The sequence below is a fragment of the Acidobacteriota bacterium genome (assembly GCA_038040445.1).
In the GTDB taxonomy this organism is placed as follows: domain Bacteria; phylum Acidobacteriota; class Blastocatellia; order UBA7656; family UBA7656; genus Onstottus_A; species Onstottus_A frigus.
Map to the genome: position 1 here is coordinate 57,150 of JBBPIG010000021.1, position 54,040 is coordinate 111,189.

The 54,040-nt window shown below is 56.2% G+C and carries 47 protein-coding genes, 1 tRNA gene and 1 pseudogene; 20 read left to right on the forward strand and 29 right to left on the reverse strand.

What is annotated here, in order from left to right:
• Positions 1-22 precede the first annotated feature (22 nt).
• The 5 genes from AABO57_20770 to ispH all read right to left on the reverse strand — a co-directional run bounded on the left by AABO57_20770 (position 23) and on the right by ispH (position 4,827).
• Positions 23-304, reverse strand: coding sequence for a hypothetical protein (locus AABO57_20770; protein MEK6288160.1), 282 nt, complete (start codon positions 302-304; stop codon positions 23-25).
• Complete coding sequence (locus AABO57_20775) at positions 301-600, reverse strand: type II toxin-antitoxin system RelE/ParE family toxin (protein ID MEK6288161.1); 300 nt, start codon at positions 598-600, stop codon at positions 301-303. The genes AABO57_20770 and AABO57_20775 overlap by 4 nt, the downstream gene beginning before the upstream one ends.
• A gap of 22 nt (positions 601-622) precedes the next feature.
• Entirely contained in the window at positions 623-1,624 is a 1,002-nt protein-coding gene (gene hpnH / locus AABO57_20780) for an adenosyl-hopene transferase HpnH (GenBank protein ID MEK6288162.1), read from the reverse strand.
• Positions 1,625-1,720: 96 nt separating this feature from the next.
• Positions 1,721-3,646: a squalene--hopene cyclase gene (gene shc / locus AABO57_20785; protein MEK6288163.1), complete on the reverse strand. Its 1,926-nt coding sequence runs from the start codon at positions 3,644-3,646 to the stop codon at positions 1,721-1,723.
• 236 nt (positions 3,647-3,882) lie between these two features.
• A complete protein-coding gene (gene ispH, locus AABO57_20790; protein MEK6288164.1) occupies positions 3,883-4,827 on the reverse strand; it encodes a 4-hydroxy-3-methylbut-2-enyl diphosphate reductase in 945 nt (314 codons plus the stop codon).
• Positions 4,828-5,097: 270 nt separating this feature from the next.
• Between ispH and AABO57_20795 the strand changes: the two genes are divergently transcribed.
• From AABO57_20795 to AABO57_20805, 3 genes are all read left to right on the forward strand, one after another.
• Positions 5,098-7,182, forward strand: a complete 2,085-nt coding sequence (locus AABO57_20795) for a S9 family peptidase (GenBank protein MEK6288165.1) — start codon at positions 5,098-5,100, stop codon at positions 7,180-7,182.
• Between the two features lie 96 nt (positions 7,183-7,278).
• Positions 7,279-7,566 carry a zinc ribbon domain-containing protein gene (locus tag AABO57_20800; GenBank protein ID MEK6288166.1) on the forward strand — a complete coding sequence of 96 codons (288 nt, stop codon included), beginning with the start codon at positions 7,279-7,281 and terminating at the stop codon, positions 7,564-7,566.
• Entirely contained in the window at positions 7,563-7,886 is a 324-nt protein-coding gene (locus AABO57_20805; protein ID MEK6288167.1) for a hypothetical protein, read from the forward strand. Before AABO57_20800 ends, AABO57_20805 begins: the two co-directional genes overlap by 4 nt.
• 116 nt (positions 7,887-8,002) lie before the next feature.
• Here AABO57_20805 and AABO57_20810 read toward each other — a convergent pair whose 3' ends face one another.
• Positions 8,003-8,572: a hypothetical protein gene (locus tag AABO57_20810; protein ID MEK6288168.1), complete on the reverse strand. Its 570-nt coding sequence runs from the start codon at positions 8,570-8,572 to the stop codon at positions 8,003-8,005.
• Positions 8,573-8,706: 134 nt separating this feature from the next.
• Here AABO57_20810 and AABO57_20815 point away from each other — a divergent pair, with 134 nt between their 5' ends.
• Both AABO57_20815 and AABO57_20820 read left to right on the forward strand, forming a co-directional pair.
• A complete protein-coding gene (locus AABO57_20815; protein ID MEK6288169.1) occupies positions 8,707-8,973 on the forward strand; it encodes a UPF0175 family protein in 267 nt (88 codons plus the stop codon).
• A 72-nt stretch (positions 8,974-9,045) separates the two neighbouring features.
• Positions 9,046-9,318 carry a type II toxin-antitoxin system HicB family antitoxin gene (locus AABO57_20820; GenBank protein MEK6288170.1) on the forward strand — a complete coding sequence of 91 codons (273 nt, stop codon included), beginning with the start codon at positions 9,046-9,048 and terminating at the stop codon, positions 9,316-9,318.
• 51 nt (positions 9,319-9,369) lie between these two features.
• On the opposite strand, the gene AABO57_20825 is transcribed toward AABO57_20820, so the two are convergent.
• Positions 9,370-9,855, reverse strand: a complete 486-nt coding sequence (locus AABO57_20825; GenBank protein MEK6288171.1) for a hypothetical protein — start codon at positions 9,853-9,855, stop codon at positions 9,370-9,372.
• 334 nt (positions 9,856-10,189) lie between these two features.
• Between AABO57_20825 and AABO57_20830 the strand changes: the two genes are divergently transcribed.
• Positions 10,190-10,471, forward strand: coding sequence for a hypothetical protein (locus tag AABO57_20830; protein ID MEK6288172.1), 282 nt, complete (start codon positions 10,190-10,192; stop codon positions 10,469-10,471).
• On the forward strand, positions 10,468-10,962 hold the full coding sequence (locus AABO57_20835; GenBank protein ID MEK6288173.1) for a putative toxin-antitoxin system toxin component, PIN family: 495 nt from the start codon (positions 10,468-10,470) through the stop codon (positions 10,960-10,962). The genes AABO57_20830 and AABO57_20835 overlap by 4 nt, the downstream gene beginning before the upstream one ends.
• A gap of 5 nt (positions 10,963-10,967) precedes the next feature.
• On the opposite strand, the gene AABO57_20840 is transcribed toward AABO57_20835, so the two are convergent.
• The 3 genes from AABO57_20840 to AABO57_20850 form a co-directional block, all read right to left on the reverse strand.
• A complete protein-coding gene (locus tag AABO57_20840) occupies positions 10,968-11,207 on the reverse strand; it encodes a type II toxin-antitoxin system prevent-host-death family antitoxin (GenBank protein ID MEK6288174.1) in 240 nt (79 codons plus the stop codon).
• A 79-nt stretch (positions 11,208-11,286) separates the two neighbouring features.
• Positions 11,287-12,378 (reverse strand): hypothetical protein, encoded by a 1,092-nt coding sequence (locus tag AABO57_20845; GenBank protein MEK6288175.1) that lies wholly within the window; start codon positions 12,376-12,378, stop codon positions 11,287-11,289.
• A gap of 149 nt (positions 12,379-12,527) precedes the next feature.
• Positions 12,528-15,725 (reverse strand): TonB-dependent receptor, encoded by a 3,198-nt coding sequence (locus AABO57_20850; GenBank protein ID MEK6288176.1) that lies wholly within the window; start codon positions 15,723-15,725, stop codon positions 12,528-12,530.
• A gap of 447 nt (positions 15,726-16,172) precedes the next feature.
• On the opposite strand from AABO57_20850, the gene AABO57_20855 reads away from it, so the two are divergent.
• The 4 genes from AABO57_20855 to AABO57_20870 all read left to right on the forward strand — a co-directional run bounded on the left by AABO57_20855 (position 16,173) and on the right by AABO57_20870 (position 19,772).
• Positions 16,173-17,918 carry a PHP domain-containing protein gene (locus AABO57_20855; GenBank protein ID MEK6288177.1) on the forward strand — a complete coding sequence of 582 codons (1,746 nt, stop codon included), beginning with the start codon at positions 16,173-16,175 and terminating at the stop codon, positions 17,916-17,918.
• Positions 17,919-18,042: 124 nt separating this feature from the next.
• Positions 18,043-19,056 (forward strand): DNA topoisomerase IB, encoded by a 1,014-nt coding sequence (locus AABO57_20860; GenBank protein MEK6288178.1) that lies wholly within the window; start codon positions 18,043-18,045, stop codon positions 19,054-19,056.
• A gap of 142 nt (positions 19,057-19,198) precedes the next feature.
• On the forward strand, positions 19,199-19,399 hold the full coding sequence (locus AABO57_20865; protein ID MEK6288179.1) for a hypothetical protein: 201 nt from the start codon (positions 19,199-19,201) through the stop codon (positions 19,397-19,399).
• A gap of 58 nt (positions 19,400-19,457) precedes the next feature.
• Positions 19,458-19,772 (forward strand): hypothetical protein, encoded by a 315-nt coding sequence (locus AABO57_20870; protein ID MEK6288180.1) that lies wholly within the window; start codon positions 19,458-19,460, stop codon positions 19,770-19,772.
• Between the two features lie 433 nt (positions 19,773-20,205).
• On the opposite strand, the gene AABO57_20875 is transcribed toward AABO57_20870, so the two are convergent.
• Entirely contained in the window at positions 20,206-23,679 is a 3,474-nt protein-coding gene (locus tag AABO57_20875; protein MEK6288181.1) for a protein kinase, read from the reverse strand.
• A 96-nt stretch (positions 23,680-23,775) separates the two neighbouring features.
• On the opposite strand from AABO57_20875, the gene AABO57_20880 reads away from it, so the two are divergent.
• The 3 genes from AABO57_20880 (at position 23,776) to AABO57_20890 (ending at position 25,179) form a co-directional block, all read left to right on the forward strand.
• A complete protein-coding gene (locus tag AABO57_20880; GenBank protein MEK6288182.1) occupies positions 23,776-24,084 on the forward strand; it encodes a hypothetical protein in 309 nt (102 codons plus the stop codon).
• Positions 24,059-24,499: a cysteine peptidase family C39 domain-containing protein gene (locus tag AABO57_20885; protein ID MEK6288183.1), complete on the forward strand. Its 441-nt coding sequence runs from the start codon at positions 24,059-24,061 to the stop codon at positions 24,497-24,499. The genes AABO57_20880 and AABO57_20885 overlap by 26 nt, the downstream gene beginning before the upstream one ends.
• A gap of 242 nt (positions 24,500-24,741) precedes the next feature.
• Positions 24,742-25,179 carry a hypothetical protein gene (locus tag AABO57_20890; GenBank protein ID MEK6288184.1) on the forward strand — a complete coding sequence of 146 codons (438 nt, stop codon included), beginning with the start codon at positions 24,742-24,744 and terminating at the stop codon, positions 25,177-25,179.
• A gap of 527 nt (positions 25,180-25,706) precedes the next feature.
• On the opposite strand, the gene AABO57_20895 is transcribed toward AABO57_20890, so the two are convergent.
• The 3 genes from AABO57_20895 to AABO57_20905 all read right to left on the reverse strand — a co-directional run bounded on the left by AABO57_20895 (position 25,707) and on the right by AABO57_20905 (position 29,831).
• Positions 25,707-26,870, reverse strand: a complete 1,164-nt coding sequence (locus tag AABO57_20895) for a 2Fe-2S iron-sulfur cluster-binding protein (protein ID MEK6288185.1) — start codon at positions 26,868-26,870, stop codon at positions 25,707-25,709.
• Between the two features lie 512 nt (positions 26,871-27,382).
• The gene (locus AABO57_20900) at positions 27,383-28,924 is read right to left on the reverse strand and encodes an alkaline phosphatase family protein (protein ID MEK6288186.1); all 1,542 of its coding nucleotides are present in this window, start codon (positions 28,922-28,924) and stop codon (positions 27,383-27,385) included.
• 436 nt (positions 28,925-29,360) lie between these two features.
• Positions 29,361-29,831: a hypothetical protein gene (locus AABO57_20905; GenBank protein MEK6288187.1), complete on the reverse strand. Its 471-nt coding sequence runs from the start codon at positions 29,829-29,831 to the stop codon at positions 29,361-29,363.
• A 492-nt stretch (positions 29,832-30,323) separates the two neighbouring features.
• Here AABO57_20905 and AABO57_20910 point away from each other — a divergent pair, with 492 nt between their 5' ends.
• The 4 genes from AABO57_20910 (at position 30,324) to AABO57_20925 (ending at position 32,343) form a co-directional block, all read left to right on the forward strand.
• Positions 30,324-30,776 (forward strand): hypothetical protein, encoded by a 453-nt coding sequence (locus AABO57_20910; GenBank protein ID MEK6288188.1) that lies wholly within the window; start codon positions 30,324-30,326, stop codon positions 30,774-30,776.
• A 175-nt stretch (positions 30,777-30,951) separates the two neighbouring features.
• Positions 30,952-31,290 (forward strand): hypothetical protein, encoded by a 339-nt coding sequence (locus AABO57_20915; protein MEK6288189.1) that lies wholly within the window; start codon positions 30,952-30,954, stop codon positions 31,288-31,290.
• Between the two features lie 25 nt (positions 31,291-31,315).
• Positions 31,316-31,645 carry a hypothetical protein gene (locus AABO57_20920; GenBank protein ID MEK6288190.1) on the forward strand — a complete coding sequence of 110 codons (330 nt, stop codon included), beginning with the start codon at positions 31,316-31,318 and terminating at the stop codon, positions 31,643-31,645.
• Positions 31,646-31,953: 308 nt separating this feature from the next.
• On the forward strand, positions 31,954-32,343 hold the full coding sequence (locus AABO57_20925; GenBank protein ID MEK6288191.1) for a hypothetical protein: 390 nt from the start codon (positions 31,954-31,956) through the stop codon (positions 32,341-32,343).
• A gap of 54 nt (positions 32,344-32,397) precedes the next feature.
• Here AABO57_20925 and AABO57_20930 read toward each other — a convergent pair whose 3' ends face one another.
• From AABO57_20930 to selD, 15 genes and pseudogenes are all read right to left on the reverse strand, one after another.
• On the reverse strand, positions 32,398-33,528 hold the full coding sequence (locus AABO57_20930; GenBank protein ID MEK6288192.1) for a nucleoside triphosphate pyrophosphohydrolase: 1,131 nt from the start codon (positions 33,526-33,528) through the stop codon (positions 32,398-32,400).
• A 439-nt stretch (positions 33,529-33,967) separates the two neighbouring features.
• Positions 33,968-34,201, reverse strand: a complete 234-nt coding sequence (locus tag AABO57_20935; GenBank protein MEK6288193.1) for a DUF433 domain-containing protein — start codon at positions 34,199-34,201, stop codon at positions 33,968-33,970.
• A 265-nt stretch (positions 34,202-34,466) separates the two neighbouring features.
• Positions 34,467-37,403 carry a protein kinase gene (locus tag AABO57_20940; GenBank protein MEK6288194.1) on the reverse strand — a complete coding sequence of 979 codons (2,937 nt, stop codon included), beginning with the start codon at positions 37,401-37,403 and terminating at the stop codon, positions 34,467-34,469.
• A 265-nt stretch (positions 37,404-37,668) separates the two neighbouring features.
• Positions 37,669-39,186 (reverse strand): carotenoid oxygenase family protein, encoded by a 1,518-nt coding sequence (locus tag AABO57_20945; GenBank protein ID MEK6288195.1) that lies wholly within the window; start codon positions 39,184-39,186, stop codon positions 37,669-37,671.
• 110 nt (positions 39,187-39,296) lie between these two features.
• Entirely contained in the window at positions 39,297-41,795 is a 2,499-nt protein-coding gene (locus AABO57_20950) for a protein kinase (protein ID MEK6288196.1), read from the reverse strand.
• A gap of 19 nt (positions 41,796-41,814) precedes the next feature.
• The gene (locus AABO57_20955; protein ID MEK6288197.1) at positions 41,815-42,009 is read right to left on the reverse strand and encodes a hypothetical protein; all 195 of its coding nucleotides are present in this window, start codon (positions 42,007-42,009) and stop codon (positions 41,815-41,817) included.
• A gap of 545 nt (positions 42,010-42,554) precedes the next feature.
• Positions 42,555-42,926 (reverse strand): hypothetical protein, encoded by a 372-nt coding sequence (locus tag AABO57_20960; GenBank protein MEK6288198.1) that lies wholly within the window; start codon positions 42,924-42,926, stop codon positions 42,555-42,557.
• Complete coding sequence (locus AABO57_20965; GenBank protein ID MEK6288199.1) at positions 42,923-43,147, reverse strand: DUF2281 domain-containing protein; 225 nt, start codon at positions 43,145-43,147, stop codon at positions 42,923-42,925. The genes AABO57_20960 and AABO57_20965 overlap by 4 nt, the downstream gene beginning before the upstream one ends.
• A 213-nt stretch (positions 43,148-43,360) precedes the next feature.
• A complete protein-coding gene (locus AABO57_20970) occupies positions 43,361-43,840 on the reverse strand; it encodes a 2,4'-dihydroxyacetophenone dioxygenase family protein (protein MEK6288200.1) in 480 nt (159 codons plus the stop codon).
• Between the two features lie 245 nt (positions 43,841-44,085).
• Positions 44,086-44,655: a VOC family protein gene (locus AABO57_20975; protein ID MEK6288201.1), complete on the reverse strand. Its 570-nt coding sequence runs from the start codon at positions 44,653-44,655 to the stop codon at positions 44,086-44,088.
• Between the two features lie 76 nt (positions 44,656-44,731).
• The gene (locus AABO57_20980; GenBank protein MEK6288202.1) at positions 44,732-47,407 is read right to left on the reverse strand and encodes a protein kinase; all 2,676 of its coding nucleotides are present in this window, start codon (positions 47,405-47,407) and stop codon (positions 44,732-44,734) included.
• A 665-nt stretch (positions 47,408-48,072) separates the two neighbouring features.
• Positions 48,073-48,145 (reverse strand) — tRNA-Lys (locus tag AABO57_20985).
• 106 nt (positions 48,146-48,251) lie between these two features.
• Complete coding sequence (gene egtB, locus AABO57_20990; GenBank protein MEK6288203.1) at positions 48,252-49,586, reverse strand: ergothioneine biosynthesis protein EgtB; 1,335 nt, start codon at positions 49,584-49,586, stop codon at positions 48,252-48,254.
• Positions 49,587-49,701: 115 nt separating this feature from the next.
• Positions 49,702-51,093: a mercuric reductase gene (locus AABO57_20995; GenBank protein MEK6288204.1), complete on the reverse strand. Its 1,392-nt coding sequence runs from the start codon at positions 51,091-51,093 to the stop codon at positions 49,702-49,704.
• 73 nt (positions 51,094-51,166) lie between these two features.
• A pseudogene (gene selD / locus AABO57_21000) lies at positions 51,167-52,150 on the reverse strand (selenide, water dikinase SelD).
• Between the two features lie 148 nt (positions 52,151-52,298).
• Here selD and AABO57_21005 point away from each other — a divergent pair.
• The gene (locus tag AABO57_21005) at positions 52,299-53,531 is read left to right on the forward strand and encodes an ATP-grasp domain-containing protein (GenBank protein MEK6288205.1); all 1,233 of its coding nucleotides are present in this window, start codon (positions 52,299-52,301) and stop codon (positions 53,529-53,531) included.
• Between the two features lie 83 nt (positions 53,532-53,614).
• Positions 53,615-54,040: hypothetical protein (locus AABO57_21010; GenBank protein MEK6288206.1), on the forward strand; the 426-nt coding region annotated here is incomplete at its 3' end.

The following is a 54,040-nucleotide window of genomic DNA, read 5'->3' on the forward strand; positions in this document are numbered from 1 at the left end:
TCCTTTGGTTTCCAATCGTGGTTCAGGGACGCTTCGTTTTTCTCGCCTGTTGACCATTCGTGGGCTTTCCTTTGTTGACCCTTTGTTCCAACTCGACGCGGCTTAGCGTACCTTGACCACGCCGCTCAGCGATCAGCTTCCAAAACTTGTCGCTTGTTCCGAGTTCTATCTGATCCTTGTCCAAGCCTTCAACTCCAACAATCAACGCCACAGGCTTGCCCTCGCGTGTTATGACCACCCGCTCGCTCTGGGACTCTCTAATACAAGTATCAAGAGTGGCTCGTTCAACATTCATAACTTTCATAATACTTCCTCTGTGGTCTTGTGAGGCGGCTTGTGACGAATAGCTCGTATGACTACTATCGCTTCCGCCTCGTCAACATCATAGAAAACGCGGAACTGACCAACCCTCAACTGCCAAACTGGTTCTTCATGTTCCCACGGCGGAACCAAACCAACAAGGATCTTCCGGTTACGCGTTTGTTCGGTAGGCCGGTAAGTAAGCTGTGCGTCGATGCGATCTAAGATTTCTGTGCGTTGGGCGGCACGCAGCCTTTTCAGATCATTGGCCACGTCTTCAGCGTATCTGATGTCGTACATTCGCAGCTCATTCTGACTTCAATCACCCCGTCAAATTCCAAACCGCCATCCGCGCCATATCCCGAGGGCTCTTCCTCAACTCGAACATCGCTGAAGCTTCAAACCCGCTGTGCATCATGCAGTTCTTGCACAAGCGGTCTTCCCGCGATTCCCAGTACGCCCAATCCACGCCGTTCCAGAACTCTTCCCACGTCTCGTAGTATTTCTGCCCGATCAAGTAACAAGGGCCTTTCCACCCACGCGGCGTGCGAGTCACCGTGCTCCAAGGCGAGCAGTTGTAGTCGCGCATTCCCGCCGTGAACTCCAGATACATCGGCGTAGACATCAGGCGATACTTTTTGGAAAGCTCCAGCACCCGTTTGAACTTGGTTTGAATCTCATTCTGCGAAAGAAAAATGTCGCGATCCACTGACTCGTAGTGATAGCCGGGAGAGATCATCATCCCGTCAACACCAAGCTCGGATACCAATTTGCACACATCTTCGATCTCGCTCATCTCGGTTTCTTTGAAGACGGTTGTGTTGGTCGTGACGTGGTAGCCCAGCCGCTTCGACTCCTTGATCATCTCGATCGCCTTGTCGAAGACGCCGGCGCGATCGCAGACCAAGTCGTGAGTCTTTTGCATGCCGTCGAGGTGAACGTTGATCGTCAAACGCTTGTGTGGCGCGAACTTTCCGAAGAGATTCTTGTCGAGCAACAGCGCGTTCGTGCAAAGATATATGTGGCGCTTCCGCTCGATGATTCCTTCGAGCAGTTCTTTCAGCTCGGGATAGATCGTAGGCTCGCCGCCGCAGATCGACACGATCGGCGCTCGGGTTTCTTCAACCGCTTTCAAGCATTCGTCCAGCAGCATGCGATCTTCGAGCTTGCCGGTATGCCGCTCGAGCGCGCAGCCCAGGCACGCGAGGTTGCATGTGTAAAGCGGTTCGAGCATAAGCACCATCGGAAAGCGCTTATTGCCCTTGAGCCCGTTTCTGACCTGATGCGCGATCGCATCCGTTGTTATGTGCATCGGAAATCGCATTTTTTATCCTGCTAGTAGTACCGCCTTCAGGCGGAAATTTGTATTTGACGAGCAGCTCTCGCTACCAACTTCCGCCTGAAGGCGGTACTACGAACCTTAGTCCTTCTCCACCTGCCGCTCATACATCCCAAGCGCGAGCAACGGGAAGTAAGTCGCGTACAGATGGTAGCGCAAATAAAATACCCCTGGAAAGCCGGTACCCGTCCAGTAGTCGTCTTTCCACGAGCCGTCCTCGCGTTGTGTCTTGATCAGATATTCGACCCCGCGTTTCAATCCATCGCTCGGATCATCGGTGGCCATCAAACCCATCAGCGCCCAGGCCGTCTGCGAAGGAGTACTCGGCCCTTGCCCTTTGCACCCGGGGTCGTCGTAGCTTCCCGGCGATTCGCCCCACCCGCCGTCCGCGTTCTGAATCGCGCGCAGCCAGCAGCCCGCGGCCTGATATGGAGGCTCCATCATGTCCTCGCCGATGCGATTAAGGCCGTTCAGCGACAGCCAGGTGCCGTAGATGTAATTGACGCCCCAGCGCCCAAACCACGACCCGTCGCGTTCCTGCTCTTTGGCCAGAAACGCCAGGGCCTTCTGCACAACCGGATGATCCCGCCTGAAGCCGAGAGCTGAGAACGTCTCGACGCCGCGGCCGGTGATGTCACTGGTCGACGGATCGATCATCGCGTTGTGATCGGCGAACGGGATCTGAGTCAGAAACTGCTCGTCGCAGTCGCGATCAAACGAGGCCCATCCGCCGTCCTTGTTCTGCATCGTCAGGACCCACGCGAGCCCGCGGTCCATCGCAGCTTTCTTGAGGCGCTCCTGCTGCGGGTCGCGAAAGCGAATCTTGCTTAGCGCCGTCAGCACTTGAAACGTGTCGTCGACATCGGGATAAAACTCGTTCGCGTATTCGAAGTACCATCCGCCGGGCCGGCCTTCGGGGTTCTTGACCTTCCAATCCCCGGCCTCTTTGACTTCTTTCTCCAGAATCCACTCGGCTGCTTTTTGAAGCGCGGGATGATCGGCAGCCAAGCCCGACTCGGCGAGCGCGTTCATTGCAAGCGCGGTGTCCCAGACCGGCGAGAAGCACGGCGCGACTCGCAACGAGTCGCCCTCTTCGATTTCCAGCTTCTCGAGCTCGCGAATCTGTGAGGAGGTCAACGCATGATCGTTGTCATAGCCGAGACACCTCAGCGCGATGATCGAGTTTATGATCGGCGGGAAGATCCCGCCGATGCCGTCGCTCTTCTCGAAGTGGTCGATCATCCACTGCTCGCACGCCTTCAATGCTTTCTCGCGCGAAGGCGACCACCGCTTGCGCTCGAGCAGCTTGAGCGTGAAATCCGTTGTGCTGAACACCGTCCGCCAGAAGCCGCGCCGCGCCGACATGTTCACCGACTTGTCCAGCAAGAGCTCGCCGATACTCTGGGGCTCCGGCACCGAACAGTAGGGCTTGCTCGCCCACATAACCGCGAGGGGGACGACTATCCCGCGTGTCCAGGCAGACATCTCGTACAGATTGATCGGCGCCCAGGTCGGCAAGAGAATGATCTCGGGTGGAACCGCGGGGCAACGCTCCCAGGGATATTGCCCGAAGATGGCGAGATAGATTCGCGTGAAGCTGTTCGCCGCATCGAGTCCTCCGAGATCGCAGATCGCCTCGCGAGATTTCCGCATGTGCGGGGCATCCGGTGAATCACCGAGCAGCTTCAGCACGAAATAAGCCTTCGCCGACGCGCTGACCTCCGCCGGGCCGCCTTCGTAAATCGCCCAGCCGCCTTCGGGCAGCATTTTCTGGCGAATGTAGTTTGCGGCTTTGCGGCACCGCTCTTCCTGCGAGCGGCCGATGAAGTGCATCGTCAGAACATATTCGGATTCGAGGATCGTGTCGCCTTCCAGCTCACCGCACCAGTGGCCGTCGGCATGCTGAATCTGAAGCATGTACTCCTGAGCCGATTGAATCGCCCGCAGCACGCCGGTGCGCAACTCTTCGTCCACTCTGGCGAGCGTCGCTTGGTTCTTATTAAACATTGAGCCTGCGCCCTAATCCTTCTCTTCTAGTTTTTGTGAGCCCGAAGGCTCAAAGGAGTCCCAACGGCCAAGATAATACTAAGCTTCAGCGCCGCGTATCAAGCAGTTCGCCGCTGACGATGAGCAGTGAGAGAGGCCTGAGATGCGCCGCAGACTCCAGGAAGTGGCGCAGAACTTTAGTCTGTGGAGACTCAGATAAGGAACGCCACAGACTAAAGTCCGCGCCACATCGCGGTTCACACCATCAGCTTTTCAGGATGCAGCAATTCCTGCGGTAAGGCGAAGTGAACATTCTCATCCTCGCCCGGCTGCTCCTCGAATTCAGTCGCGCCCATCAGCCGCAGATGACCAAGCACTCGGATGACCAGCTCCTCAGGCGCGGATGCGCCGGCTGTCACACCGACTACTGTCGCGCCGTTAAGCCATTCAGGCTTGATCTCGTCTTCATCATTCACCAGATAGGCCGGCGTTCCGCCGACAGCAGATACTTCGCACAAGCGCTGAGAATTCGAGCTGTTCTGCGAACCGACGACAAGCAGCACATCGACTCGCTCGGACATCTGTTTTACGGCGTTCTGGCGATTCTGGGTCGCGTAACAAATGTCGTCCTTCGCGGGAGACTGCACGCTTGGGAACTTACGCTTCAGTGCTTCAATGATTTCAGCCACGTCGTCCAGCGAGAGCGTAGTCTGGGTCAAATACATGACCCGATCCGAGTTTGGAACCACGAGCCGCTCGACGTCTTCAACCGAGCTTACCAACTGCATCGGGGCTTCGCCCATCGTGCCCTCGACCTCTTCGTGTCCGGGGTGGCCGATCAACACCATCGAGTAACCGTCGCGCGAGAAGCGAATCGCTTCGAGGTGTACCTTAGTCACCAGCGGGCAAGTCGCGTCGATAATGCGCAGCGCCTTACTTTCCGCCAGCTCGACCACCTGCGGCGAGACGCCGTGTGCACTGAACACGCACACAGAGCCGTCGGGTATTTCGTCAACGCTATCGACGAAGATCACGCTGCGTTTGCTGAGGTTTTCGACGACGTAGCGATTGTGCACTATCTCGTGGAAGACGTAGATCGGCGGCGGGTAAAAGTCCAGCGCGCGTTCGACAATATCGATGGCTCGCACTACACCGGCGCAGAAGCCGCGCGGCTTGGCCAGCACTACCTTCTTAATTGGCATCAACAGTCCTTCCGGCCCGGTTCATCTCCCTAAGTAACTTAGCGACCGGGCAACAACAGGGGATTATAGCAACCTCGCTTCCCTGCTCAAAATGGCTCAGGTTCTGAAGCTGCTGCTTGAACCCTCAACGCTTCCGCTGTAGTATTGCCACCGCTTCTCGTCCGGTTGAGTTTGAACGTCCGCGACAAACTCGAGTTTGCCGCTGGCTCATTGACGCGGCAATTCGGCACTCACGACAGACTGTCTGACTTTCCACAGGAGGACATCACAATGACACGCAGGAGCAACTCTCTGATACTCGCGATCGCTCTCGTCATTACTATCGGGGCGGATGTGGCTATCGCCCAGCAGCGCGGCAAGCTCATGGTCGAAACGCTGCTTGACTGGCGGTCGGCCTCCGACCCTCAGCTTTCACCTGACGGCTCGCGAATCGTTTACGTCTACGGCTTCGCCGATAAAATGAACGATCGCAACCTCAGCAACCTGTGGATCGCAAGCGTCGACGGCAAAGACATCCGCCCGCTCTCTCAAGGCGAACAGCGCGATACGTCACCGCAGTGGTCGCCCGACGGGAAGCGAATCGCCTACATCTCAACAAAAAGCGGCAAGCCTCAGATCGTCGTTCGCTGGATGGACACCGGGGCCGAAGCTACGATCACCGATCTCCAGGAAGCGCCATCCGGCATCGTCTGGTCACCCGACGGGACTCAGATAGCCTTCAGCAAGCTCGTGCCGGCCGCCGCGCCCAAAGGCGTGAAAATGCCCGAGAAACCGAAGGGCGCGAAGTGGGCCGATCCGCCCATCGTCGTCACTCGGCTTTGGTATAGGCAAGACGCGCAGGGCTATCGGCCGTACGGCTTCCGGCATGCGTTCGTGATTCCTGCGACCGGCGGCGCGCCGCGGCAGATCACTAACGGCGACTACGACTACAGCCCGCCTCAGTGGATGCCGGACGGCAAGACGATCCTGACCAGCGCCGTGCGCAAGCCCGACGCCGAGTGGGATCACGATGGCGCTGACATCTACTCAGTCTCGGTAGCCGATGGTTCGATGAAACAGTTGACCAGTCGCGTCGGGCCGGACGCCGGGGCGATTGCGTCGCCCGACGGTCGTCGCATCGCGTATGCCGGCTTCGACGAGAAGCGCAACAGCTACACGGTGTCGAATCTCTACGTGATGAACGCCGACGGCTCAGAGCCTAAGCTGCTGAGCGGCAGTTTTGATCGGGATGTCCAGAGCCTTCAATGGGCAGCAGACTCATCGGGTGTTTACTTCGCAGCTCAAGATCACGGCGCGAGCAATCTGTACTTTGCCTCTGTGAGCGGCGGGATTCAGAAGCTCACCCAGGGGGCGCACATGATCAACGCCAGCGACATCGGACGCGACGGTCGCACTGCAGCCATCATCAGCGACCCCAAGCAGCCTGGCGACCTCTACACTTTCACATTACAAAAGGGGCAAAAGGGAAAGACGCTTGAGCCGGCGGCGATGCAGAAGCTCACCGGTGTGAACGATAGCTTGCTTGCCTCGATCAAGCTCGGCGATGTCGAAGAGATCAACTACAAATCGTTCGACGGCCGCGAGATTCAAGGCTGGATCATCAAGCCTCCCGACTTCGATGCGTCGAAGAAGTACCCATTCATCCTCTACATACACGGCGGGCCGCACGCGATGTACAACGTCGCCTTCAATCACGAGTTTCAATGCCACGCGGCGAATGGCTACGTGGTGTTGTACACGAATCCGCGAGGCTCAACGGGCTACGGCCAGGATTTCGGGAACATTATCCAGCACAACTATCCTGGCGATGACTACAAGGACCTGATGATCGGCGTGGACGAGATGCTCAAGCGTGGATACGTTGACGACAAGAAGTTGGCGGTTACCGGAGGCTCGGGCGGGGGCCTGCTGACGGCGTGGATTGTCGGACACACGAATCGTTTCGCGGCGGCAGTGTCTCAGTTTCCGGTGATCAACTGGTACAGCTTCTACGGTACGGCTGATGGCGGGCACAACATGGGTTGGCGCTGGTTCCGCAAACATCCGTGGGAAGACCAGGAAGATTTCATGAAGCGCTCGCCAATCTCCTACGCCGACAAAGTCACGACCCCGACGATGATCATCACCGGCGAAGAGGACTTTCGCACGCCGATGGAGCAGAGCGAGCAGTTCTTCCGGGCGCTTCGAGTGCGAAAAGTCGACTCGGTGCTTGTGCGGGTGCCCGACGAGCCTCACGGCGCGGGGTCGAATCATATCTCGCATCGGATGGCGAAGGTGTTGTTCCTGATGCAGTGGTTTGACGACCACATCAAGGGGAAGCCGGCGGCTGCGGTCGAAGCAGCCCGGGGCAATTAGACCGGTTTGGTTTGAGAGCCTCGCCGCGGAAGGTTTCAGAAAAGTCGCCGATGAAGAACAAGTTCAACAGCTCAGTCGTATACGAGGGCAACGCATATGTTTTGCCCTAACTGCGGATCCGAAGAACGCCAGGTCAGCCAGTTCTGTCGCGCTTGCGGCACGGACATGCGTGCAGTGCGCTTGAGTCTTGAAAAACCCGATGCGATTACAGCGTCGGCGGTGTCGGCGCGTGACGAGATCGGGCACGCCATAGCCGACAGAATAAGGGAGCTCAAGAAAGGCAGTGATCTAAGCAAAGTAGCCGAGGAAGTGCTTCCGGAGATCGAGAAGTTTTGGAATCCCCGCAGCAAAGGCGTCTGCGTGGCATTCGCGAAGGCGTCGTGACTAGTGCCATCGGTCTGGGCGCTACTGTGTTCTTTTTCTTGATGGGTCTTTCACAGAAGAACGCGTTGTTTTTGACCGGGCTTGGGGTGACGGCTTTCCTCATCGGTTTGGGTCTTATTGTCAACGCCCTGTTGTTCACCGTTCCGAAGCAGTATGTTCCGCAGCACTCGCCGCACCAGAGAGACTTGCTCGATCAGGGGTCTGATAGCGTCATCACGGTGAAACGTGAGCTATCGACTGCCGATCCTCTAAACCCACCGCAGTCGGTTACTGAACAAACAACGCATCACTTGACGGACTCGCCAGCCGGCGCCTGCTAGCGTTCGAGAGTCTAGCTGAAGCCTGGGAGCGCAGGCATCGCTGCCTGCTCCCAGGTTTTTCTGAGACGCTCGAAGAAAAGAGCAGGCAGGGATGCCTGCGCTCCCAGGTTCTCCGGCTATTCCGACACCTTGCGTTTGAGAATTGCCCGACCTTCCGGCCGCGGCTTGCCGTCGGCGAACGCCACGAAGTTCGATTCCACCGTGTTCTTATCCTTGATGCGGAAGAGACCTTGATGGACATGGGTATCGACCTTGGGATCGAAGTTCGTGCCGCCATGAAACGCGAACTTGATCTCGCCCGCCTTATCGCTCTTGGCGAACTTCATGATCGGGGCGTTCTTGAGCGCGCAATAGTGGGTCAGAAGCAGTTGGTTTCCATCCATATGAAAGATCGAGACCATTTCGGTCGGCTGACCCGCATATAGCGTCTCGACCACCGAACTTCCGGCCGCGGTCACCTTGAAGCTCGCCGAACGCGAGCTGCTGCCGTGTTCGTGATCGCCGCTTCCGCGCTCCCAATCTCCAGCCAGGGTTTTCAGAAACTCGAATGCTGAGGCTGCGTCGTAGACAACCGTCTCGGGCGCGCTAGCCGCCTTGTTGGCATCTTTCGATTGGCCTGCCCAGGACGCCGGAACCAGCGCGAGAACTAAAGCAAGACTCGAAAGCAAAACCATCATTCTCTTCATACTCTTCTCCTTCGCTCTGAATGTTTGTGGATACTAACATGATTCGCCGAGGAACAATAAAGCAAATGGGTCGGGCCGGGTATCCTGTCAGTGATTGGTTGGCCCGTCCAATCCGGATTTGAAGAGGTGCACTGATGGAACTCGTGGTCCACATACCCGACACGGTCGTTGCGACGCTTCCGAGTGAGAATGGCGACCTGGCTAGAGACCTCTTAGAAAGCTACGCGCTAGAGGGCTATAGGTCCGGTAAGCTAACCGCCTACCAGGCGCAAGAGCTTTTAGGTTTTGAGGCCAGAATGGAAGTTGATGCTTTCTTGAAGGCGCACGACGTCCCCCTCGAGATGACGATTGAAGACCTCGAGGAAGGACGGAAGTCGCTCGACGCCCTGCTTGGCAAATGATCGTCATCTCCCCTGCCACGCGCGCTAGAAAGTTTCTGACGTTCTCCTTGTACGTGTTATTCTATCGACTCTATGAACAGCAGCGCCAAAACATATCTTTTCAAGGTTGTCATTGAGGATGATTCGCACGAAGATGGGCGGCAAGCATATCGCGCCTACTGTCCCGCGCTAGAGCAGTACGGCGCCTCCACTTGGGGCAACACCAGGGAGGAGGCCCTGCAGCATATACAGGAAGTCGTGCAGATGATCGTTCAGGAGCTTATCGAAGAAGGCGCACTACTTCCCGAGGGCGCTCTGCAAGATGTGGAAGTATTTTCCGAGCCGCGTGTAGCCGTGACCATCTAGTATGCCCATCGAGCCATGCTTACACTCAGCGCGCTGGTTGCGAGCGCGATGTCATGCCGCTTTGCCTCGCGGAGTGGTCCTTGCTCGGATGACCAGATCGACATCGCAATCGAGCACATGAAGCAGGGACAAGAGCTGATCGACGGATGTCTGATAGTTCTTCTGATCCAGCAGGCGATAGAACTGCGTTGCCGATGTCCCGAGCCTGCGAATTATCTCGCGCTTGGACAGAGCGCTCTTCTCCAACCGCTTCTGCGCCTCGACCGTTAGTTTGTAGAGAATAAGATCGCGTAAGTACCACGGGTCTTGGTTATACTCGAGCACCTGCTCGATGTGAACCGTCCCGCTCTTGCCGGACTTCAGATCGTAAGTGAACGCTTCACTAGCCAATTCCTTGTCAACGTATACCCGGTTAATCGGATCGTCACCGCTCGGTTGAAGCTCCAACTTTGAGTAGGGGAACGGTAGAGTTCGGTTAGAAGTCTTGATCTCGAAGGCCTTCTTGCGATTATTTTGTTTGACCGATCGTATCTTCATAGCAACCCCTCGGACTCAAGTCCCTCGATCAATCTAAGGACCCGCCGCGAAGCTTTCCCCTTCATAGCCCTCCTGTTGTCGAGGTCCCACTTCACGACAGTTCCCCGTCACGGTAGACGTGGACATGCCGAGGCGTATGGTCACTTTTCCAAACGAAGAAGATGTAACCACCTCGCCGAATCTTTGGCACGGAGAGACGCTACCGCAGGTGGTAACGCTTTGTCAATTGTGGCCGGGTTCCCGCGCAACGCTTAGCCGGTCATTGCCCCGTAGGGCCGGGCCGGGTATCCTGTCTATTGCGGGCTGGTCCGTACAATTTTTTCGAGGTGCTACTATGAGCTCACAGGGTGAGACCGAACGCTTAGAGATCACCGGGCTGCCAGTTGGTACGATGCGCGCGCTGGAAGAGCTTGCACGTGAGAATGACCAAACTGCCGAAGATTATGCCCGAATGGTACTTGAGGCAAGGATTTTGGCTCAGAAGCCGTTCAGAGAGATTCTGGCACCGGTGCGCGAAGGTTTTCAGGAAAGCGGGATAACCGATGATGAGCTTGCTGCGCTGGTCGAGAAAGCCCGCGAGGATTTCCATCGAGAAAGGCCAACCGAAGACGAATGAGCCAGCCAGCCTCGCCGCCCGGAGTCGTCGTTGACTGTATGGTCTTTGTGCAGGCAGCAGCGAACGAGAAGGGGCCGGCCGCCCGTATTCTCGACCTGCTCGACGAAGGAAAGATCACACTCTATGTGAGCAAACTGATCTTGGCCGAAGCGCGTTATGTGCTCAGTCGGGCCGACGTGCGCGCTAGTCTGCGCAAACTCACCGACGTTGCCGTAGAAGCTCTCTTTGAGCGATTGACTGAGCGTGCCACGCTCATCCGCCAAGTTCCAAAGCGATTTGTATATCCACGTGATCCGAAAGACGAGCCTTACATCAATCTGGCAGTTGCGATGAAAGCCGACTACCTTGTGAGCCGGGACAACGATCTGCTCGATCTGATGAAGTGGGAGCAGGAAGAGGGGCGCAAGTTTCAAAAGCGATTTCGCTTTCTAAAGATCGTCACCCCGGAAGGTTTCTTGACTGAAATTGAAGCGCACATCGAGCAACCGTGATGGTGTCATTCTTGGCCCAGCCAGAATTCATCCGGTAGAGATTGGTCAAAGTCTTCGCTCGTCCAGATTGTGCCTCGATTGAGACCAGCGACGCGCTTCTTGTTTGCCGCAGCGACTGGAACGGGAACCAGACGGGCAACCGGTTTGCCGTGCTCTGTGATAATTACTTCGTTGCCGGCCAAAGCTTGGGCGAGCAGTTCTTGCAGTTTTTCTTGGGCTTCATCAACGCTGAAGGTTCGAGTCATTACAGCTTCTTCGGGATGCGCAAAAGCATACCCTCGACCAGCGGAACGACGCTGCGGATGGTCCGCGCGCCCGTCGCAGTTAGTTATCTACGTCTTCCTCGTGCACAAATCCGAGCACGAGAACGTCCCCGTCCCCGTCTGTGACGTGCCAGTAGGTACCAGAGTCGTCGAGACCTGAAATGCTATAATCGCAGATCACCTTTCGAAGCCCGGGCGGAGTGGTTTGTTCAACGGCGCTAGTCTTGCTCGCCTTTGAATAGACCGATACGCCGTCACTCCTCAACATTAGGTAATAGCTCCCGTGGTCAGGGCTTCTTGTTTGACCTCGCTTTTGATCACAGGTGAGTAGAATGTCGGTGGTGGTAACAAGAACGTATTCCGCGCGGTCCTTGATTCCCTCGGGTTGGAACTTTCGAAGGTCATGCTTGACGATCCAGCTGTCATCCTGCTTCCCACGGTAGACCTCAGGCGTTAACCTCCAAACATTCCAGTATGCAACGGGATCGACCCCATTCTTCATTAAGTCCATCTCTAAGGCGTTGTGATCATAGATCACAAAGGCCGTGGGCTCCTTGATGTTCTCTTCAAGATACTGACGATCCCTCGCGTAGTGGGGAACCTTAGAGAGGAACATATCCAAATCGAACCGAAATGAACGTCTGGTCTCAAGGAACATCCGGGCGTCGTAATTCGATTCGAAGCTAACGAACAGAGCTTGTCGGCAACATACGAGACAGTTTGCATAGTCCCCGGAGTTGAAAGCCGCCTCGGCACGTTGCAGGAGTTCTTTCGGCTCTCCGGCGCGCAACATATCTAGGAGGCTGATGGTTGCGAACGCCCGACCAAAGGTCGAACTGGTTACCTCATCAAAGAACTCCCAGACGGTGGTTAGCAATGGTTCGAGCTCCGCCTTCGATGGCTCCAATCCAAAGTGCTTCGAGTTGACGCGAAGTTTGTTCAGAGCGATCAGGCGAACCCTAAACGGCAACTCTGCCGGCTTGATCTTCTGGTTAATTAATTCGAAGTATCTGTCAAAGGTAGTTCGTTGATCGACGCCCGCGTTCAAATGTTCAGACAGGGCGAGCAAGAAACACTCAACCGAGTCCTGGAGTAGATTGCATGCAATAGACAGCCGGGCACCGCTTGAGGAGACGCCATTCTCTTTCGCCACATGATAAAGGCTTCGCGAGAGGATGAGCTTATTCAGCGTGCTTTGATTCATTACAATCGGGGTTCCATCCGTCACTTCTCGAACGCAGACCCGCCGATTCGGTCACTTCACTAATGATAAGACTTTCAAATCCCAGATTAGGAGTAAGCTCAAAACAACAGCTTCAACCCGAACTGAATATGCCTCGGGCTTTGAGCCGACAAGATCCTCCCGAAGGTCGGTGAGCCAAGAAAGTTATCCGGCAAGTTGAAGTTCGGATGATTGAATAGATTGAAAGCTTCGGCGCGGAACTGCAGATCGAGTCCTTCCCGCAACTTTGTCGTCTTCATCAACGACGCGTTGAAGTTCGCGAAGCTCGGACCATCGAGTATGTTTCTCCCCGCATTCCCGAAGCTCCCGAAGGGCGGGAACGCAAACGCCGATGTGTTGAACCACCGATCCGGCGTGCGATCCGAAAGCTCGGCCTTGCCAACGACGTTGGGACGATCGTTAGCGCCAAACCCAAGCGTCGACCGCCCAGTGTTGCTGTTATCGATGTCAGAGAGCAGCGCAACTGTGAAAGGACGGCCGCTCTGCAGAGTCACTATCCCAAAGGTCTGCCAGCCAGTGAGAAGCGCGGACAGCAATCCACTATTCTCAAGAAACGTCCGTCCTTTCCCACAAGGAAAGTCGTAGCCGTAACTCAGCGAGAGCCGGTGCCTCACGTCGAAGTTCGAGCGGCCTCGCTCGCCGGCCGTGTTGAAGCTGTCCTGCGGAAAGTTCGGGTCGCCCGCGCTCGAAAAAAAGCTCGATGCGTTGTCGATCGATTTCGACCACGTGTACGAACTCAGCACCGAAAGCCCGAAGTCGAGCCTCTGTTGAAACCTCACCTGCAGGCTGTTGTAGCTCGAGTTCGCGCTCGACTCTTCAAACGTGATGTCGTCGAACTGGGGATTCGGGCGCAGATTGGGTGACACCGGGCTTGGCCGCGGTTGATTTATGTCGCGGGCAGTTATCAGCTTCGTCCCCTTGCTTGCAACATAAGCCACTTCGAGGACGCGACTCTTTCCCAACTCTTGCTGCAAGCTGGCGTTCCAGTGCTGCATGTACGGGGTGCGCAAATCACGTTGAAACCCGAATGCCGAGTGAGGCAACGGAAATGGGAAAAAGCTCGGGAACGGATTGTCGAGCGTCAACGGCAAACCCGGCAGCGAGAAGAAGAGATTGAAATCAAAGAAAGGCGAGTTGAAGTACAGTCCCTCACTGGGCGCAAGCGACGACTGGTCGTAGTACACGCCATAGCCTGCCCGCAATACGGTGGCACCCTTGCTTCCCATTGTCCACGCCAGTCCCACGCGCGGCGCCCAGTTGTTTCTGTCGGCCTCGTAGCCGCTTCGCGGAATACCGTTGGTCCCAACCGGCGTGAGCGTCCGCGTCGCTGGATCGTAAAGATTCGCGCGGTCGAAGGCATCTACCGGCGGCGAGTTGTACTCGTATCGCAAGCCGGCCGAGATGGTAAGTTTTGGTCTCACCCTGAAGCTGTCATTTACATAGAAACCGTAGCTCTCGGTGCGCAGGTGCTGGTGATTGTCCAGCCGGGCTCCTCCGGTGAGCGCAGGCAGACCAAGCAACAAATCGGCGAGCGCATTGCCGGTGATAGGGACCTGACTGGAGAAGGTCAGGAACCCGCGCGATTGAATGTCGCGAAACGCATTCTGCTGAACGGCTCGAAAATCGAATCCGAACTTCAACAGGTGCTTGCCGCGAGCGTAACTTGCGCCATCCAGAACCTGGAACATGTTGGTGACGCTCTGCTGCGGATTGTTGTATTCATCGCCGAGCGGCGAGAAGCCCGAGATCGTTATGAAGCTCAGGCCGAAGTCTCTCGGGTTCTTTGATAGCTCCGGCAAGCCGACCTGCTTGTTGATGCTCGTCCCGCTGTTCTCCTGAAGCACCGCTGCGGCCACGCGGCTAAACGCAAAGCGCGCCTCATTGACCAACGCTGCCGAAAAGATGTGCGTCTCGCCGATCATGAAGTTCTGAGCCCTTCGAGGAACGTTATCGCCAAACCCCGGAACGGCGGGGAAGCCTGGTCCGGTGAACGGCTCGAATAGGTCTCTGTCGGAAAAGCTGTACCGCGCTGCGAGCGCAGACGATCTGCCGAGCGAATGATCCAGCCGCACGTCAAAGTGATCGTTGCGATTCCGCAGAGTTGGAGATGAGACGAAGTTCGCAAACGGTACGTTGCGATTGGGCGCCGGATACAACGCGGCGATTGCCTTGCCTATCGGGTTGATGAAAAGGTCTGGGATCTTGTTTCCAGGAAACGGCTGCTGAGTGAAGGGATTGATCGGCGCGCGAAAAAGCGTCTGGGAGAAGTCGCCTTTGCGTTCCGCAAGAGTCGGCACATTGGTGACCCGGGTAATTCCCTCGCGCGCCCGCGAGCCTTCGTAGTCGGCAAAGAAGAACGTTCGGCTCCTGACCACGGGACCACCCAGCGCAAAGCCAAACTGGTTCCGCTGATACTTAGGAGCTTTCTCATCGGCGGGCACGAAGAAGTTGCGCGCATCGAGAGCGCCATTGCGAAAGAACTCGTAGACGGCGCCGTGGAGCGAATTGGAGCCGGACTTGAGAACGACGTTCACTTGCGCGCCGGCGTTTCTGCCAAACGAAGCGTCGTACGTGCTTGTCAGCAACTCGAATTCCCGAATGGCATCGACTGGAGGATTCACGCCAACGGAATTGAGCTTGGGGTCTATATTGTAGACTCCGTCGAGAAGGAAACTGTTCGAGTCCTCGCGCGCCCCGTTGACATTAAAGGCTAAGTCACCCCGAACGGAGCTTGCTGAACCTTGAGCCGCGGGAACCGCACCCGGCACGAGCAGGCCGAGTTCCAGGAGGTTTCGCCCATCGAGCAGCAGCTCGAGCGGCAGTCCGGTGATTTGGCGGTTCTCGAGGACCGTTCCAATCGCCGAAGAGTCTTTTCTGAGCTGGACCTCCGGCGCGGTGACTACGATCTCCTCGCTTATGCGACCAACTTCAAGCGATATGTCCAGCCTTAGTTCCTGATTGACCTGGAGCGTGACGAGACGAGAGTGCTTTTTATAACCGGTCTGTTCGACTTCAACTCGGTAGGGGCCAGGCGGCAGCAACGCTAGCGTGAATTCACCTTGATCGCCGCTTCTCGCGACTCGCGATTCGTTGGTTTCAATTTGGACAATTCTAATAGCGACGTTCGACAGTGCTGTTTGCGAGCTGTCAGTGAGCGTGCCACGAATCGAACCCCTGTGCGTTTGGCCCGCGACGGAGAATGGCGACAAAGCCAGAGACAGACAGAAGATCAGCGAGCAGACGGCCCTTACTTTCATGATGTTCTTCTATACCAGAAAAAGATCGATATTCTCCAGTCGCTAAGTAGTTCCTAATCTTGTGTTGATATTGCAGCTGGCCTGGCGCACGACCCGATTACGGCGACGGAATATTTGGACCGCGGCGGCCTTTGTGCGTTGCCGCCGCTTTTGGTTATCGCCCACGAAACGACAGAAAGCGGTGGCAACGCAAAGACGCCACCGCAGTCCAAATACGCGGTCGCTTGATAGTGTCCTAGTCGACCAACACAAGATTAGGACACTACCCTCCGGTCGCTACTGGTTAAGCGTAACCGTCGCTTGCTAGTCTTCGCAGTGTCAGTACCGCGAGTGGTAGCGACTGTGTCAAGACCACCAACTTCAAGTTGAGGGTTTTGACACGGTCTCAATATATTTCTTGCAGTTTGGATGTCGCGAACAATATCGCGAACAGCGGAGCACGCGGGCATGAAAAAGAATCAAGCACCTCCCGGGATGAACAAGTCTGCGATCGCAGCCGCGCTTCAAGAGATCGGCTCGCTGCTTCGGCTCAACAGCGGGGATCAGTTTCGATCGCGAGCTTACGCTAAAGCGGCGCAGGCGGTTGCCGAGATCGATAGCGATTTTCCAACGCTCGTCGAACAAAAGCGCCTGACCGAGATCAACGGCATCGGCCAATCACTCGCGGGCGTGATCGAAGAGCTTTATTCCACCGGTCGATCGTCGCTACTCGAGAAACTGCGCGCGGAACAATCACCCGGCGCCCGGGAGCTTTCTCAAATTACTGGTCTAACCGTAAAGAAGATCAAGCAACTAAACGAAGCCCTGGGTATCAGCAGCATCGATCAACTGAAAGCGGCAATTGAAGCGGGCAAGCTCCGCAAAGCGCCGGGATTCGGAGCGAAGACAGAAAGCGCTCTCCTCGAACAGATATCACGTCACGAAAATCGCGATAATCGAATCTTGCTGATCCACGCGTTGAGAATCGGCGACATGGTCATCGACCATATGCGAGATTCGTCGGATCTGGTGCGCATCGATCTCGCCGGCTCGCCCCGGCGATGGAAGGAAACTGCATCCACAATTCGTATTACCGCCAGCACCTCCGGGAAGGCCGAAACTTTGGTCAAGGACTTTCTTCGGTTTCCGTTGATCGCACAGATTGACAGTCAAACCAAAAGCGCGGCCGCGGTGAGGCTGATTGAAGGCGTCAAGATTTTCTTCTCAGTGGCTAACCCCGACGAGTATTGGAATTTGCTTCATCACGAAACCGGCTCGAAAGCTCATCTGAAAAGGCTTGAAGGTATTGCAGAAGGAAAAGGGATCAAACTGACTCCTACGAAAATGAAGGTGATCCGTACGCACAAGGCTCTGAGACTTGAAAGTGAACCCGATATCTATCGGCATCTGGATATGCAGTACGTGCCGCCCGAGCTGCGCGAAGACGAAGGTGAATTTTCAGCCGCGCTCGCTCACTCGATTCCGGACGACTTGATCACGCTCGAAGACATCAAGGGCATGGTCCACTGCCATACGACCTACTCCGACGGCCGGAACACCGTCGAGGAGATGGCGCGGGCGGCGGAAGGCATGGGCATGAAGTACATGACTATCACCGATCATTCGCCGACGGCTCATTACGCCGGCGGTCTGACGGTCGATAGGCTGAAAAGGCAATGGGACGAGATCAGCCGGGTGCAGGATAATGTATTGATCAAGCTGCTTCGAGGAACTGAATCCGACATACTTCGCGACGGCGGACTCGATTATCCAGACCGGATTCTAGAACAATTCGACGTCATCATCGCCAGCATCCACAATCGCTACAAGCTCGACGAAGACGAAATGACAAAGCGCGTCATCAAGGCGATGAAAAACCCTTTCTTCAAAGTATGGGGACACCCATTAGGCCGGCTGCTGCAGCGCCGGCCGCCGATCTCCTGCCGAGTCGAAGAGATCCTGGATGTGATTGCTGAATCGGGCGCAGCAATCGAGATCAGCGGCAGTCCCCATAGGCTGGAAATGGAGCCGCGCTGGACAAGAGAGGCGCGCAAGCGACACATCAAGTTTGTTATTTCGACTGACGCCCACTCTGTCTCGGATCTGGAGAACCTGAAATTCGGCATCGGCCTCGCCCGTCGCGCAGGAGTCAGACGGCCCGAAGTCTTGAACACGCTCGGGGCGAAACCTTTCCAAAAATCGGTAAAACCGTAAGGGCATGGGGTTCAGGCTTTAGCCTGGGTTTTGATTCACCGAGGAAAAGACCAGGCTGAAGCCTGAACTCCATGCCCTTTCCTCTGGTGAGAACTCGTGGTATGCCAATTGATCTCTTGAAGACGTGACTCAACTCGAAAGACTGCAGCAGAGCGGGATCAAGCGGCTCGGCACGAAGAAACGTTTTCGTTATATCGCCGCCGATGGGGGCAACGTCAGTCGCGCCGATCTCGCCAGAATCGAGGCCCTCAAAATCCCACCGGCGTGGACCGATGTCGCGATCAATCGAGCCGCTGGCGGGATGTTGCAAGCCCTGGGAAAAGACGCCGCAGGGCGCTGGCAATATATCTATCACGATCAGCACATCAAGAAACGCGAGCGGAAAAAGTTCAACCGACTGCTGGTGTTCGCAGAAGCGGTCCCGAAAATGAGAAGAGCCGTCAGCCGGAATCTGCGAAAGAGAGATCTGGGGCGCGAACGCGTGATGGCTTGCATAATGCGAATCCTCGGGACGTGCTTCATGCGGGCTGGCAGCCAGGTCTATGTCAACGAGAACGGCAGCTACGGGTTAGCCACGCTTCGGCCAAAACACGTTAGCGTACGAGGTGACGTTATCGAATTCAATTTTCCGGGAAAGAGCAAGGTAATTCAGCACAGAGAGCTGAGGGATCGCGCGGTCGCCAGAGTCGTGCGCGAGCTTCTGAAGCTGCCCGCGCCGGAAGTGTTCAAGTATCAAAACGAAGATGGAGGCCTGGTTGACGTCAGGCGCAGAAATATCAACGGCTACATCAAGGAGGTGATGGGCGAGCGTTTCACCTCAAAGGATTTTCGCACCTGGGCCGGAACTTTGATCTGTGCTTGCGCGCTTGCCCGAGCGGGCGCAGAGGTCAAAGAAACCGCACCTTCAAGGAAGAGAAAAGTAATCAAGGCGATCAAGGAGACTGCAGAAGTTCTCGGCAACACTCCAGCAGTTTGCCGGTCAGCCTATATTTGTCCGGAGGTCCTGAACCGGTTCGATCGCGGAGAGGTAATCGACCAGTACTTTGAGTCTCTCGAAGACCTGATAGGTCATCGCGGAAAGCAACTCCATAAAGCGGAAAAAGCGCTGCTTCGTCTGCTCAAAAACAAGAGCAAGTAGAGAAATGAGCCGAAAGAGCCTGGTACTGGATTGCGATTTGCAGGTCACCAACGTGTCGCGTCGGGCGGGTACTGTCTGTCCCGAAGGAAGACAGTGCATCCCCCGACTGCATTCGAAACATACAATCTCACCGGAGGGTGTCATGGCAGCAAAAGCCAGAACGAGCAAGCGGGAATTGATCGATACAGGCACGAACAAGCGCTACGTGAGGCGCGACGAGAAAGGCCAGTTTGATGAAGTCGTTGATGTCGGACGATCGCTTGGCCAGGACGTTCGACACGACGCGAAGAAGGAAGTTCCGGCCGGTCAGGGCGACCGAGGCGATCAGAAACGGAAGGGGTAGTGCGTTCTTCCAATCGCGTCGGCGGCCGAATACCAGATGTCTCGAAAGGGAGCGAAATATGAAATACAGGATAGCGAACCTAACTTTGACGGTGGCGGCGTTGGTTATTTTCGCCTGTGAACCGTCGCAGGCTCTCACTCAGCAGACCAACACCAACCGCAATTCATCCATCAAGGGTGAGATGAAAAAGAGCGGTAGCGAGGTAAAGGCAGCGGGCAAGAGTCTCGGCGGGAATGTGAAGCGGGGCCGCGTCGCGCGTGGCGGCAAGCATTTTGGCAAACACATGTACCGCGCCGGCAAACACTTCGGCAAAGGCTCCGGAATGGCCGCTAAGAAGACCGGCAAGGCTGTAAAGAATGCCGCGAAGCCGTAACGCACTAAGGAAAGTGCGTCGTATGGAGCAGCATGGAGTTCAAGCCGGGTAGTACTTTTAACAAGCGCTGCCAGGCCAAAGCCTGAGTCTCCTACTCGAAGGCGGCCAGGATGGCGTTCATCGCCTTAAACTCCTCGGGGTGCGTCCGGCGAAGCTTGTTCGAGCACACCTTGCAGAACTTCTGACGATTCGTCAGCAGCGCAAGCTTGCGGTTGGGATTGTAATAGTTGGGACAATCGCTTGGGGGCTTCTCATGTGAACCGGTATCCTATCAGGTCCTTAAAACGCGAGTCGTCGCGAATAGGGTCGTATGACGAGTCACCGTTCAGCCGCGGCAAAACCAGTCGCGCTCCTGATAGGCTTTTGCAAGCTCGGCGATGGCTTCATCTCGTTCACCAAGCACCTAGAGATCTTGGCAACCGCGTCGACAGCATCACTCCTTGAGTTCGTTCAGTAACACCCTTGCGTCTTTTAGATCACCGGTAGAGAACCCTTCGGTGAATCGGCCGTAGATCTCAGCCAAGAGATCACGGGCTTCCTGTCGCCTGTTCTGCCGATTCCACAATTTCGCTAGTCCCATGGCGGCTCTCAACTCGAACGCTTTGGCGCTTTGCCGTCGAGCAACTTGTATGGCTTCCCGAAAACAGGCCTCAGCTTGTGATTGAAGGCCTGGATGTTCTGCGTTGTCGCTTCCGTTTTGTGACGTGTGTATGCTTAACAGCGCCTCGCCTTTGATGCGATACAACTCTGCTTCGTGAAAGCGCTCGCTGGTGATGTTGATGGTCTCAACCGCTTCATCCAGAGCGCGCAGCGCTTCTTCCGGCCGGCCCGCCAGGCACAACGCTTCAGCCATCAGGACCAGATAACTGGCACGCCGTTGTTCGATCTCAAGATTGCGACAGGCCGCCAGCCCTTGTCGCATTGCGGCGAAACCCTCTTCCGCCTGTCCCTGCGTTGCTCGCGCCCAGCCCAGCATGATCTCGCCCATCGCTCTGTAGTGGGGCAGCCCATGCTCATCCGCGTGGAAGAGCATCTTCTCGATCATTTCAACGACTCGCTCGGCATTGCGATGAAACGCTTCGAGCGCGATAGTTGTCGAGAGCGTCTGACAGATGCCCACCGGATGACTCATCTGCTCAGCGATGCTCAGGGCTTCCCGGGTCATCGCTTGCGCCTGGTCGGCATATCCCAAATACCATAGTACACGGCCAAGATGCGCGCGATTGGTAATCGCACCGTAAAGGAAGACGTTGTGCACTGCGTGTCGCTGAGGGTCATAGAGCGCGAGGCTCGCCTCGAAATGTTCGCGTGAGCTGGTGAACTCTCCGAGATACTGAAAGCATAAGCCCAGCCCCCAATGGGCTTGCACCATCATAGCCGCATCGCCGGTCGTCTCTGCCAGGCGCAAGCACTCTTGTGCAAAGTCGCGGCCTTTCTCGTACTCGCCGCGCACGACCAGAATGATCGAGAGTCCAAAGAGAACGCGAAAGAGCTGAGTGTTATCGCCCAACTGCTCGCAGAGCTCCCGCGCCCGCAAGAAGCTGTTCAGCGTTTCGGTGGCCGCAAACCCCTTCGCGGTCATCAATGAGGAACCCATCGTGAACTCAAGTTTGAACTCTCGACCCGTCTGTTCAGCAGACTCCGGCAATCTACGGGTCATTTGCTGGCCGCGCCGGCAGAGCGCGATTGCTTCCTGATTCGCAAAGATGCGAACGGCATTGCGAGCCGCCTTCAAGAAATAGTCCGACGCCTGCGACCAATCGCGCGCCGCCTCAAAAAGAAAAGCGAGTTCGGAGGCTGCCGCCGCACTCTCCCTGCCATAAAACCGAAGCAACGCCTGCGCGATCGAAGCGCTCAGCGATGCGCGGCGGCTCGGCGTGAGCGTCGCGTAGAGCGCGTTCTGATAGAGCACGTGCACGAAACGGTACCTCAGCGTTAGCGTGTGATCGGGGAACTCGTCCTCCTTGCGATACTTCACGAAGCGATAGGCCGTGTCGAGCGATTGGAGACGCTCTTCAACCTCGGCGGCGTCGATCGTCAGCGCTTGCGCGACAACCGCTGAATCAAAGTTGTATCCTTGCGCGCTGGCGGCAATCAACAAGCGGCGGTCTTCGTCGCTCAGTTGAGCAATCTTGCGCTGTATCATGCTGCGGACGGTTTCCGGCAAGTCGTTCTCAATCTCGGGCACCGTCTGCACAAGCGTCCAGCTCCCTGCCTCCTCGCCGATTACTTTTCTGTCGCGCAGGTAACGCACGACATCCGCCATAAAAAGCGGGCTGCCTTCCGTCTTGGTGTAGATGAGCGAGGCGAACTCCTTCGGAAAACGATGTCGAGGAAACTCCAACGCCAGAAACCGTTCGACGTCGTCGTGCGTCAAGAACTCGAGCGGCAGCTCCTGACATAGGCCGCGTCCTTGCATATCCAGTTTCAGACTCAGGAACGGGTGCTTCTCTAGCACCATCTCCGACGCGCGATATGCCGCGACAATCAACAACTGCATCGCGTCAAGCTTTGTGGCAAGGTAGGCGATGATGTCAATGGTCGAGGCGTCCGCCCAGTGCAAGTCATCGAAGAACAACACCAGCGGGCTTCTGTTTGAAGCCTCCTGCAGAAATGCCCCGAGCTCGCGTTTCATTCTCTCCTGCGACACGGCGGCCGATTCCGCTAAGACGCGATCAGCGGAAGAATCCGAACTCGCAAGCTGGATGTACCAACAGGGAGCAATCACCCTCATCGCGCGCCTGAGGTACTGACCCGGAGAGCTCCGCACCAGGTTGTCGAGCGCTTCGAGAAACGGCATGTACGCCTCGGCTCCGGCCAGTCGCTCCGAGCTTCGCCCGCGCGCGATCTGACACGCCGGATTAGCCTTCAGGACCTCAGCAAGAAAATCCTCAACGAGCGTGGTCTTACCAAGTCCGGCTTCGCCAGTGATGCAAAGCATCAGCCCGCGCCCTTCGCCTGCCGAGCGGAACGCGGTGCGCAACTTTTCGCGCTCCACCTGTCTGCCGACCGTGTTGCGGGCAGTCAATGGGACGACCGAGGGCACGGCGGCGACGCTTGATGTGAAAGAGCCCCCCTGCTCATCGACGGTCAATGCCGCGGCGACTTCGGCCGCGCTCGGGCGAGCGCGTGGATCCTTATCCAGCATTCCGAGGATGAGTGACTCGAGCGGAGGAGGCGCCTCAGGGTTTATGACCGAAGGAGATAGCAGATCGTCATAAACAATCGCGTGCAACACGCTGACCTCGGAGTCGCCGCTGAAAGGCTTTTGCCTGGTTACCATTTCGTAGAAGACAACGCCCAGAGAAAAAATATCCGACGCGGGTCCGACCGTATCCCCCCTGACTTGCTCAGGCGACATGTAGGCCACGGTGCCTACTAACGAACCGGGCTTTGTGTGAATCGCCGTTTCGGCGGTTGATTCGCTGGAAACATTCGCAGAGCTGAGCCTGGCCAGGCCGAAGTCCAGCACCTTCACATAGCCATCGTCTCGCACCATGATGTTTTCCGGCTTGATGTCTCGGTGAGTGATTCCTGCCTGGTGCGCGACGGCAAGCGCCTGGGCAATCTGCCGGCCGATCGGGGCGAGAGATTGGAAGGACTGTTGCTCATCGATGAGATTTCTGAGGGTACGGCCTTGAATGTATTCGAGGACTATGAAGCACCCGACATCCGCCTCGCCGATTTCGTGAATTGTGACGATGTTGGGATGGTTCAGGGCGGAAGCCGCTCGCGCTTCCTGCTCGAAACGCCGCACGCGCGAGGCGTCTCGGGTAAAACCAGCGGGCAGGACTTTGACCGCGACCTTGCGGTCGAGGCGCGTGTCTTCTGCCAGATAAACTTCGCCCATTCCGCCCGCGCCGATCTTGGAAATGATTCGATAGTGAGAGAGGATTTCGCCGATCATTCTGCGCTAGGTGTTATACCACCTTCTTCGAACCATCGGTAGCGAACGAGCTTCGGGTTCGAAAGTGTTTGCAAGCGGTGTTATGATAAACCCGTTATGGCCACCAACCTGGTTGCGACGATCACTGCACTGGAAGCCCAAGCGGCGGCAAATCTTTTCTTGAGCGATAATCTGCCGGATCGTTTTCTCGCAAGCAGTCCGACGCTTGATGCCGCCGCCAGGGTGTGGCGCGTACCGGTGCGGCTCGCTTATCCCATCATCGGCCCTGTCGGTCAGACCGGCGAGATTCTAGTGAGCGCCACCTCGGAGGAAATCGTTTCATACACTCCGCTGGAGGAGATGAAAGCCGCCGCTCGCAAGCTTTACGAAGAGAATCGTGATGCCATCGAAGCCCCTGTTCCATAAGCAGGAAACTCGCTACTCGTGCGTGCCGGCTTGTCTGCGAATGGTTTTTGGAAGCTTCGGCGTAGACATCGCCGAAGCTGACTTGCGCGAGCAATGCGATTGCACCCCTTATGGCACTGACGCGCTTCTGGCGGTTGATGCCGCGCGGCAATTGGGTTTCGCTGGAACCGTCAAACACACGCTGACGCTCGAAGAGTTGCGGACAGTCGTTACTGAAGGTCAGCATCCTATCGTTTTCGTTGATCTCAGCCCGATTGATGGCGCCGAAGACATTCATACACTGGTCGTCGTTGCCGTTAGTCAGTATGAAGTAAGCGTTCTCGACCCGCTCAAGGGGGAGCGCCTACTCCCGCTTCAAGCATTTAGCACAGCCTGGGCTCTGCGCCACAACCTCGCAATCATCGTCGAGCGTTAAGCAAGGTCGCCGCTTCAAATAACACTTCTCCACAAACCGCCGAGCAGTGTTTTGACACCTGAACGGCGTGAAGGGGTGGTTGTGAACCAATCCGTGTGTGCGACCTCCTAGCCTGCTATCATGAACCCACAGACGCAATGGGAGACATCCTCATCCAAAGTTTTATAAATATCAGGCTCTGGGATATCGCTCAGTGGAGTTCAACCGCATACCTTCTTGATCCTAGTGGACGCCAGCCTGGTTTGGGAATCGTATTCAACAATATCGCAATAGGGAAAGAAATCTTCTCGCGGTGGCGTCATTACCTTGGAAAGATCGACGAGTTCGAGGAGTTGCGAGTAGCAATCATAGAAGGCGAGATCGCCGGCGAACACGGGTACTCCGTTCACATATCTTCCGATCCTTTGGGAACAATGAATCACGTGGAAGCAGACGGACGACAACTCGATATCGACTCGATCATCGTCGTTAGTCAAGTTAATAGAATGAAGCCCGAGCGACATTCGCCGTTCTTGAATCTGTTCAAGGTAGCTTTTCATATACACAAGAGATACTTTCTGGTTCCCGTTTCCAAGAATGAGTCGGGCCAAATGGTACCGCATTTCGAATACGCAGTGGAGAAGGAATCCATCCTCTTCAAGCACGTGGGGGATGTGACTGATACCGATAGGACGCGATAGTTTTCGCAGGGAAGGACTCTAAGTCCTGGGTCACCGTGAAGGATGATCTCTCTGACCAGTTGGCCCAGCTAAGAAAGGCGAGAGCCGTTTCACTCAGAGATATTCAAAGCTATTACTTCGACATGCTCGACAAGTTTGTGGGCCAGCTTTACTCAGAAATGGAGCGGCGTGGCGTGACACCCCATGACATTGCCCAAGACATCGCATCGAGCAAAGAGCTAGTCCGCCAATTCCTACCAGCACTCGAAGACTACCTAATCTTAGCAAGAGAGTTTTGGGAGAGTTTCGGAGGCACTGTTCGCGAACATGTACGGAAAATGTCGTGTTTGAAGTCGGTTTTTGGTGGAGATATCTCCCCATCGTATGTGAGCAATGTGGCTTCATCCGTCGGCCTCTACATGGACACGATCGTGTTACCGGATCCGTTGATCAAGACCATCGTTCTAACGGGAATCGCGAAACCGGAAAAACTACTTTACTACACGGTGAAACATGCGTTGAATATTTTGTCCTACAGGCAGCTTGCTCTAGCCGAGGTGGACCCACCAGTAATTGTCATTGTTCCTGACTATATCGGACTCGACGAATTGGCTGACCAAGCCATTGAGTCGGTCAGCGACGACGATTTCTTTATCCCTCTTTCCGCGCCCAGCTATGGGGAAGTTCAGTTCGGGTATCAGCCGGATGTCGACGAAGAGTGTTGTGTCGAGGTACTCGGGCTTGTAAACGCCATACGACGTGTTGCCGTGGACGAGCCTGATCTTCTGGTTGCGTTCGTTATGCAGAATCTCCGCAAGCGCGGTTAGCGAGGTCGGCGTGCGCCATTGCTGGGGGCCGGCGTTAGTGGATACTGGTTCGGCGGGGCCTCGCGCCGCTATTGGAAAAGGAATCTCGACGGTGCCCGGGAGCTGCGCTTCGCTAACGTGGTCCTCGAGGCACTTGATCTGGTCCGTCACGTCCGATTCTTGCCAGTCCGATGCGAATGTCTTCATACCCGTGAGGATCGCCCGATAGCCTGTGCAGCGGCAGAGATTGCCGTCGAATGCGTCCTCGATTTCCTTCTTAGTAGCCTTGGGATGGGTGAAGATGAATTCGGACATGTTCATCACAAAGCCAACGCTGCAGTAACCGCACTGGCTCCCGTTGTACAAGGCGAGCTGGTGGGCGACGGGATTCATGCCGTCGTGCGAGTGTTCCGAGGGGCAAGCGGCGACATGGTCGACGAGCTTCAGGGGCGCGGTAACGTCTTTGCCTTTAAGCTTCGCCGTTATGGCTTTAAGGACGGATTTGCGTTTTTCTCCTGCAGCCTCACTCGCTTCGATGAACACGGGCGAATGCTGCTCACCGATCGGAGCGGCGGAACGCGACGCTGTGAGCGTATGTTGCAAAAACTGCGCATCGGGTTTGCGCACTGCGCCGGTCCCCTCGACAGTAGTGATGACGAGTCCGCCCAGCGCGCATACCGGCCGCAGGCACGAGTTGATCGCGCGATGCTCGGCCTTATTCTGCTTTTCATCCCACCTTGAAAGTATGACGGTGCAGCCGCCGCAGCCTCCCTCGCCACACGGCTTCTTGGGTCCGGAGAGCGCCACGTCGGGCGAGCGCAGGTAATCAATCAGCAGCAGATCGGGCGATGGGTTCTCGATCGATACGAGCTTGCCATTAAGGTAAAAGGAGACTTTGTTGTTCATCTTAACCTCACTGGAATTAGTTTCTTTACAGGCTGCAAAAAGTAAAACTCGAGGAACTACGTGATCGGATAAAGCCAAGTATGAAGTTTAAGCGGGCCGATTCTTACACAAGTGTAAGGTAAACTGCAAGGTTTAACTGCAATGCATGCTGCAACTAATTGAGAATGCTTTCAGGTCCGAGGAATGATGACTTCGATGACCGACTTTGAAGCAGGCAAAAAATGGCGGCAGGAGAACCATCCAACCTCTCTCTGACAGTGGGCTGGCCACTCCGTAGGAGTGACATGTCTATAGATAAGCGGATGTGTAGAGGCTTGACTCCGTAGGAGTCACCCGATGCGAAGGTAACTCCTACGGAGTTCGGAACGACCAAGCGCCTCGATCTATAGACAGGCAACTCCTACGGAGTTGCTCCGGAAATGTCCAAACTCGAGTCCAACCTATCTCTGACAGTTGGCTGCCTGCAGCAAATGCGCTACTGCCTGCTGTAAGGTCGCTTTGTAAGTAAGGCTTCAAGGCCTCCTCTTCGGATCCTTTCGGTAGCGTTCGACCTCCGCCTTGACTTCGTCCAATGTTTTGCAAGTCGCGAGGATCTTCCGAGCCAACCGGATAGGTATCCCCTTCAGCAGCGGCCTCAGCACCTCGGGCGGGCCGGCCGGGTGGAGCAGGTTGGGCGGCGCGAAAGCTGTCGGCGCCATTGTCTGCTCCTTGATGAAATTCACATTCCCGTCGTTCACCGAATGATTGGCAAGCACACTTTCAAAGGTTGGCGCGGCCAGCATGCGTTTGCCGAAGCTGGGCGCTTTGGCATCGTATACACCGGCCCATTTCAGCAGAGTCTTAATGAATGAAGTGTGATCAAACGGGTACTTCTGGTTTTTGATATTCTCCTGAGGCGCGCGGAATACTGTTGACGGAGGCACAAAGGGCGACACGAGGATTGTCGGCACGCGCGCGCCGAACAGATCGAATTTGAATCCAGTCTCGTCGCCATTCAGCCCGTCCGGGTTCAGCGAACCCCATGGAGGCTGAACATGGTCGTACGTGCCCCCATGCTCATCGAATGTGATGATAAGCAGAGTGTGATCCCATTGTTTGCCGTAGCGCACGGCCTGGTACACATTGCTGAGGAATTGCTCACCCGGGGGTATGATGGAGTTCGGATGATAATCGTTCCCTGTCGTGTCCCAATCAGTCCAATTTGGCTCGAGGTAAGTGAAGGCAGGCAGCGTTCCCGCGCGCGCTCGATCGCTGAACTTCATGATGCTGCCGATCTCACCGTTTCTTGCCTTAGAGATCAGCGGGAACGCGCCTTCTGTGTACGTCTTTCCCGAACCCCCATAATTTCGATCGTACGCATATAACCCCCAGCTCTTGTTCGCTGCGATGGCGTTAAAGATCGTCGTGTGATTGTAAGTAGAGGCTGCGTCGCTCTCGTGACCCAGGGACGTACCGCAAAGCGAATACGCGCGGTTAGGAGTCGTCTCTGTCGGCGCCGAGCAGAACCAGCGGTCGCTGACCCCATATTGAAGCGCGATACTGTTGATGATATTCGCCTGAGTGGGAGTATAGGTCCAAAGTATGTCCTGGCCTTGCCACGATCCATCGTCCCAGGACTTATAATCTTGAAGAAAGCCTTTCATCTGAGGCGCACCGTCGCTCTTAGATGGTAGACCCGTGATGATATTCTGATTGCCGAAGAGCTGATTCATGACGCCATTCCAACCGTTGGGCGCCCTTATATCTGACGGGTAGGCCTTGAGGGCTTCGTACGGATCTCTATAGGGAATCGCATAGCCGGACTGCCAGTTCGAATCTGATACTGGAATTACAGTGACAGGATTACCGGTGTCGGGATCAGGGTTTGAGTACATTCCCGCCGTAAGGCCGTCATATTTTGCCGAACTCCCCTTGGGATACACGTTCAGAGGGAGCGGGGGAGGGTTCCAGCCCGGACTCTTCGTATAAAGCCATCCGAGCAAGTTGTCGAGAGAGCGGTTTTCCAGCATGAGAAAAACGATGTTCTGCACCTGCGGCAGGAATGATTCTGTCATGATATTCCTCCTCGTTAGTGGTGAGCGGCTCACGAGATGAGGGGATCAGGCTTGCGTTCCTTGAGATTCGGCGAAGGCCTCCGCGACGCGATCGACAGTGTTAACCACCTCTAGCCTGATCCCTCCCATCGATCTTATGCGACGCTGTCCTTTGTTGTTTCGCAGTGGCATCGGTAGAGCGTGGCACAAAGGCTCTGGGAACTCCATAGCCGAAGAATTAACTTCTAATGAACGTAGAAACAAATGAACCGACGACGAATGCTTCGATTTGCAGCAATGCGCTCGCCGCACCCGTGACGTATCCGCTGGGCCTTTTGGGAATGGGAATTGGCATGATTCTCACCTCCTTGGCTTGGGTCCTCCCGCCGAGGATGACGGTTCGGCGTCGGTTCGTTTTGCTGAGGAAGATGAACCGACGCCGATTATCCTCGTTCGGTCATTCGAAGTTAACGATCAAAGTGTTCGCTTGCTTCGCGCCCCAGCACACCCACTTGTTCCCATAAGGACCGTAGAGGAATTGTGTCTCATCCGCCTTTCGACAGATGGTGTGGTCGGGGTTGTAAACGACGGGTTCGATATACGCCTGCGAGCCGACAGCCTGCCAAAGGCCCCAATCGGCATAGTCTTGGCCTGCACGCCCGAGGTATCGGTTTGCTGATGCTGATGTGCCTGTGCCTTTAAGGCGTAGGTACCAGTTGCCATCTGTGTGAATGTACCAGTTGACCCAATAACCTTGATCAAACGTGTCGGCGAGCCAGACGTAATCATTCTGAGATTCTGCCAGGTAGCCAGCGACAACTCCGTTAGTGTAAGTACACTTAGCCTTGAACCAACCATCGGGCCTCTGAGGCTCCAAGGGGGCAAAGATGTGAGCGCCCAAGTCCGCGTCTGAAAGTTGCTTACTCATGTTCGGTTCTCCTTTTATTAAAGTGATTTCTCAAGTTCTACAGGAGCCCGCCCGTTTGCGCTTGTTGACGGCCGGCTGGCTGATGTGCAACTCGGCTGCGATGACTGCTTCCGTGCACTGCTGCCAGAAGAGCTGTCGGCTTGTGGAGAAGATCAGACCACCGGCCTTCGTTTTCATCCAATACGCCTGCCGCCATCGGCTCCCTCCCATAATGCAATTCGCGGGATGACTAAACCCCGATTCCCGCCCTGTACGCGGCTGGTACGCGCTGAGTGCCTTTTGTGTCTTCGGTTCCGAAACCGCCATCGAACCGTGGATGACTTCCATGGGTGGCAATATCCTCACATTACTTCCTTCGATGACAAATTACGCGCGAACTGCTCTGCGTGACGAGCTTCTGTAACGGTCGTGACTATACAATGTAATTAACTCATAAGCAAGCGGGTCGCGACGATCACTGCGCTGGAAGCCCAAGCGGCGGCCAGTCTCTTTTTGAGCGATCATCTGCCGGATCGTTTTCTCGCAAGCAGTCCGGCGCTTGATGCCGCCGCCAATGTGTGGCGCGTACTGGTACTGCTCGCTTGTCCCATCATCGGCCCCGTCGGTCAGACAGGCGAGATTCTAGTGAGCGCCACCTCGGAGGAAATCGTTTCATACAGTCCGCTGGAGGAGATGAAAACCGCCGCTCGTAGCCTGCACGAAAATAATCGCGATGCCATCGAAGCCCCGTTTGGGAATTGTGTTAATCTTCGCTCGGAGGTAGCTATGAGTAAAGCACTGACGCCGTATTTCGCTGCCGACGGAGACATAGATTATGAGCAGGCCGTTCAGCAGATGTTTGATGAAATGACAAAGGCAAATGAGAAGATGGAACGGGACCAGGAAGAAATTGAGCAGGTAAAAGCAGAGACTCGTGAAATCCTGGCGAGACTAAAGGCTGCTTAGGGTTATGTGGAAACGCCTACTTGATGCCACCAAGCAGCTCGTGCTACTGACACATATGATTTGATGAACAGGTTGGATGAAACGCTCGGCGAGGGGGAATCGGCGATCGGGATTTAGCAATTAGATTAGATTATCGATTGCGACCTCCTCGAAACCGTTTGCTATAATGCCTCTGATGTCCAGACGCAAGAACCTGGCAATAAGACACACTCCGACCTTCGATGCCGCTGATATTCAGGGTCGAGTCAACGGGATCCTGGTTTCTCGTGCAGGCACAGTGTACTGCGCAGGCACGCCGAGTCTCAGCGAGGACGGTAGCACTTGGCGTGTTCCCATTCTTTACGCGACTCCCGGGTTCGTAGCTGGTCAAGTGGGTGAGGCGACGGTGGACGCATCGACCTCTGAGATTCTATCGCTCACGGATATTGACCTGCTGCATAGGCAAGGAATGAAACTCGGAAAACAATACAGTGCGCAGATCGAAGCCGCATTTTCACGCGCAAGAAAAAGCTAGCTCCTGCTTGCCCGCTTGCTTGCGAATGGTCCTATCAGCTTACGGAGTGGAAGTTTCTGAGAATGATCTGCGCAAAGCATGCCGATGGGACCCTTTGCTCTCGGCGAGTTCAACGGCCGTGGTCACAGCAGCGCGCCGGATGGGATTCACGCGCTCGCGTGAAGACTACGGTTTGCGCTTGTACGACCTGCGAGATCTCGTGGGTCGTGGTGTCTTCCCGATTCTCAGCATTCAGCTCCAGCCTTATGGCCTGATTGGCGACCACGCACAAGTCGTTGTGAGCATCACCGCCGGACATATCGAAGTCTACGATCCGGCTACTTGGCCAGATGAGGACGCGACACCAGACGCTTGACGAGGCCTGGAAGCTCGGCGGCTACCTGACGATCCTGATCGAGCAGTGAGTCTGGCGGCCGCAATCGGCAATTCAACATCGGGACGTAGCCGTTGCCCCAGCGCTGTGCATAACTCGCGAGCAGGTTGATGAGTTGATGGACCGATTGGATCAAACGCTCGGGGAATAGGAATCGGCGATGGGGATCTAGCGCGTAGAACGGCGAACGCCAATCATGGTCAACGAAGCGAGTCAAACCAGTGTATAGTCAGGTACGCGGCACGAATCCCCAACCCCAAAGCACCCGTGCGCAACGAGGAGAAACTGGGATGGGAAAAAAGCGATCACAGATCCTCAGCACAGAAACGAGCGAACAATTCATTACGGGCATGCTGGACAGGATGGTGACGAGCTACCACAAGTACGGCCCGATCAGCGACGCGTACCCGCGAAAAGTGAACGCATTAGAGAGCTTAAACCAAAGAATAGAAAAATATCTTGAGACGGGAAACACGGAGTGGTTGATTGACGCCGCGAACTTCGCGATGATCGAGTTCATGTACCCCGCCCACCCCAAAGCGCACTTCCGACCGACCGACTCCGAGCAGTCTCCAGGTAGAACTTCGCAAGAATTTGATATCACCGACAGTGCAAACGATCAACTCGGAACGGAGGCCTTCGACACGCTGCTCGAACATCGCAGACGGATAAAAAGATAAACGGTCTGGAAGTACCGGGCGGAGAATCGTGAAATATGAAATGTCTTTAACCACTCAGGATTCTCTCTCGAGTGGCGCATCGCCAAACTGGAACTCAAGCTGCAACGGCCCCGGACGTAGTCTTACAACCCCGCGTATCGAAGAGCCAGTCCGCCGCAACTCAACAGTTAAAGCGAAGTTCCCCCGAATGCCCTGACCCATGGGCATCGAGAAGTTCAAAGTCTGATCAACGTTTCCCGCTCTGTCTCCCATTAGGGTTGTGTCCGTCTCGAACGTGAATAGTTTTTCGAGTTGGCGCTCGATTTGGCGTAGATCAGGTCTGCGGTAAAGCGGCTTAGAAGGGAGATCCGCTATCTCGGAAATGATGGGCTCAGGTGCTCGGTCGGCCTTCAGATTGAGCGCAGGCGGTTCGAGATAAATCGCGGGCTCCTTCGGAATCGAATGCGGTGTTGCTGTCTTCTTGAGCATCAAGCCCTTGTCGAAGCCACCTCGGCTCCTACGTTTGTCTTCGCGCTCGGCTTCGACTTCACTGGTACTAACGTTCAAGGCCCCACACAACGATCGCGCAACCTCAAGGATGTCGGCCATCTCACCGATTAACTCCGGTCCGGACTTGGCGTCGCGCGCCTCGAATGCTTCTTCCACAAGCTTTCGCTGCAAGGCGGCCACCAGAGCGTCGCCCTTTAGCTCGACCGTCTCGACCCGCTCACCGCGCGCCTCGATTAGAGCGGGTATTTTATCGCGGACTAGCTTGTTATACTCCGCTACATCCTCGTCTTCGCCGTATAGATCAATGCATTCGACGGAGGCACCGCTCCTCTGAAGCACGTAATAGGCATGCGAGAGTATTCCGCCCGACAATTCAACAACAATGTTGTTGGAAGCGGCCAAGGCTCCCAATTCGCGCGCAAATTGCTGATTTCTAATCAGCTCGGCATCCTCAGGTTCTACGATGACGCGTTGTATTCGTTTTCCCGATTCTACGTCTCGGCGAAACTTCTCCCACTCACTTACAGTCTTAATGTAGAAATCCGTAGCGCTTGATAGCTTTGTACGCGGGGCCGCCTTGGGGGTAGCTAATTCCGCTTTACTGTGGAACCACGGTAGCACCTTGTGGGCACTCGCTTGGGGATGGTTGTCAATAAACCACATGACGACCACCGCCTGATTTTCACGTTCAGCCACTTGCCTGGTTGTATGCGCCATCTCGAAAAGCCAACTTTGCTTCGTGATGCTCTGTCGCCACTGATATGCGGGCGCAGTTTGACACGGTACCCACTTGCCATTCTGATCCGGTGCCACAAAGGTTCCCTTATATCGTAGCCGCTTCCAGGACTTGTAGCGTGGCGGCTCCAGTAGGCGACCCACTATCAATTCGGACGTCTGAGTATCAACTTCGAAAGTATCGTGTGAATACCAATACAGTCCCTCCGGAATACCCCAGAGAGACTCAATCCTAACGATGCGCGTGTACTTGAATGTCGGTCTCCCGCCGCAAACGCCAGGCGCGATCACGATGTGGCGACCGACTGGATAATACTCGTAGGGTTCACCGCCAGCCGTTTCACGCACCAGTTTTCTCGTAGTCCGTTTCATCCTTATTGAGACTGGATGTGCTGACTTCTCATTGTCTGATTGCTAGACCTTGCTCCAGTTGCATGGCTTCGCCGATGGCCTCTTTCGTGATGCTGTCGTTCCAATCTTCGATGATCGTTTCCCAAGCCGCTCCGCTTGCGACTTGTTCCAGCACATCCGCAACCAGCACCCGCGTGCCACGAAAAGTCGGTTTGCCGTGACAGATTCTCGGATCAGTCACAATGTAACCGCCAATCAAATGAGCTCTCTCCGATTCTTTCATAGTCACTTCCTACAACCATCTGGCCTTAGTGTCACCGATTATGTAGTAGCGAGGCAAGCGATAGGGCGCGATCCTCAAAGAGCTCGACTCCTTTTCACGGCGTGACGCCCATCCGCCGCACCAAGTCAGCGAATCGCTCCAGCGCCGCGCGATAAAGCTCTCCAATTTCTTGGTAGCGTTTACCCATTCCGCCTTCACCAATCTTCGAGCGGATTTCGTAACGTCCTAGTGTTGTGCCGGCGGACAGACTCATCGTCGGTCAAACTCACTTCAGCTTCTCGTACTCTTTCTTTGCTTGTATCAGAATCGGAGTGTCCGGGTCTGCGTCTTTCCACAGCGCCAAGAAATCCTGATAAGTCTTGCGCGCTTTTGCCGTGTTGCCTTGAAGCACGGCGGCGCGCGCGAGGCCCACGTGCGCGAGCGAGTATAAAGGAGAGGTTGGTTGCCAGCCCCTGTGGTCGAGTATGTTCTGGAATTCGGCGGCGGCGTCCGCCCCTTTCTGCTGGCTGAGGTAGGCCTGGCCGCGCAGGTAGGCGACTTGGAAATGAGCCGCCCCTTCGTAAGGTCTGGTCGTCTCCAACAACTGAATCGCCTGAGCCGGATTGCCTCTATGCAGTTCAATTCGGGCCTGAACGAGTGGCAGCAAAACTTTATTGAGTATGGTGTCTTTCGGAAAACGCCTGACCAATTCACCACTAATAGTTTGTGTTTGGCTGAACTCGCCGCAGGTAGCCAGTGCGTTGGCCGCAGGGATCATCGTAAGCTGACTGTGCGATATGCCGAGCGCCTTTGCGGTCTGCTCTTTCATCATCAGGCAATCACCCAATAGCGCGTCCCGCGCCGCGGCTCCCACCAAAATCTGCGCTGCAACGTCTTTCAAGTCGCGGCGCTCTGCTAACTTAAAGGCGCGGTTAGAAAATTCTCTGGCTTTTTGCAACTGGCCTGAAAACGCCTCAGTCTCGGCCTGCCAACCTTGAGCAACATATTCATCCGGCTTTCCGTTCACCCATTCAATCTGTTGCTTCATCGTCGTCGCATCACCCTGTATAAAAGCAATCCGAAAAAGAATTCTGCGCATGGCTGTGGTTTCGAGCTTCTGTGCCTGCGCCTGCCCGATGATCTCCTTAGCCTCATCGAAGCGATTGAGGCCTAGGAAGGCGGCGGCTAAGAGCGAGTAGCCGGAAGCCGAACTCGGATTGAGGCGAATCGCTTCACGCGCCTCTTCGACGGTTTTATCGAAAAGACCTAGCTCGTTGTATTTAACGGCGAGATTGTTGTGCGGCGAAGCGTCGCGCGGATACGTGCGCTTCCACAGTTCTAACGTCTCAAGATACTTCTCCAACTCTCCAGTTACGTTGTCGTAGTAACCGGCAGATACATAGAGTCGTTCGCGCTCGCTGACTCGATCACGCAACTCAAACGCTTTTTGCGAGGCTTCGGCGGCAAGGGCGTCCTGCCTGCTGTTATAGTACATTGATGCCATCCGAGCATAAGCGAGCGCGAAATTCGGGTCTATTTCCGTCGCACGTTTGAGAAATGGAATAGCTTCGAGATACCTGCCCTTTAATTGCTGTTCAACTCCCAGGGAGAAGGCTTTGAAGGCTTCAAGCGAAGAGGTTGTGGCCTGCTCAATCGGCGCGTCGAACTTCTGGATTGATTGAAGCGACTCGCCCAACTTCTCTCTAAGCTTCATCGCCGCATCGCCAAGCGCATGAAGCACCTGCTCCTTGTTTTCAGCTTCCGACTGTTCACGCGCAATCGAGTCGCCGGTCTGTGCGTTGACAGCTTCCAGCGTGATAACGTAATGGTTTCCCAGGCTCGCAATCGAACTCACGAGCATTGCTTTCAATCCCTGACGCTGGCAAATCTCGCGCCCCACGTCTCTCGTCACGCGCTCGTCCGGCGAGCGTCCCATGAACTTGAGCGCCTCGCGCACACGTTGGTCCGAGAAGATATTCAAGAAAGGTGATTGCTCGAGTTGCACAGCAAGTGCCTGCTTGAGTGTTCCGTCGAAGACGGGGTCGCCTGCGGTATTGACGAAGTCAGCAAGGACGATGGTGTCCTTCTCAGTCAGAGAAGCGGCGGGAGTGTGTTTGAGGTACCAGAAAATTGCGCCGACCATCGCCAGCACAAGCACTCCAAGCGTCATTGTTACACCACGCTTATGAAGCTTAACCTGATCGACGATGTACTCCGCGCTGGAGGTCGCGGGCGGGTGTGGAATACCGCCTTCAGGCCGCGCCGTTTTGGCCTCGGAGGGAATTGGGCCCGAAGGCGGTACTCCAAACTTTTCGGGTGGCGTCGTCCGCGCCAGTTCCGTGTCAATCTCCAGACGCTTTTTCAAATGCCGCAGGTCAATCAGCAGATCCTTCGCTGACTGATACCGCTCCTCCCGTTCCTTCGCCAGCGCCTTCGCCACAATGCGCTCGAGCTCGGCCGGCGCCTCATGCGTATACCGAGCAAGTGGCGGCGGTTCTCTGTCGCTCAGAATCGCCGCCAGAATTTCGATTTTGTTCGAGCCTACGAACGGCAGACGGCCCGCGACCATCTCGTAAATCAAAACACCAAGGCTGAAGATGTCGGTACGGGCATCTACGAGAAGTCCGCGCGCCTGTTCCGGCGACATGTAAGCGGCCGTTCCCATCACCATCCCGGGTTCAGTTTTGATTGGAGCTGATGTCGGCGCCTTGGTATCAGGCGACTCCGGCAGCAACCGCTCTGTTAATTTCGCAAGACCAAAATCCAACACCTTCACGATGCCATCACGACGAAGCATGACATTCTCAGGCTTGATGTCGCGATGCACGATGCCGTCAGCGTGAGCAGTCGAAAGCGCACTGGCGATCTGCGCCGCAACATCGAGAACTTCGCCAAGCTTCAGCGGCTCGATTTGCATGCGTTCGCGCAAAGTGTCCCCATCAATGAACTCAGTTGCGATGAAGTGACCTGAGTCCGTTTGGTCAATCTCGTGGATCGTAATGATGTTGGGATGATTGAGCGCAGAAGCCGCCTTTGCTTCCTGTACAAACCGATCCATGCGATCGCGATTCGAAGCCACCTCTGCCGGCAAGATCTTCAGTGCCACTTTCCGGTCGAGGTTTGTGTCCTGCGCCAGATACACTTCACCCATGCCGCCCGCGCCGAGTTTCGAGACGATGCGGTAATGTGACAGCGTGGTATTGGCTGGTAGTTCCTTACTCATCCTTCTTCAATCTCATTGTGGCAGTCGCATCCGGCGGAAAAGGTTACTTGCATCCCTGCTTCGAAGTCACGGTAGTGATGAATGGCTTCGCCGTTCTTCTGCGGATGCTCGGCCAGCAGGCGGTCAAATACCGAACGAGAAGTTCAACACCGCACCGACCGCCGTCAGCGCCAGGCTGATCGGCAGGACTTCTGCAAAAAGATCAATCGACCACTTCAGCAGAGACAGTGGGCGATTGATTGTTTGGTTTGTAAGCGCGAGCGTTTCAGTCCGCGTAGAAGTTCCCATGAAATCCCAGCGGAAAATGCTGGCCTGTCCAGATCCGGGCTTCTACCTCCAGTGTGCCCGCGTCGCGGATCTCGAGGAAGGTCTCATCGCGCTCGCCATCGTAGCCCTGCGCCAGCAGCCAGCCACGCTCTTCGCTGTTCTGCCCGGGATGCGGCACGAAGACCGGTTCGCCGTAGGTGCGCCCCTTGCCGAGCGGCGCGCGTTGCGCGTTTCCGCGGTGCAGATCGTGTTTCGCCAGCGTGTCGGCCCGGCCAGTCTCCTTGCCCCACGCGACTGTGTAAAGATAGCGTGCATTCGTGCCTCTGCGGCGCTCGTCAAAGCGCGGCAACTCGACCTCGGTTTCCAGCTCCGTGCGGCTCGTGACGCTGCCGGTCGCCGGATCAATCACGATGCGCGTCAGATGATTCGGTGAAGGCCGCGCCGTCTGATCCCACGAAGCAACCGCCTTCATTACCGAATCGTCTGCACTGAGGATCGAATCGATCACGAGCTTGCCGTCTTGCTCATACGCGTTGCCGTTGTGAAAGACCATTCCGGGCGGTTGCTCGACGGTGACGGGTTGGCCCGTGCCATCCTTGCGCAGGATCAACAGACGCGTCGGCAGCTTGTCGGAATACTTGACCAGATCGAAGGGAGCCGCGCGCTCTCCTTGCATCATCCGCATGAAATCGAAATAGACCGGCGGAATCACGAAGACCAGATGTTCGCGCGCGAGCAGCATATCGTGAATCATAAAGTAATTCCGCTGCGGCAGCGCATAGAGCTTCTTCAATTTGCCGTCGCGATCCATGCGAAAGACGGTCAGCGCCAGGCTCATTCCTCGCTGCACGCCGTAGCCGTAGCCTTCGCCCGTCTGCGGATCGAATTTCGGATGCGCGGTGAAGGGCACATCCGCTGGCAGCGTCCCGTGAAAATCCCACTCGCCCTGATATGCCAGCGTCTTCAAATCAACTGCTGTCGGATGCCCGCCTTCCGACAAACCGAGCAACCGGCCGTCCCAGCGAATGATGTTCACACTCGGCTGATTCTTGCCGCCGTATTTTGGTTTGTATCCTTCGGGCGGCGGCGGCGCAAGAGTGCCTGCTTCGGTGTAGAGCATGCGTTTGACGCTCAACTCTTCCAACCGTTGGGGCGTTTCGAGGAATTTGGCCGTCAACGAGACGCGGCCCTCGCGGAACGAGTATCGCGAGATGAACGCGTCGCCGTCAAACAGGTGACGCAGCTTGACGCCAAAGGTCTCCTTCTGTCCCGGAGCGACACGGAAGAGTGTTCCGTTGAGCGTATTTGGCACTTTGCCTTCGATCTTCCTCAATTCCCATGCGCCTTCCGCGCCGGCCGTGCGATTTGCCAGATAGGCCAGATTGCGCTTGCTGTCGGCCAGCACGCGGGTGAGCGTCGGCGTATCCACCAGACCGAGCGCGCCCGCCGCGCCAAGCAGTTGCGCAAACTGACGCCGCGTCATGCCTGGCGTTGATGAGTTGTCGTTGCTGTTCATGTGATCATCTCCTTGCTGTGTTGGCGAAGGCTTCCTACCGGCGCTGGAATCATAACTGAGGGCCCGCCAATTCTGCTCCAGATTTCTGACAAAGGGTCAAGACTCTTTTCTCACGGCTGAAGTCCCATCCGGCGCAGCAGTTCGGCGTAGCGCGGGTCTGAGCGGAGGTCATCAAAATTTAACCACCATGTAATATATGGCAACACGCCGCTCCGCACTTGGAAATCCTTTTCGAGCCACGCAAATACTTGATCCTTATCTCCAAAACCTGCATATACCTGAGCTAGATACATCCCGATGCCTTCGCGCCTGGCGTATCTCTCGTCGAGTTCCTTTAGTATCTGGAGCGCCTCAGCCTGCTTACCCATAACCGCGTAACAGTATCCCAAATCGCCCAGGAATTGACCCGCCCTACCGGATAGCTCGACCCCCTTCTGCAACTCAATAATCGCTTCTTCATAACGGCGCTGTTTGAGGTATGACAAACCTAACCAACGGTGTGCTTGTGGAAAGCTCGGATTGAATTCAATAGCCCTCCTATTCTGTTCAATCGCTGAATTGATGTCATTCTTTAGGAGATAAATACTAGCGACGCCGAGGATTGGCGATAAAGGATCAAGCTCCTGCGCCCGCTTGCTTTCTGTCAGCGCTTCATCAAATTGCCGCTTTATTCTGAGATGCATAGTAAACCAGGAATGAGCTGTCGGGTAATTCGGATTGAGACTGATGGCTCGCCTGAACTCTTGCTCCGCTTCCGCCCAGCGCCACTGCCGCTGATATATTTCCGCCAGGGAGGTATGCACCTCCGCGAGTGAATCATCTATCTGCAATGCCCGATCCACAGCAGCTCTAGCTTTCGGCAGCGTCTCGCTTGTAAGAACGCCACCATATTGCTCCAGCACCAAATAGCAATCAGCCAGACCGACGTAGCCGAGGGCATAGTTCGGGTCACGCTCTAGCGCCTGCTGGAACTGCTCGATGGCCTTCCCGATTCCGTCCGCCGTCCGCTTGTTCCACAAGTAGCGCCCTCGCAAGTAGAACTGATAAGCCTCCGGGTTTGTTGTCTCGCGGTTGGCAAGTTGTTGTTGTTGCTCGCCCGACAGTCTCAACTTCAGTTTCTCAGTGACCTCTCGCGCAATAGCTTGTTTGATTGAAAGCACGTCCGCAACGGCTCGCTCGTACTCCCCGCCCCAAAGCTGCACGCCCGTGGTGGCATCAACCAGGTCCACCTGGATATTTAACCTGTCACCCAACTTACTGACTCTTCCCATCAGCACCGCGCCCACGTTCAATTCGCGCCCGACTGCCTGTGGGTCAACTTCCTTGCCCTTGTAGCTAAAGGCTGTAGTGCGGGCGATAACTCTCAATTGCTGCAACGCAGTCAGGCTGTTTATGAGCGACTCAGAGATGCCATCCGACAAGTACTCTATGCTCGCATCATTGCTGGCATTAACGAGTGGCAGCACGGCTATCGTCTTGATTGTTCCAGCGGAGTAAAAATAGTAGGCCAGGCCGGCAATCGAGATGAGGATGAGCGCGGCCAGAGCAATGGCCAGGCCACGCCTGTGCCGCTTGATTTCGCCTACGATATATTCGGCGCTCGAAGTCGTGCGTTGGGCTAACACCTCGCTCGTCGCGACCTCGGCTGGCTGCGCGCCAGTAGTTTCGCCTTTCTGCGGAGTGGCGCGCGCCTCGACGCTGTCGCTTGAAGGCGGCACTACCGGCGCCTGCGCACCTTTGACCTTCGCCTCAAACTCCAACTGCTGCTTCAAGTCCTTGAGGTCAATCAGCATGTCTTTTATATGCTGATAGCGCTGTTCGCGGTCTTTCCGCAGCGCCTTGCTCACGATGCGCTGCAACTCGTCGGGCACGTCTGGCACGAATTGGCGAAGCGGCACAGGCTCCTGATTCAGGATCGCTCCCATCACGTCAATCGCATTGACGCCAGAAAATGGCGCATGCCCCGCCACCATCTCGTGCAGCACGACGCCCAGGCTGAAGATGTCACTGCGCGCGTCCACCTCCTGTCCGCGCGCCTGCTCTGGCGACATATAACTGGCCGTGCCCATCACCATGCCGGGGGCAGTGACATTGTGCTGCGTAGGCGCTTCGGAATCGGGGGCGGCTTCCGGCCGCCTCAGCTTGGCCAAGCCGAAATCCAGAATCTTCACGAAACCATTAGTCGTGACGAATATGTTTTCCGGTTTCAGGTCGCGGTGGGTGATGCCTTTGGCGTGAGCCGCGGCGAGTCCGGCGGCGATCTGCTGGGCATACTTGATGGCCTTGCGCACCGGCAGCGCGCCATCATTCAACTGCGCGCGCAACTCTTCGCCATCAAGTAGTTCAGCGACAATGTAGGGCGCGCCTGCGTGATTGCCAATGTCGTAGATGGTCAGGATGTTGGGATGATTAAGCGCGGAGGTGGCACGGGCCTCCCGCTCAAATCGCCGCAGGCGATCTTCATCACTGGCAAAGCCAGCCGGAAGCAATTTGATGGCAACTTCGCGATCCAGCCTCGAATCGCGTGCACGATACACCTCGCCCATCCCGCCCGCGCCAATTTTGGATACAATGCGGTAATGTGAAATGGCCGGAAGCGGATCTTTCATTCTCGTCGTTTCCTTAGCATCACTCCTCGAGTTCGTCTCGCGCTTCCTGCTCGAAACGCCGCACGCGCGAGGCGTCTCTGGTAAAACCAGCCGGCAGGACTTTGACCGCGACCTTGCGGTCGAGCCGGGTGTCCTCGGCCAGATATACCTCGCCCATTCCGCCCGCGCCGATCTTGGAAATGATTCGATAGTGAGAGAGGATTTCGCCGATCATTCTGCGCTAGGGTTATAACACCTTCTTCGAACCATCGGTAGCGAGCGAGCTTCGGGTTCGAAACTGGATGCGAGGTTGTTGACGAGACCGCGATAGCGAGAGGATCGAGTGATTCGGCGAAGTGGTTCTCCCCCGCTACAGTTGAAGTCGCTGATAGTCCAGTTGGGCAATTTTACCCAACAGAAAATAAAGAGCCTTATCACGCATGATTTACTTTTCCTATGGAAGCATATTAAGGACAACCTGCAACACCTAACCCACAGCCAGGTCAACCTAAACGGCATCAATCTTCTAGATCAGCTTCTTACTGAGCTCGACAGTCTTGATGACAACTCGTTCCATTTTCGCTATCCCGGATACGAAGTCTCAACCAATGCCCGTACCCAGGTCTTTGAGTATGGAGAACCTCAGGTCAGTAATGACGGCTATAGGGAATAGTCTTAATCTCATAGCGGAAGCCCTCGACAGTCCTACTGGTACGCCGAGAATGAGGATTGGGATGACGACGAAGGAAGCATCGTACCCTGGAACAATTTTGTGTATTACTAGCCTTGTGGTAGCATCGCGGCCTTAGAGAGTGAATGCACCCGGCTAGGTTTCCTACCAATGCCTTTTGGGAGGCAGGACATGATTGATGGTCTTCTTACAGCAGAAACAGTACTCTCGGAACTTTCGGGGGAAAGTAGTGTCTGGATGGTTTGTGATCCCGCGAAAAACAGCATTATATCGGAGAGAAAACTGCGAAATACTTCCGGTTTGCGTTGACGTAGCAGGAGGAGACCCACGGAGTGCAAAGCAAAATCAGAGATGAAGAAATCGTGTTGATCAACCTTCCGCAATAACTCTTTCGCTTCCTCGGCGCGGCTTTGCTCCAGGAGGATTTCGAGAAAGATGTTCGTATCGATGAGCAGCCTCATTCGACTTCGCTTCTCCAGTTCAGAAGTTGGTGCTGGAGGTCTACTGAAGAGTACTGATCGCGCATCTCCGACAACGCTCCAGCCCAGTCAAATTGGGGCTGCTGGCGGGGGCGAGTTTCCTGCTTGCCAATCAAGAACTCTATGAAGTCTCGCACCTCGCGCTGACCCTCAGGCGCCAACTCTTTGAATAACTCTTCAGTAGATTTGTTCTGTTCTTGCATTCGTAAGCCCTCCGCTCTGCAATGGACGACTTCTGATTTGACATAGGATAGCAGATTCTTTGTCGGGTTGGCCGCATCTCAATGCCTTATCTCTGCCAGCGCCGCCTGGATGGCGCTAACAGGAGCGTCGAACGTGAGCCTCCACGGGGCCAGCGCGTGCCATCTTGAATTCCAATGTGGCTGTGCTGCGGTTTAGCAGGCTGTGCGAAGCGCCTATGCCCCGATCACATTCGGACGCCCATGCCCGCCCGTTTCACAAAGAGCCAAGTAAAACTCCAGCACAGCTCCGGCGTCGAGCACGCTCTCGACCTTGCCCTCCTCGTCGAGGTTGAGGTTCGCCCCGCGGATGGCGAACCAGACATCGGTCACCTCTGCATTCGTAACCGGGACATGCAGCGTATGGATCGAGCCCGCTGGCTCGTACAGATATGAACCTGCCGTGTTGACTTGCGGGTATTCCAGGTACTTCCACGAACCCTTGAGCGTGAACGCGAAGACCTCGCCGGTGTGCTTATGGCGTTGGATCGTGACGCCCGGCTGGAAACGCGCTCGGATCACCCAGAGCCCCGCCTCCACGTCAACCTGCAGCAGTTGGAAATCTACGCCCTCTTGAAAGTCGACAAAGGGCAGGTCTTTCTCTGCACGGTGCAGCGCTGCGGGAATGCCTGGGATCGGCGCAAATTCGGTAGCCATATTGATCTTCCTCCTCAATGTTGCGATCGGTCATTAGTAGTCGAGCGTTCGGCTCCTTCAACGAGCGCGAACAGCACAATTGTCTGCGCGGCGGGTAGCGGTCTACCCAGAAGTTCGACGGGCATCCCGAGATTACGGCGATGTACTTTCCTGCTGCCGCCGTGGATTGCAATCCGCGGGAAGCGAGGTGTTGTTACCACGTCGCGTTGAGAACGCACCGCTTCTTACTTCGTGAAAGCGACGTCTCATGACAAACCGTGTTCGCGCGGGATCGGAGACATCGGCCCTTCAGGCAGAGTCAGAAGTTGTTGCTCCGGCACGCCGCTGCGGTACTGTGCGAGCAAAGCTTCGGGATCAATCTCTACGCCAATCGGATTGGCGGCGAAGGCATCAGTTTGCATGTAGGCATTGGCCTCTTCGACAGAGCAGGTATCCACCTGAAACTCCATTCGATTGCCGTCCGGGTCCTGGTAGTAAAACGAGAGCGTCATGCCGTGGTGAATGCGCCAGTACGGTGTGATGCCCATCTGTTTGAGGCGCTCGTAGGTACCAAGCAGATCTCCCAGATTTGCGTAGGTGTATGCCACGTGATTTACGCCTGCCTTGTCCCGCGCTTCGACTTCCACGCTCGCAGGACTGAGCGCTGACAAATTGGCGAAAGCGAAACGATGATGCTCCTCATCGTAGGTAAGGAAGGCGAGCATCGGATTCTGATAGACCACCTTCGCCTCGAAGACCTTTTGATACCAGTCAATCATTTCCTCAAAGCGTCGTGTGCTATACACGACGTGTGCGAATTTCGAAGGTTTTGCCATATTGTTCCACTCCATCCTTTCGTGCTGGACTCTGTTATTGGTTTCTTGCGTTGTTATTCGGCGCGGCCCCTTCTGTTCAGCGCTTCAACTCTTCGAACCAGTTGAGCACGACGTTCAACTGCGTTGTTGGGGCTTGCTTCTGATTCTCCTCGATCATTATGAAGTGTTGTCCGTCGGGCGCTACGTCGTAGGAGACGCCGGGGACATTCAAGTACGGTCCCTCAAACATCACCTTCGGCGCGTCGGCGCGAAATTCCGTTTGGGTCTGGATAGCGACCGACATCCACTTCAGTCCCTCACGATAAAACAAGTTGCGACCGTCAGGCGACCAGATCACTTCTTCGCCGCCTCCGGTGGAAATCTGCCGCTTACCGCCGGCGTCAGGAAAGGCCCGCACGTAGACTTCGTACTGGCCGGATTCGTCCGAGGTGTAGGCTACCCATTTGCCGTCGCGTGAGAAAGCGGCCCCCCACTCATTGAACTTCGTCTTGAGCCAGGAATATGGCTGGCGACCGCCTTCCAGCGGGAGTATTGACAGGTCAACCGCTGTGTCAGGGTCATTCTGTTGAAAGGCGAGCAGTTTGCCGTTGGGGGACAAGGACGTAGGCCACCAGGGGTAATCGCTCGTGGTGAGTACTTCCTCGGCGCCACTGCCGTCCGCAAGCTGCCAAACCATCTGAAATTGGTTTGGACCGATACTTCGTTGATAAACGATCCGGCGTCCGTCTGGCGTCCACACCGGTCGGTAATTTGACCCTTCCACTGTCAGCCGGGTGAATGTCCCGCGAGTAAGCTCATAGACCCACACGTCACTAGTCGCCCCCACGACCGTTACCGCCAGCCGCTGACCGTCCGGGGAGAGGCTAACCGGACCATACGCCTGCGGCGGCGCCGCGAGCGGTTTGCTTATACCCTGGCGATCTACCAAGGTGAGTTTACCGATCCACGCCGGTCCGCCGTTCACATACACGAGCGTGCCTTCCGTCGAAAGCGCGAATTGCGCGGCGCCCCACTCTTCGATCCTGATTCCTTCAATGAGCGTGACCGCCGGGCCGGTTACTTCAAGGCGTGACAGATCGAACGGCGCCGCCAGGATTGCCCCGGCGCGGGCAAAGACAATGTGACCGCTCGAGGCGTACCGGGGGTTCGTGCCGCCTTCGAGTACTACGCGCCGCTCGCCGGTTGCGAGCGAGAGCACCGCGATATGCCCGTAGTCGGGGTTATGGAACCCCTTGATGGAAAACAGCACCGCCTTGCCGCCCGGCAAGAACTCCGGATAGAAAGCTCTGTCTTCCGTCCTGGACAAGACCTCCGGCCTACCGCCTGAGGCGGAGACCCGCGAGAGGTTATTGCCCTCTGAATCGGCAAATACAATTGTGTCATCCGGCCCCCAACTCCCACCGTGGGGAATTCTGGCTTCGCACAACGTCACCGGCTCGCCGCCTTGCAGCGCTACTTTCTTGAGTTTGTTCTCTGAAAAGAATCCCAACGATCGGCCATCAGGCGAAAAAAACGGACTGTAAGCGCCTTCGGTCCCGGGGATCGGTTTCGCGTCGAACCGGTCAAGGGCGCGCAGGTAGAGTTGCGATTTGCCGTTGCGCTCAGCCGCGTAGGCGAGTATCGATCCGTCCGGTGAAAGGGCGACCGAAGTGCGGCCGATACCCATAGGCCCGAACTTCGCCAGCGCCAACGGCTCAGTGTCCGGGAGTTTTATCGTCATCCGCTTGACGGGCTTGGATGTTGATAGAGACGATGTCGAACGTCCCGCTAACACCAGGAATAGGATGGCCGCCGCGATAGCAGCGAGCGCGAAACCGGCTGAGGCCCACATCACTCCGTGGCGTGTTTTGTGCTGAGCCATAACCGGCACGAGCAACTCTGCTTGCGAACCTCCGTCCGATATCCACGCCAGCTCCATTGTGAGGTCGCGAGCTGTTTGCCATCGGTCGTCAGGATCTTTTGCCAGGCATCTCTTCACCACTCGATCGAGCGCGGGCGGCGTCATCGGCTGAAAGGTAGAGATGGCTGGCGGCTCGGTGTGAAGAATGGCGCCGATCAAACTCGCCTGGCTCTTGCCGGTGAATGCTTTCTTGCCGGTCGCCATCTCGTACAGCACTGCGCCGAACGCGAAGATGTCTGTGCGAGCGTCTGCCTCGCGGCCTTCCAACTGTTCGGGAGCCATGTACTGAAATGTTCCGAGGATGGTGCCTTCGCCGGTTAGCGAGTGACGCTCGGTCGGAAGCGACGTCACGCTCGTTACAAGCCCCGAGTCGCTAGCTTGCATTTTCGCCAATCCGAAATCGAGCAGCTTTGTGCCGGCCTTCGTGAGCATGATGTTTGCCGGTTTCAGATCTCGATGGACTATTCCCGCGCGATGGGCTTTGTCCAACGCATCGGCTATCTGTATTGAGTAGCGCAGCAGTTGTTCCGTCGGTAGTGGGCCCTTGATCAAGCGATCGGCGAGCGACTCGCCTTCTATGAGCTCCATGACCAGATAGTCGAGACCGTCTTGATGACCGATATCGTGAAGCGTGCAGATATGCGGGTGATTGAGACTCGACACTGCTCGTGCTTCGCGTTCGAATCGTTGGCGCAATTCCGGATGTGAGGCCAAATGATCGGGTAAAACTTTTATCGCGATGATTCGCTCGAGCCGAGAGTCGCGAGCTCGATAGACCTCGCCCATTCCCCCCGCGCCGAGCGCGGAGAGGACTTCGTAAGGCCCAAGTCTCGTGCCTTTGGCGATCGTCATTTCTTCATCCACACCGTCCAGTCGAGCACGACGCTAATCGGAGATGCGCCTGCCGCTTCAATCGTCGAGTTGATAAGAAAAGCTGCCCGTCAGAGGCGACAACATATTGATTGCCGTGACGTTCCCGTTCAAAACGCCGCAACCGTTCCTTATCCTCCGAAGAATTCTCGGGCAGGATCTTCAGTGCGACCTTACGGCACAAGCGTGAGTCGTCGGCCAGAAACACCTCGCTCCTGCCGACCAACCGAGCTTATGGAGAATGCGACGATGAAATACGGTTTCCGGATCACCCTGCATTCCCAAGAGGCTGCGCAACTGTACTACTCAAAGGGCGGGTTTTCAATCTAGGGAGGAGTCGTCGGAGCCAATCCACGTCAGGTGTACGGAACCGTCCAGCCGCGGGAGAATGCAGACCGTAGGTGAGCATCATCGTTGGGAACAGATCGAAGTCCAGAGATGGCGATACGTTGGCTTGAAGAGTGTTGAATTGGAAAACAAATGCGGCGTAAACGACTCGTGAAAGGAAATCCGGGAACCGGGCAGAGTCTTGACAGCCGCATCTAAACCGCACGCTGGCACGATCCTCCGGCCGGAATGTGTCCACCAAAGTGTCCGTAGATGATTAGAGCCACCTTGCTGGTGGCTCTAGCTGTTGATTCTATTAATGAGCCGTGCAGGGCTCGAACCTGCGACCCGCTGATTAAGAGTCAGCTGCTCTACCAACTGAGCTAACGGCCCGTGCGGTTCGAATTCTACTGAGTGCGATATTTTATTGTCAATGCTATCACCATGGCAGGCTATCACCGTGGCAGCGTCAAGCTTCCCGACGGGTCGCTGCCTCTTCTTAGATTGTCTTGGCGCAGCGAAACCCGGAAATCATCCACCGTTCGTTAGGATGGAAGAAGTTTCTGTAGGTCGCGCGAATGTGATACTGAGGCGTCGCATATGAGCCGCCCCGCAACACCTTCTGCCCGACAAACCACTTGTCGTTGTATTCGTCAAACTCGGGTTTGAATCCCGGGTAGGGCACGTAATCGGACGTGGTCCACTCCCAAACATCACCGATCATCTGATAGCACCCGTGTGCACTCCTCCCTTCTGGAAATGAGCCCACCGGAGCCACGCCCCACAAACCGTTCTCAAAGAGATTCGCTTTCGACAGAGCCGGCCCTTCGTCGCCCCACGGGAAACTCGACCGGATAGTTTGTTGAGGCCCAAGACTCGCTGCCTTCTCCCATTCGGCTTCAGTCGGCAAACGCTTGCCCGCCCATTTTGAAAACGCGGACGCTTCATAGAAGCTGACGTGCGTCACCGGTTCGTCGGCTTTGTCTTCGGCTCGGTGAAGGCCTGAGAAGTCTCTGATCATCCACTCGCCTCCGTGCAGCTCCCAGTACAACGGGCCTTGCCACCCTTCGCTGTGAATGCAATCCCAACCCTCGGCAAACCACCACCGAAAATCCGTGTAGCCTCCGTCGCGCATGAATTCCAGATACTCCCCGTTGCTGACCGGAACCAGGTCGATCGCAAAGTCCTCCACAAAGACTCGATGAGCAGGCTTCTCATTGTCGAAGGCAAACCCATCGCCCGCGTGCCCAAGCAAAAACAGACCGCCTTCCACTTCAGCGACACCGCTCACGTTGTCGCGCGGCGGGAGCGCTCCCCGTGCCGCCGGCTCATAAAGTTCACAAAGCAGGTGCTTGATGTCATACACCAGAAGCTCCTGATGCTGCATCTCGTGTTCGAGGCCGAGCCTCACCAACAGCAGAAGCGCCGCGGCTTCCGGATTGTCTCGAGTGCCGCCTAGAAGATCGAGCATCGATTCATCGATGCGTCTTCTATAGGCGAGAGTGTCCTTCACCGTCGGGCGCGAACGAGTGCCCCGCTTGTCCCTCTCGATTCGCGAGCCGAATCGCTCATAGTATGAGTTGAAGTAGAAGAGATACTCTTCCGAATAGATCCGGTACCCCGCCAAGTGGTCCCTAAGCAAGAGCTCAAAGAACCACGACGTATGGCCGATGTGCCATCGAGGAGGGCTCATGTAGGGAGCGGTCTGAACAACGTAATCTTCAATCTCCAGCGGCTCGACGATCTGCATCGTTCGAGCGCGAACTTCTCGAAACCGCTCGGCCATTTCCGATACGCTTGCCGCCGGTTTCAACTCGTCCCTTTTTGCTTGCATGCTTGAACCTTCCACTCGTCTAGAATTGAACAGCGTCCCTACCTCGCAGATTCTGCTACTCTCCACGACGCATATCAAAATCTCATTCCTTGATGAGACGCATCGAAATGACCGCTCACGCATCCATTGCCGTAAACAGATTGTTCATCGACTCCGCCATCGTCGGGTGAGCGAATATTGCTTCCTTCAACACGGTGTACGGCACGTGACCCATCATCGCTATTTCGAACATCGCCATCAACTCGCCGCCTTCGACTCCCAACACCGCGCAACCAAGTATCTGATTCGTGTCCGCATCGACGACCGCCTTAATAAAGCCGCGAGTTTCGCTCATCTCAATCGCACGAGCCACATTAGCCATCGGTAGGTTAGCCACATGGACGTTCATGCCTTGCGCGCGCGCTTCGGTCTCGGTCAACCCAACCCGGCCGAGTTGCGGGTCCATGAAAACAGTGTACGGCACAAGCCGATTGCTCGTGGTCGCGTCCCCACTTTCGATAAGGTTCGTGCGAATGATTCGGAAGTCGTCGTAAGAGATGTGAGTGAACTGCGGCCCGCCATTCACATCGCCAAGTGCATAGATGCCTGACACGTTGGTTTCGAGCCGATCGTTGACCTTTACGAAGCCGCGGTCGTCCGTCTCGACTCCCGCCGCTTGAAGATTGAGCCGTTCAGTGTTCGGCGTTCGTCCAACTCCCACCAGAAGGTGCGAACCCGTAACGGACTGCTCGCCCTCCGGTGTCCGCACGGTCAAGCGGATCAGGCCTTCGGCGCGGCTGGCTCGCACAACCTCCGAGTTCAACAGCAACGTTATCCCATCCTCGCGCAGGATGGTGGCCACCGCATCGGCAACATCCGCATCCTCGCGCGCGAACGGCCGGTCGCCTCGGTGGACGATCGTCACCTCGCTGCCATAGCGCCGAAACATCTGGCCGAACTCCAGTCCGATGTAGCCGCCCCCCATCACCAGCAGATGCTCCGGCAACTGATCGAGCTCCATAATCGAAGTCGAGTCGAGATAGGCCACGTCGTTCAGCCCTTCGACCTCGGGCTTCGACGGCCGGCCTCCAGTGTTGATGAAGATCTTGTTGGCCGTCAGCGACTGTTTGCCGCCGTCGTTCAGGCGAACTTCAATCGAATGGGGACCGGTGAAGCTGGCCTCGCCCTTCAGCAGATCTAGTCCCGGGGTAGCTTCGACGGATCGGAGTCCGCCGTCGCGAAAGCTCTCGACCACGCGCTGTTTGCGTGCGCGAACCTCGGCCATGTTCACCGTCACGGGGCCCGTGTGCACGCCGTAATCACCGGACCGGCGAGAAAGATAAGCTACACGCGCGCTGTTGAACATCGTTTTAGTCGGCGTGCACCCGAAGTTGACGCAGGTGCCGCCGATGTATCCGCGCTCAATGAGAGCGGTCTTCCACCCTGCTTTCGCCAGAGCCACCGAGAGCGGCTTGCCTCCCTGCCCCGATCCGATAACTATCGCGTCGTATTGGTTTGTTTCTGGCATCGCGTCAGCTCCATTGAATCACAAATGTACAGCTCACGGTCCATTGATCTCGATAGACTCAGAGATTTGCTGCCTACCTTACGATGAGCGAATGGGGCCCACGTTCAAGCACGCGGCCGACGATCTCAGCGTGAACATAAGCTTCGCGCAGCCGGGCAAGCAGTGCATTAGCGCGCTCGGGCGGAATCGAGATCAGCAAGCCGCCCGCTGTCTGTGGATCGTAGAGCAGACTGCTCATCTCTTTGCTCACGCTCTCCGCGATCTGAATGTCATCGCCAACGTATTCGCGGTTGGTCTTGTCGCCGCTGGTGAGAATGCCGCCGCCGGCAAGTTCCAAGGCGCCGGGCAAGATCGGCACGCGTGTCGAGTTTATTTCGATGGTCACCTGACTTGCGCGGGCAAACTCCCACGCGTGTCCCAGCAGCGCAAAGCCGGTCACGTCGGTCGCGCCTTTAACGTCAAACTCGCGCATCGCTTCAGCAGCGGACTTTCCGGAGGTCAACATGGTTTCGACCGACGAGGCTGCTACGTCAGCGGGCGCTTTGGCGAACTTGATTCCCGTGGAGATGACGCCCGTTCCAATTGGCTTAGTCAGAATGATGACATCTCCCGCACACGCGCCGGCGTTGGTCGCAACCTTATTCGGATCTATCACTCCGGTCACCGAGTAGCCGAACATTATCTGCTCATTGTCGACGCTGTGACCTCCCAGCAACACGACTCCGTTCTGAGTCAGAACCTCGAGTCCGCCTCGCATGATCTCAGCGAGTATCGAAAAGTCCACCCCATTCTTCGGAAAGCAAGTAATGGCCAGCGCGGTGATTGGAGTTCCGGCCATCGCCCATACGTCGTTGATCGAATTGAGCGCCGCGATGCGCCCATAGTCAAACGGATCGTCCACTATCGGGGTGAAAAAGTCGAGCGTCTGCACGAGAGCAAGGTCGTCGCTGAGACGGTAGACTCCCGCATCGTCGGCGAGGTCGAAGCCGACAATCAAATTCGGGTCGTATGGTTGTTTCGGTAGCCCGCTCAGCACCTGAGCGAGCGCGCTCGGCGCAAGCTTAGCCGCTCAACCGGCGCACGAAACCATCTCGGTCAATCGCATTGGTGTAAGCTCCTCGACCTAATATACCGAAAACGAGAAGGCTCACCAACCAACCCGCTCGAAGCTGGACAAGCATCGGAGCCCGGAATAGGTTAAGAGTATGCCGCGCGTGCTTCTGCTATTGCCGACCACCACCTATCGCACGAAGGCTTTCATCGACGCTGCCCTGAAACTCGATGTGGACGTCGTCGCCGCGTCGGAACAGCCGAGCACTCTCGCGAACAAGAATCCAGAGGGATTGCTTACGCTCGACTTCTCAGAACCCGAACGCGCCGCGCGTCAGGCCAAAGAGTTCGCGGCTCAGTTTCCAATCGATGCGGTCATAGCTGTCGATGAAGATACCGCTGTCATCGCCGCTTCCGTGGCTCACGCGCTAAGGCTCCCGCATAACCCTGTGGAGGCCGCGATCACCGCTAAGAACAAGCATCTCATGCGCGAAGTGCTCAGCCACTCAGGAGTGCAGGTGCCTCGCTATTGGCGTTTCTCTTTGGACGACGACCCGCGCGACGTCGCCGCTCGGGTCACTTATCCGTGCGTGGTCAAGCCAGTATTCCTGTCCACAAGCCGAGGCGTCATGCGCGCCAACAACGCCGACGAATTTGCGGAAGTCGTGCGGCGGCTGGATCGAATCGTCAGCGACCCGCAGCTCGCGCGGCGTGGAGGCGCTTTGGCTCGCGAAGCGCTCGTCGAGGAATTCATTCCCGGCTTTGAGGTCGCGGTCGAAGGATTGGTCACCGGCGGCGAGTTTCGAATGCTGGCAATCTTCGACAAGCCTGATCCGCTCGACGGGCCGTTCTTCGAGGAGACGATCTACGTCACGCCGTCGCGGCTGCCGCTTGATGTCCAGCAGCAGATCGTGGAGACAACCGGGGCCGCGACTCGCGCGATGGGTCTGACGAAAGGCCCGGTGCATGCCGAGCTGCGGGTGAATGAGCGAGGTCCGTGGGTGATCGAAGTGGCGGCTCGCGCGATCGGCGGACTCTGCTCGCGGGCGTTGCGGTTCGACGTTGGGATTTCGCTCGAAGGGTTGATCATTCGGCACGCGCTTGGGGAAGAGGTTGGGCATATTGAACGCGAGAATAGAGCGGCGGGCGTGATGATGATCCCGATCCCTCGCGCCGGGACTTTGAAAGAAGTGCTTGGCGAGGATGAGGCCAAGGCTGTGGCTCATGTCGAAGACGTGATCATCACGGCTCACATAACTCAGGAATTGTTGCCGCCGCCTGAGGGCGCGAGTTACCTCGGATTCATGTTCAGCCGCGCCGAAACGCCCGATCAAGTCGAAGCCGCCCTGCGCGAGGCACACGCGAGGCTTGAGTTTTTCATCGACTAACGCGAAGGCTCGATTGGCTTAAGCGAGCACTTGGCGGCACACAATGTGGTGAGCTATAAGAAGACGGTAGAGGAGGCGACCACATGAGCAGAGACGACTTTCAGAGGACCATAGACTTCATCCTCGATCAACAGGCGCAGTTTGCCACGAACATTCAACTGCTGCGCGAAACACAGACACAACTCGTGATAAGTCAGGGGAAGTCTGAAGCGCGCCTAGACCGAATTGAAGAAATAGTACTCAAGACCGTCGGAGTGGTCGAACGTCTCGCCGACGCGCAGGATCGAACGGATGGCGCCGTAGCAGCGCTTGCTGAGGCGCAGGCGCGGACCGACGCATCAATTCGAGAACTGGCAGAATCGCAGGCACTGACTGAGGCGTCAGTTCGCGGACTGTCAGAAGCGCAAGCGCAGGCCGATGGCAGAGTTAGAGAACTCCAGGCGCGGACTGATGGATCAATTCGAGAACTGGCAGAATCGCAGGCACTGACTGAGGCGTCAGTTCGCGGA

What these genes read in the sequence shown, in the direction of transcription:
- AABO57_20935 (MEK6288193.1), bottom strand. Translation starts at nt 34,201, where the DNA reads ATGAAAGAATCGGAGAGAGCTCATTTGATTGGCGGTTACATTGTGACT.
- AABO57_20900 (MEK6288186.1), bottom strand. Translation starts at nt 28,924, where the DNA reads ATGACAGAATCATTCCTGCCGCAGGTGCAGAACATCGTTTTTCTCATG.
- egtB (MEK6288203.1), bottom strand. Translation starts at nt 49,586, where the DNA reads ATGCAAGCAAAAAGGGACGAGTTGAAACCGGCGGCAAGCGTATCGGAA.
- AABO57_20875 (MEK6288181.1), bottom strand. Translation starts at nt 23,679, where the DNA reads ATGATCGGCGAAATCCTCTCTCACTATCGAATCATTTCCAAGATCGGC.
- AABO57_20980 (MEK6288202.1), bottom strand. Translation starts at nt 47,407, where the DNA reads ATGACGATCGCCAAAGGCACGAGACTTGGGCCTTACGAAGTCCTCTCC.
- AABO57_20915 (MEK6288189.1), top strand. Translation starts at nt 30,952, where the DNA reads ATGTCCAGACGCAAGAACCTGGCAATAAGACACACTCCGACCTTCGAT.
- AABO57_20975 (MEK6288201.1), bottom strand. Translation starts at nt 44,655, where the DNA reads ATGGCAAAACCTTCGAAATTCGCACACGTCGTGTATAGCACACGACGC.
- AABO57_20925 (MEK6288191.1), top strand. Translation starts at nt 31,954, where the DNA reads ATGGGAAAAAAGCGATCACAGATCCTCAGCACAGAAACGAGCGAACAA.
- AABO57_20815 (MEK6288169.1), top strand. Translation starts at nt 8,707, where the DNA reads ATGGAACTCGTGGTCCACATACCCGACACGGTCGTTGCGACGCTTCCG.
- AABO57_20865 (MEK6288179.1), top strand. Translation starts at nt 19,199, where the DNA reads ATGGCAGCAAAAGCCAGAACGAGCAAGCGGGAATTGATCGATACAGGC.
- AABO57_20955 (MEK6288197.1), bottom strand. Translation starts at nt 42,009, where the DNA reads ATGATCGGCGAAATCCTCTCTCACTATCGAATCATTTCCAAGATCGGC.
- ispH (MEK6288164.1), bottom strand. Translation starts at nt 4,827, where the DNA reads ATGCCAATTAAGAAGGTAGTGCTGGCCAAGCCGCGCGGCTTCTGCGCC.
- hpnH (MEK6288162.1), bottom strand. Translation starts at nt 1,624, where the DNA reads ATGCGATTTCCGATGCACATAACAACGGATGCGATCGCGCATCAGGTC.
- AABO57_20775 (MEK6288161.1), bottom strand. Translation starts at nt 600, where the DNA reads ATGTACGACATCAGATACGCTGAAGACGTGGCCAATGATCTGAAAAGG.
- AABO57_20810 (MEK6288168.1), bottom strand. Translation starts at nt 8,572, where the DNA reads ATGAAGAGAATGATGGTTTTGCTTTCGAGTCTTGCTTTAGTTCTCGCG.
- AABO57_21005 (MEK6288205.1), top strand. Translation starts at nt 52,299, where the DNA reads ATGCCGCGCGTGCTTCTGCTATTGCCGACCACCACCTATCGCACGAAG.
- AABO57_20945 (MEK6288195.1), bottom strand. Translation starts at nt 39,186, where the DNA reads ATGAACAGCAACGACAACTCATCAACGCCAGGCATGACGCGGCGTCAG.
- AABO57_20950 (MEK6288196.1), bottom strand. Translation starts at nt 41,795, where the DNA reads ATGAAAGATCCGCTTCCGGCCATTTCACATTACCGCATTGTATCCAAA.
- AABO57_20800 (MEK6288166.1), top strand. Translation starts at nt 7,279, where the DNA reads ATGTTTTGCCCTAACTGCGGATCCGAAGAACGCCAGGTCAGCCAGTTC.
- AABO57_20970 (MEK6288200.1), bottom strand. Translation starts at nt 43,840, where the DNA reads ATGGCTACCGAATTTGCGCCGATCCCAGGCATTCCCGCAGCGCTGCAC.
- shc (MEK6288163.1), bottom strand. Translation starts at nt 3,646, where the DNA reads ATGTTTAATAAGAACCAAGCGACGCTCGCCAGAGTGGACGAAGAGTTG.
- AABO57_20960 (MEK6288198.1), bottom strand. Translation starts at nt 42,926, where the DNA reads ATGAGGCTGCTCATCGATACGAACATCTTTCTCGAAATCCTCCTGGAG.
- AABO57_20850 (MEK6288176.1), bottom strand. Translation starts at nt 15,725, where the DNA reads ATGAAAGTAAGGGCCGTCTGCTCGCTGATCTTCTGTCTGTCTCTGGCT.
- AABO57_20835 (MEK6288173.1), top strand. Translation starts at nt 10,468, where the DNA reads ATGAGCCAGCCAGCCTCGCCGCCCGGAGTCGTCGTTGACTGTATGGTC.
- AABO57_20855 (MEK6288177.1), top strand. Translation starts at nt 16,173, where the DNA reads ATGAAAAAGAATCAAGCACCTCCCGGGATGAACAAGTCTGCGATCGCA.
- AABO57_20840 (MEK6288174.1), bottom strand. Translation starts at nt 11,207, where the DNA reads ATGACTCGAACCTTCAGCGTTGATGAAGCCCAAGAAAAACTGCAAGAA.
- AABO57_20940 (MEK6288194.1), bottom strand. Translation starts at nt 37,403, where the DNA reads ATGAGTAAGGAACTACCAGCCAATACCACGCTGTCACATTACCGCATC.
- AABO57_20885 (MEK6288183.1), top strand. Translation starts at nt 24,059, where the DNA reads ATGCCATCGAAGCCCCTGTTCCATAAGCAGGAAACTCGCTACTCGTGC.
- AABO57_20795 (MEK6288165.1), top strand. Translation starts at nt 5,098, where the DNA reads ATGACACGCAGGAGCAACTCTCTGATACTCGCGATCGCTCTCGTCATT.
- AABO57_20770 (MEK6288160.1), bottom strand. Translation starts at nt 304, where the DNA reads ATGAAAGTTATGAATGTTGAACGAGCCACTCTTGATACTTGTATTAGA.
- AABO57_20965 (MEK6288199.1), bottom strand. Translation starts at nt 43,147, where the DNA reads ATGCAAGAACAGAACAAATCTACTGAAGAGTTATTCAAAGAGTTGGCG.
- AABO57_20830 (MEK6288172.1), top strand. Translation starts at nt 10,190, where the DNA reads ATGAGCTCACAGGGTGAGACCGAACGCTTAGAGATCACCGGGCTGCCA.
- AABO57_20880 (MEK6288182.1), top strand. Translation starts at nt 23,776, where the DNA reads ATGGCCACCAACCTGGTTGCGACGATCACTGCACTGGAAGCCCAAGCG.
- AABO57_20870 (MEK6288180.1), top strand. Translation starts at nt 19,458, where the DNA reads ATGAAATACAGGATAGCGAACCTAACTTTGACGGTGGCGGCGTTGGTT.
- AABO57_20895 (MEK6288185.1), bottom strand. Translation starts at nt 26,870, where the DNA reads ATGAACAACAAAGTCTCCTTTTACCTTAATGGCAAGCTCGTATCGATC.
- AABO57_20825 (MEK6288171.1), bottom strand. Translation starts at nt 9,855, where the DNA reads ATGAAGATACGATCGGTCAAACAAAATAATCGCAAGAAGGCCTTCGAG.
- AABO57_20905 (MEK6288187.1), bottom strand. Translation starts at nt 29,831, where the DNA reads ATGAGTAAGCAACTTTCAGACGCGGACTTGGGCGCTCACATCTTTGCC.
- AABO57_20920 (MEK6288190.1), top strand. Translation starts at nt 31,316, where the DNA reads ATGGTCCTATCAGCTTACGGAGTGGAAGTTTCTGAGAATGATCTGCGC.
- AABO57_20995 (MEK6288204.1), bottom strand. Translation starts at nt 51,093, where the DNA reads ATGCCAGAAACAAACCAATACGACGCGATAGTTATCGGATCGGGGCAG.
- AABO57_20820 (MEK6288170.1), top strand. Translation starts at nt 9,046, where the DNA reads ATGAACAGCAGCGCCAAAACATATCTTTTCAAGGTTGTCATTGAGGAT.